Source organism: Amycolatopsis sp. NPDC003865 (assembly GCF_053605345.1).
The window spans coordinates 55,666-100,916 of the sequence record NZ_JBSGJA010000033.1 but is presented as its reverse complement, the minus strand read 5'-3'; the positions used below and the strand labels follow the sequence as shown (position 1 = coordinate 100,916).

At 73.0% G+C, this 45,251-nt stretch carries 47 protein-coding genes and 1 pseudogene (1 of these 48 running past the window's edge); 30 read left to right on the top strand and 18 right to left on the bottom strand.

Annotated elements, in window-relative coordinates:
• A pseudogene (locus ACWEVP_RS46165) lies at nucleotides 1–210 on the bottom strand (cytochrome b); the annotation flags it as partial.
• A 168-nt stretch (nucleotides 211–378) separates the two neighbouring features.
• Between ACWEVP_RS46165 and ACWEVP_RS46160 the strand changes: the two are divergent.
• From ACWEVP_RS46160 to ACWEVP_RS46140, 5 genes are all read left to right on the top strand, one after another.
• The gene (locus tag ACWEVP_RS46160) at nucleotides 379–1,746 is read left to right on the top strand and encodes a TIGR01777 family oxidoreductase (protein WP_452068954.1); all 1,368 of its coding nucleotides are present in this window, start codon (nucleotides 379–381) and stop codon (nucleotides 1,744–1,746) included.
• Entirely contained in the window at nucleotides 1,743–2,216 is a 474-nt protein-coding gene (locus ACWEVP_RS46155) for a TspO/MBR family protein (RefSeq protein WP_452068953.1), read from the top strand. Before ACWEVP_RS46160 ends, ACWEVP_RS46155 begins: the two co-directional genes overlap by 4 nt.
• Complete coding sequence (locus ACWEVP_RS46150; RefSeq protein ID WP_452068952.1) at nucleotides 2,216–3,136, top strand: SDR family NAD(P)-dependent oxidoreductase; 921 nt, start codon at nucleotides 2,216–2,218, stop codon at nucleotides 3,134–3,136. The genes ACWEVP_RS46155 and ACWEVP_RS46150 overlap by 1 nt, the downstream gene beginning before the upstream one ends.
• The gene (locus ACWEVP_RS46145) at nucleotides 3,133–3,639 is read left to right on the top strand and encodes a 2'-5' RNA ligase family protein (RefSeq protein ID WP_452068951.1); all 507 of its coding nucleotides are present in this window, start codon (nucleotides 3,133–3,135) and stop codon (nucleotides 3,637–3,639) included. Before ACWEVP_RS46150 ends, ACWEVP_RS46145 begins: the two co-directional genes overlap by 4 nt.
• A 76-nt stretch (nucleotides 3,640–3,715) precedes the next feature.
• A complete protein-coding gene (locus ACWEVP_RS46140) occupies nucleotides 3,716–4,708 on the top strand; it encodes a zinc-binding alcohol dehydrogenase family protein (protein ID WP_452068955.1) in 993 nt (330 codons plus the stop codon).
• 190 nt (nucleotides 4,709–4,898) lie between these two features.
• Here ACWEVP_RS46140 and ACWEVP_RS46135 read toward each other — a convergent pair whose 3' ends face one another.
• Both ACWEVP_RS46135 and ACWEVP_RS46130 read right to left on the bottom strand, forming a co-directional pair.
• The gene (locus ACWEVP_RS46135) at nucleotides 4,899–5,345 is read right to left on the bottom strand and encodes a nitroreductase family deazaflavin-dependent oxidoreductase (RefSeq protein ID WP_452068950.1); all 447 of its coding nucleotides are present in this window, start codon (nucleotides 5,343–5,345) and stop codon (nucleotides 4,899–4,901) included.
• Nucleotides 5,346–5,423: 78 nt separating this feature from the next.
• Nucleotides 5,424–5,873 carry a M15 family metallopeptidase gene (locus ACWEVP_RS46130; protein ID WP_452068949.1) on the bottom strand — a complete coding sequence of 150 codons (450 nt, stop codon included), beginning with the start codon at nucleotides 5,871–5,873 and terminating at the stop codon, nucleotides 5,424–5,426.
• A gap of 87 nt (nucleotides 5,874–5,960) precedes the next feature.
• Here ACWEVP_RS46130 and ACWEVP_RS46125 point away from each other — a divergent pair, with 87 nt between their 5' ends.
• Together ACWEVP_RS46125 and ACWEVP_RS46120 are read left to right on the top strand one after the other, a co-directional pair.
• The gene (locus tag ACWEVP_RS46125) at nucleotides 5,961–6,638 is read left to right on the top strand and encodes a response regulator transcription factor (protein ID WP_452068948.1); all 678 of its coding nucleotides are present in this window, start codon (nucleotides 5,961–5,963) and stop codon (nucleotides 6,636–6,638) included.
• Nucleotides 6,631–7,725, top strand: a complete 1,095-nt coding sequence (locus tag ACWEVP_RS46120) for a sensor histidine kinase (protein ID WP_452068947.1) — start codon at nucleotides 6,631–6,633, stop codon at nucleotides 7,723–7,725. Before ACWEVP_RS46125 ends, ACWEVP_RS46120 begins: the two co-directional genes overlap by 8 nt.
• Here ACWEVP_RS46120 and ACWEVP_RS46115 read toward each other — a convergent pair.
• The 5 genes from ACWEVP_RS46115 to ACWEVP_RS46095 form a co-directional block, all read right to left on the bottom strand.
• Nucleotides 7,682–8,146, bottom strand: a complete 465-nt coding sequence (locus tag ACWEVP_RS46115) for a GNAT family N-acetyltransferase (protein WP_452068946.1) — start codon at nucleotides 8,144–8,146, stop codon at nucleotides 7,682–7,684. The two genes, ACWEVP_RS46120 and ACWEVP_RS46115, sit on opposite strands and share 44 nt — an antisense overlap.
• Entirely contained in the window at nucleotides 8,143–8,766 is a 624-nt protein-coding gene (vanX, locus tag ACWEVP_RS46110) for a D-Ala-D-Ala dipeptidase VanX (protein ID WP_452068945.1), read from the bottom strand. Before vanX ends, ACWEVP_RS46115 begins: the two co-directional genes overlap by 4 nt.
• Nucleotides 8,763–9,776 (bottom strand): D-alanine--(R)-lactate ligase, encoded by a 1,014-nt coding sequence (gene vanA, locus ACWEVP_RS46105; RefSeq protein WP_452068944.1) that lies wholly within the window; start codon nucleotides 9,774–9,776, stop codon nucleotides 8,763–8,765. The genes vanX and vanA overlap by 4 nt, the downstream gene beginning before the upstream one ends.
• Entirely contained in the window at nucleotides 9,769–10,743 is a 975-nt protein-coding gene (locus ACWEVP_RS46100) for a D-isomer specific 2-hydroxyacid dehydrogenase family protein (protein WP_452068943.1), read from the bottom strand. Before ACWEVP_RS46100 ends, vanA begins: the two co-directional genes overlap by 8 nt.
• Before the next feature lie 99 nt (nucleotides 10,744–10,842).
• A complete protein-coding gene (locus ACWEVP_RS46095; protein ID WP_452068942.1) occupies nucleotides 10,843–12,651 on the bottom strand; it encodes an arabinofuranosidase catalytic domain-containing protein in 1,809 nt (602 codons plus the stop codon).
• Between the two features lie 398 nt (nucleotides 12,652–13,049).
• Between ACWEVP_RS46095 and ACWEVP_RS46090 the strand changes: the two genes are divergently transcribed.
• Nucleotides 13,050–14,780: a hypothetical protein gene (locus ACWEVP_RS46090; RefSeq protein ID WP_452068941.1), complete on the top strand. Its 1,731-nt coding sequence runs from the start codon at nucleotides 13,050–13,052 to the stop codon at nucleotides 14,778–14,780.
• Nucleotides 14,773–15,105 (top strand): hypothetical protein, encoded by a 333-nt coding sequence (locus ACWEVP_RS46085; protein ID WP_452068940.1) that lies wholly within the window; start codon nucleotides 14,773–14,775, stop codon nucleotides 15,103–15,105. Before ACWEVP_RS46090 ends, ACWEVP_RS46085 begins: the two co-directional genes overlap by 8 nt.
• A gap of 1 nt (nucleotide 15,106) precedes the next feature.
• On the opposite strand, the gene ACWEVP_RS46080 is transcribed toward ACWEVP_RS46085, so the two are convergent.
• Entirely contained in the window at nucleotides 15,107–15,649 is a 543-nt protein-coding gene (locus ACWEVP_RS46080; protein ID WP_452068939.1) for a zinc ribbon domain-containing protein, read from the bottom strand.
• A 454-nt stretch (nucleotides 15,650–16,103) separates the two neighbouring features.
• On the opposite strand from ACWEVP_RS46080, the gene ACWEVP_RS46075 reads away from it, so the two are divergent.
• Entirely contained in the window at nucleotides 16,104–16,457 is a 354-nt protein-coding gene (locus ACWEVP_RS46075; RefSeq protein WP_452068938.1) for a hypothetical protein, read from the top strand.
• Between the two features lie 172 nt (nucleotides 16,458–16,629).
• Here ACWEVP_RS46075 and ACWEVP_RS46070 read toward each other — a convergent pair whose 3' ends face one another.
• Nucleotides 16,630–18,048, bottom strand: coding sequence for a PLP-dependent cysteine synthase family protein (locus ACWEVP_RS46070; RefSeq protein WP_452068937.1), 1,419 nt, complete (start codon nucleotides 18,046–18,048; stop codon nucleotides 16,630–16,632).
• A 118-nt stretch (nucleotides 18,049–18,166) separates the two neighbouring features.
• On the opposite strand from ACWEVP_RS46070, the gene ACWEVP_RS46065 reads away from it, so the two are divergent.
• Together ACWEVP_RS46065 and ACWEVP_RS46060 are read left to right on the top strand one after the other, a co-directional pair.
• The gene (locus ACWEVP_RS46065; RefSeq protein ID WP_452068936.1) at nucleotides 18,167–18,889 is read left to right on the top strand and encodes an alpha/beta fold hydrolase; all 723 of its coding nucleotides are present in this window, start codon (nucleotides 18,167–18,169) and stop codon (nucleotides 18,887–18,889) included.
• The gene (locus tag ACWEVP_RS46060) at nucleotides 18,886–19,458 is read left to right on the top strand and encodes a TetR/AcrR family transcriptional regulator (RefSeq protein ID WP_452068935.1); all 573 of its coding nucleotides are present in this window, start codon (nucleotides 18,886–18,888) and stop codon (nucleotides 19,456–19,458) included. The genes ACWEVP_RS46065 and ACWEVP_RS46060 overlap by 4 nt, the downstream gene beginning before the upstream one ends.
• A 23-nt stretch (nucleotides 19,459–19,481) precedes the next feature.
• Here the strand turns inward: ACWEVP_RS46060 and ACWEVP_RS46055 are convergent, their stop codons facing one another.
• Nucleotides 19,482–20,144, bottom strand: a complete 663-nt coding sequence (locus tag ACWEVP_RS46055) for a lytic polysaccharide monooxygenase auxiliary activity family 9 protein (RefSeq protein WP_452068934.1) — start codon at nucleotides 20,142–20,144, stop codon at nucleotides 19,482–19,484.
• Between the two features lie 198 nt (nucleotides 20,145–20,342).
• On the opposite strand from ACWEVP_RS46055, the gene ACWEVP_RS46050 reads away from it, so the two are divergent.
• Together ACWEVP_RS46050 and ACWEVP_RS46045 are read left to right on the top strand one after the other, a co-directional pair.
• A complete protein-coding gene (locus ACWEVP_RS46050) occupies nucleotides 20,343–20,861 on the top strand; it encodes an RNA polymerase sigma factor (protein ID WP_452068933.1) in 519 nt (172 codons plus the stop codon).
• Nucleotides 20,858–21,379, top strand: coding sequence for a hypothetical protein (locus ACWEVP_RS46045; protein ID WP_452068932.1), 522 nt, complete (start codon nucleotides 20,858–20,860; stop codon nucleotides 21,377–21,379). Before ACWEVP_RS46050 ends, ACWEVP_RS46045 begins: the two co-directional genes overlap by 4 nt.
• Nucleotides 21,380–21,781: 402 nt before the next feature.
• Here the strand turns inward: ACWEVP_RS46045 and ACWEVP_RS46040 are convergent, their stop codons facing one another.
• Nucleotides 21,782–22,456: an SGNH/GDSL hydrolase family protein gene (locus ACWEVP_RS46040; RefSeq protein ID WP_452068931.1), complete on the bottom strand. Its 675-nt coding sequence runs from the start codon at nucleotides 22,454–22,456 to the stop codon at nucleotides 21,782–21,784.
• Nucleotides 22,457–22,558: 102 nt separating this feature from the next.
• Between ACWEVP_RS46040 and ACWEVP_RS46035 the strand changes: the two genes are divergently transcribed.
• The 3 genes from ACWEVP_RS46035 to ACWEVP_RS46025 all read left to right on the top strand — a co-directional run bounded on the left by ACWEVP_RS46035 (nucleotide 22,559) and on the right by ACWEVP_RS46025 (nucleotide 24,076).
• Nucleotides 22,559–22,918 carry a hypothetical protein gene (locus tag ACWEVP_RS46035; protein WP_452068930.1) on the top strand — a complete coding sequence of 120 codons (360 nt, stop codon included), beginning with the start codon at nucleotides 22,559–22,561 and terminating at the stop codon, nucleotides 22,916–22,918.
• Between the two features lie 155 nt (nucleotides 22,919–23,073).
• A complete protein-coding gene (locus ACWEVP_RS46030; protein WP_452068929.1) occupies nucleotides 23,074–23,436 on the top strand; it encodes a hypothetical protein in 363 nt (120 codons plus the stop codon).
• On the top strand, nucleotides 23,420–24,076 hold the full coding sequence (locus ACWEVP_RS46025) for a sugar ABC transporter substrate-binding protein (RefSeq protein WP_452068928.1): 657 nt from the start codon (nucleotides 23,420–23,422) through the stop codon (nucleotides 24,074–24,076). The genes ACWEVP_RS46030 and ACWEVP_RS46025 overlap by 17 nt, the downstream gene beginning before the upstream one ends.
• A 1-nt stretch (nucleotide 24,077) precedes the next feature.
• On the opposite strand, the gene ACWEVP_RS46020 is transcribed toward ACWEVP_RS46025, so the two are convergent.
• A complete protein-coding gene (locus tag ACWEVP_RS46020) occupies nucleotides 24,078–25,100 on the bottom strand; it encodes an SDR family oxidoreductase (RefSeq protein ID WP_452068927.1) in 1,023 nt (340 codons plus the stop codon).
• A 116-nt stretch (nucleotides 25,101–25,216) separates the two neighbouring features.
• Here ACWEVP_RS46020 and ACWEVP_RS46015 point away from each other — a divergent pair, with 116 nt between their 5' ends.
• A complete protein-coding gene (locus ACWEVP_RS46015; RefSeq protein WP_452068926.1) occupies nucleotides 25,217–25,756 on the top strand; it encodes a TetR/AcrR family transcriptional regulator in 540 nt (179 codons plus the stop codon).
• Here ACWEVP_RS46015 and ACWEVP_RS46010 read toward each other — a convergent pair.
• Entirely contained in the window at nucleotides 25,722–26,357 is a 636-nt protein-coding gene (locus ACWEVP_RS46010; RefSeq protein WP_452068925.1) for a hypothetical protein, read from the bottom strand. The two genes, ACWEVP_RS46015 and ACWEVP_RS46010, sit on opposite strands and share 35 nt — an antisense overlap.
• Nucleotides 26,358–26,441: 84 nt before the next feature.
• Between ACWEVP_RS46010 and ACWEVP_RS46005 the strand changes: the two genes are divergently transcribed.
• Genes ACWEVP_RS46005 through ACWEVP_RS45985 form a run of 5 tightly spaced genes read left to right on the top strand, consistent with a single transcriptional unit; the run spans nucleotide 26,442 to nucleotide 31,190 of the window.
• Entirely contained in the window at nucleotides 26,442–28,367 is a 1,926-nt protein-coding gene (locus ACWEVP_RS46005) for a thiamine pyrophosphate-binding protein (RefSeq protein WP_452068924.1), read from the top strand.
• Nucleotides 28,368–28,378: 11 nt separating this feature from the next.
• Entirely contained in the window at nucleotides 28,379–29,083 is a 705-nt protein-coding gene (locus ACWEVP_RS46000; RefSeq protein WP_452068923.1) for a flavodoxin family protein, read from the top strand.
• 3 nt (nucleotides 29,084–29,086) lie between these two features.
• On the top strand, nucleotides 29,087–30,277 hold the full coding sequence (locus ACWEVP_RS45995) for a cation:proton antiporter (RefSeq protein ID WP_452068922.1): 1,191 nt from the start codon (nucleotides 29,087–29,089) through the stop codon (nucleotides 30,275–30,277).
• 41 nt (nucleotides 30,278–30,318) lie between these two features.
• The gene (locus ACWEVP_RS45990) at nucleotides 30,319–30,963 is read left to right on the top strand and encodes an RNA polymerase sigma factor (RefSeq protein WP_452068921.1); all 645 of its coding nucleotides are present in this window, start codon (nucleotides 30,319–30,321) and stop codon (nucleotides 30,961–30,963) included.
• On the top strand, nucleotides 30,960–31,190 hold the full coding sequence (locus ACWEVP_RS45985; protein WP_364449927.1) for an anti-sigma factor family protein: 231 nt from the start codon (nucleotides 30,960–30,962) through the stop codon (nucleotides 31,188–31,190). The genes ACWEVP_RS45990 and ACWEVP_RS45985 overlap by 4 nt, the downstream gene beginning before the upstream one ends.
• 751 nt (nucleotides 31,191–31,941) lie before the next feature.
• Here the strand turns inward: ACWEVP_RS45985 and ACWEVP_RS45980 are convergent.
• A complete protein-coding gene (locus ACWEVP_RS45980) occupies nucleotides 31,942–32,901 on the bottom strand; it encodes a LysR family transcriptional regulator (protein ID WP_452068920.1) in 960 nt (319 codons plus the stop codon).
• An 89-nt stretch (nucleotides 32,902–32,990) separates the two neighbouring features.
• On the opposite strand from ACWEVP_RS45980, the gene ACWEVP_RS45975 reads away from it, so the two are divergent.
• A complete protein-coding gene (locus ACWEVP_RS45975) occupies nucleotides 32,991–34,064 on the top strand; it encodes a tartrate dehydrogenase (RefSeq protein WP_452068919.1) in 1,074 nt (357 codons plus the stop codon).
• A 61-nt stretch (nucleotides 34,065–34,125) separates the two neighbouring features.
• Here ACWEVP_RS45975 and ACWEVP_RS45970 read toward each other — a convergent pair whose 3' ends face one another.
• Nucleotides 34,126–34,842 (bottom strand): GntR family transcriptional regulator, encoded by a 717-nt coding sequence (locus ACWEVP_RS45970; protein ID WP_452068918.1) that lies wholly within the window; start codon nucleotides 34,840–34,842, stop codon nucleotides 34,126–34,128.
• A 95-nt stretch (nucleotides 34,843–34,937) separates the two neighbouring features.
• Here ACWEVP_RS45970 and ACWEVP_RS45965 point away from each other — a divergent pair, with 95 nt between their 5' ends.
• Genes ACWEVP_RS45965 through ACWEVP_RS45950 form a run of 4 tightly spaced genes read left to right on the top strand, consistent with a single transcriptional unit; the run spans nucleotide 34,938 to nucleotide 38,812 of the window.
• Nucleotides 34,938–36,206, top strand: a complete 1,269-nt coding sequence (locus ACWEVP_RS45965) for an MFS transporter (RefSeq protein ID WP_452068917.1) — start codon at nucleotides 34,938–34,940, stop codon at nucleotides 36,204–36,206.
• Nucleotides 36,203–37,141, top strand: a complete 939-nt coding sequence (locus tag ACWEVP_RS45960) for a phosphoglycerate dehydrogenase (protein ID WP_452068916.1) — start codon at nucleotides 36,203–36,205, stop codon at nucleotides 37,139–37,141. Before ACWEVP_RS45965 ends, ACWEVP_RS45960 begins: the two co-directional genes overlap by 4 nt.
• 5 nt (nucleotides 37,142–37,146) lie before the next feature.
• On the top strand, nucleotides 37,147–38,505 hold the full coding sequence (locus tag ACWEVP_RS45955; protein ID WP_452068915.1) for an acyclic terpene utilization AtuA family protein: 1,359 nt from the start codon (nucleotides 37,147–37,149) through the stop codon (nucleotides 38,503–38,505).
• Entirely contained in the window at nucleotides 38,498–38,812 is a 315-nt protein-coding gene (locus tag ACWEVP_RS45950; protein ID WP_452068914.1) for a DUF4387 domain-containing protein, read from the top strand. Before ACWEVP_RS45955 ends, ACWEVP_RS45950 begins: the two co-directional genes overlap by 8 nt.
• Nucleotide 38,813: 1 nt before the next feature.
• Here ACWEVP_RS45950 and ACWEVP_RS45945 read toward each other — a convergent pair whose 3' ends face one another.
• Together ACWEVP_RS45945 and ACWEVP_RS45940 are read right to left on the bottom strand one after the other, a co-directional pair.
• Nucleotides 38,814–43,028, bottom strand: coding sequence for a Tc toxin subunit A-related protein (locus ACWEVP_RS45945; RefSeq protein ID WP_452068913.1), 4,215 nt, complete (start codon nucleotides 43,026–43,028; stop codon nucleotides 38,814–38,816).
• 352 nt (nucleotides 43,029–43,380) lie between these two features.
• A complete protein-coding gene (locus tag ACWEVP_RS45940; protein WP_452068912.1) occupies nucleotides 43,381–43,542 on the bottom strand; it encodes a hypothetical protein in 162 nt (53 codons plus the stop codon).
• Nucleotides 43,543–43,855: 313 nt separating this feature from the next.
• Here ACWEVP_RS45940 and ACWEVP_RS45935 point away from each other — a divergent pair, with 313 nt between their 5' ends.
• Nucleotides 43,856–44,683: an endo alpha-1,4 polygalactosaminidase gene (locus ACWEVP_RS45935; RefSeq protein ID WP_452068911.1), complete on the top strand. Its 828-nt coding sequence runs from the start codon at nucleotides 43,856–43,858 to the stop codon at nucleotides 44,681–44,683.
• On the top strand, nucleotides 44,683–45,251 hold the 5' end (the start) of the coding sequence (locus ACWEVP_RS45930; RefSeq protein WP_452068910.1) for an ABC transporter substrate-binding protein. The gene runs 697 nt beyond the window's last position; only the first 569 of its 1,266 coding nucleotides appear in the window; its start codon is at nucleotides 44,683–44,685; its stop codon lies beyond the right edge, outside the window. Before ACWEVP_RS45935 ends, ACWEVP_RS45930 begins: the two co-directional genes overlap by 1 nt.

Here is a 45,251-nt window from a genome sequence, read left to right as displayed (position 1 = left end):
CGTCAGGTAGACACCGGTCAGCAGCAGGATGATGAAGCTGTAGAGCGCGATCTCGCCCAGCAGGAACGACCAGTGGGTCGGGAACACCTTGTTCAGCTGGTGCCGCAGACCCTTGGCCAGGTGATACCGCTGGTCGGCGTTGTTGGCCGCGTCGCCCAGCGCCTTCTCGACCGGGCTCGACCCCTTGGTCGGCGTGGTGAGTGAACTCATCGGGCCCCTCCCGCTCGGTGGGTTACTCCGATCGTCACACCGGTACGCCGCGAATGCACGTCGCTGCATCGAAGGTGAATCGCTCCGAAAGCGGCAAGATCAGCGGAAACCGGGAGGTCGCGCTAGGCTTACAGCAGTTCTGCGTCGAAACTGCATCGGAGGTGCGGGGTGGTCTTCGAGTACTCCAGCGTGGTCGCCGCGCCCGTCGACGAGGTGTTCGCCTGGCACGGCCTGCCCGGCGCGATCACGCGGCTCACCCCGCCGTGGCAGCCGGTGCGGGTCGGCGCGGAGGCGGCGTCCCTGCGTGACGGCACGGCCGAGCTGGTCCTGCCCGGCGGGCCGAAGTGGCTCGCGGCGCACCAGGCCGACGGCTACCGGCCACCGCACCAGTTCACCGACCGGCTGGCCACGCCGGTGGTATCGGCGGTCCTGCCGTGGCGGCACACCCACCGGTTCGAGCCGGACGGCGCCGGCCGCACGGTGGTCACCGACCACGTGGACACGCCGGTGCCGGCGGCGCTGCTGCGGTCGATGTTCGCCTACCGCCACCGGCAGCTGGCCGCGGACCTGGCCGCGCAACGGCGGTACTGGCACGAACCGCTGACCATCGCGGTGACCGGGGCGAGCGGCCTGGTCGGCACGGCGCTGACGGCGCTGCTCACCACCGGCGGCCACCGGGTCGTCCGCCTGGTCCGCCGTCCCGCGAGCGGGCCCGGCGAACGGACCTGGCGGCCCGACGACCCCGCCGCCGGCCTCCTCGCCGGGGTCGACGCGGTGGTGCACCTCGCCGGCGCGCCGGTCGCCGGGCGGTTCGGCGAACGCCACCGGCGGGCCGTGCGGGACAGCCGGATCGGCCCCACCCGCAAGCTCGCCGAGCTGGCCGCCCGCACCCCGGACGGGCCGGGGGTGTTCGTCTCGGCGTCCGCGGTCGGTTTCTACGGACCGCGGCGCGGCGACGAGGACCTCACCGAAGACAGCGCCCGCGGGGAGGGCTTCCTCGCCGACGTCGTCGACGACTGGGAGGCCGCCACCGCGCCCGCGGCCGAGGCCGGTCTCCGGGTGGTCCGGGTGCGCACCGGGCTGGTCCTCAGCCCGCGCGGCGGCGTGCTGCGGCTGCAGCGCCCGCTGTTCGCGGCCGGGCTCGGCGGCCCGCTCGGGACCGGACGGCAGTGGATGCCGTGGATCGGCCTCGACGACCTGACCGACGTCTACCTGCGAGCGGTGACCGACCGCGCCCTCGCCGGCCCGGTCAACGCCGTCGCCCCGGAGCCGGTGCGCAACGCCGAGTACACCCGGGTCCTCGCGCGGGTGCTGCACCGCCCGGCGGTGCTGACCGTGCCGTCGTTCGGCCCCCGCCTGCTGCTCGGCTCCGCCGGCGCCCGCGAACTGGCGCTCGCCGACCAGCGGGTGCGCCCGCGGCGGCTGCTCGGCGCCGGGCACGAATTCCGCCACCCCGAACTCCGGGACGCCCTCGCCCACTCCCTCGGCGCCTTCGCCGGGGTCCCGGCCCGACCGACCGCAGGAGAACCGGTATGACCACCGTGCACCGCCCCGCTCCACCGCTCGCCCTGGCGGGTTTCGTCGCCGCGGTGGCCGTCGTCGCCGCCGTCGGCAGCCTCGCCGCCACGCAGTCGCGCGCTGTCTACTCCGGACTGGCTCAGCCGCCGTGGGCGCCGCCGTCGTGGCTGTTCGGTCCCGTGTGGACGGTGCTGTACCTGCTGATCGCGGTGTCCGGCTGGCTGTTCTGGCGCACTGGGGCGCCTCGCCGGGAATTCACCTGGTACGCGGCAGGCCTGGTGCTCAACGCGGCGTGGACGCCGTTGTTCTTCGCCGCGGGCGCCTACACCCTCGCCCTGGTCGAGATCGTCGTGCTCGACGTCGTGATCGCGGCGACCGCGCTGGTGTTCCGGCGCCGCTCGGCGGCGGCCGCGGCCCTGCAGCTGCCGTACCTGGCGTGGACGCTGTTCGCGACGGCGCTCAACACGGCGATCGTGGTCCTGAACTGATGCTCGACACGCTGCTCGACCGCACGGTGGCCGTCGGCTACTCGCGCCTCGGCTACGCGCTGCGCCGGCGCACGTGGGCGGCCGGCGATCCCGCGCCGGACGCCCTGCGCGGCCGGGTCGCCCTCGTGACCGGCGCGAGCTCCGGCCTGGGAGAAGCCACGGCCACCGGGCTGGCCCGGCTGGGCGCGGAAGTGGTGCTGGTGGTGCGCGACCCCGGCCGCGGCGACCGCGCGCTCGCCCGCGTGCGCGCGGCCGTCCCGGAGGCGAAGGTCCGGACGGCCCGGTGCGACGTGTCCTCTTTCGCTTCGGTGCGCGAGTTCGCGGCCCGGGAGTCCCGGGTGGACGTTCTGGTGCACAACGCCGGGGTGCTGCCGCCGGAACGGACGGAAAGCGTCGACGGGCACGAGATCACGTTCGCCACGCACGTGCTCGGGCCGTTGCTGCTGACCGAACTGCTGCGCCCCGCCCTGCGCGACGCACGGGTGGTCTTCGTGTCCTCCGGCGGGATGTACACCCAGCGGCTCGCCGTCGACGACCCCGAGTTCCGCGAAGGCCGGTACCGCGGCGCGACGGCGTACGCGCGGACGAAGCGGATGCAGGTCGAGCTGACGCCGTTGCTGGCGCAACGCTGGCGGGCGGACGGGATCGCCGTGCACAGCACGCATCCCGGCTGGGCGGACACCCCGGGGCTCGCGGATTCGCTCCCGGTGTTCCGGCGGCTGCTGGCCCCGGCGCTGCGCACGGCGGCCGAGGGCGCGGACACGGCGGTCTGGCTCGCGGCGACCCGGCCCGGGCCGCCGCCGGGCCGGTTCTGGCACGACCGGCGCGCCCGGCCGGCGCACCTGCTGCCCGGAACACGCCCGGCCCCGGGGGAGGCGGAGCGGCTGCTGCGGTACTGCCTGGCGGCCGTGGACTCGTGAACGCTCCGCTGATCGTCACGCTGACGGTGGACGAGGAGACCCAGGCGGCGTGGGATGCCCTGCGCCGGAAGTGGTTTCCGCCGAAACGGCTGGTCGTCGGCGCGCACGTGACGTTGTTCCACGCGTTGCCCGGGACGCACGAGGACGAGGTCGTCGCCTGCTGTGCGGCCGTGGCGGGCTCGACGGGCCCGTTCACGCTGGCGGTGGACGGCGTCCGGTCGCTGGGCCGTGGGGTCGCGCTCGTCGTCCGGGCTCCCGAACTGGCGTCGGTGCACGCCCGGGTGCGCCGCCGGTGGGCCGATCGGCTGACACCGCAGGACGAGCAGCCGCTGAAGCCGCACGTGACGGTGCAGAACAAGGTGAGCCCGGAGACGGCGGCGGCGACGCTCGAGGTGCTGCGCACGGATTTCGGACCCGGCGAGGCCACGGCGACCGGGCTGGCGGTGTGGCGGTACGTCGGCGGCCCGTGGGAGCCGGTCGCGGCGCTGCGTTTCGGCGGGTGACCTTCCGCGGGGGGAACGGCATGCTGGTCGGCGAGCGTCCGGCGACCGAGGAGGAGCGATGACCCTGCCGACCACCATGACCGCCTGGCGCGTCACCCGGCCCGGGCCGATGGCCTCCGGTCCGCTCGAGGCCGCCCGGGTGCCGGTGCCGCGGCCCGCCGCCGGGGAACTGCTCGTGCGGGTCCGGGTCTGCGGTGTCTGCCGGACCGATCTGCACGTCGCGGAGGGCGACCTGCCGGTCCACCGCGCCGGGGTCACACCGGGGCACGAGGTCGTCGGCGAGGTCGCCGGGCTCGGGGCGGACGTCGCCGGGTTCGCCGTCGGCGACCGGGTGGGGATCGCCTGGCTGCGGCACACCTGCGGCACCTGCCGGTACTGCGCGCGCGGCCGGGAGAACCTCTGCCCGGAGTCGCGGTACACCGGCTGGGACGCCGACGGCGGGTACGCCGAGTTCGCAGTCGTCCCGGCCGCATACGCCCTGGCCCTGCCCGCCGGCTACCCCGACGACGAACTCGCGCCGCTCCTGTGCGCCGGCCTCATCGGGTACCACGCGCTCACCCGCGCCGACGTGCCCGCCAACGGCCGCCTCGGTATCTACGGCTTCGGCGGCAGCGCGCACCTCACCGCCCAGGTGGCGATCGCCCGCGGGGTCACCGTCCACGTGGTGACGCGCAGCGCCGAGTCCCGGGAACTCGCCCTCGCGCTGGGCGCGGCCTCGGCAAGCGACGCACCGCCGGAGCCGCTGGACTCGGCGATCCTGTTCGCGCCCGTGGGCACCCTGGTCCCGCCGGCGCTGGAGGCGCTCGACCGCGGGGGCACGCTGGCGATCGCGGGCATCCACCTGTCCGACGTGCCGCCGTTGAACTACCAGCGGCACCTGTTCCAGGAGCGTCAGGTGCGCAGCGTCACGGCGAACACGAGGGCCGGCGCGCGGGAATTCCTGGACTTCGCCGGGACGCACCACCTGAGCGTGAGCGCGGTGCCCTACGCCTTGGCCGACGCCGCCCGCGCGCTGACCGACCTGGCGGCGGACCGGGTGACCGGCGCGGCGGTACTGCGGGCCGGCTGAGCCGGGCGGGCGACGCCGGCGGCCGCCCGGCGATCATGGCGACCGTCGGCCAGGTCCGCGCCCGGAATCCGCGCACCCCGCGGCGCCCGCCCGAGGACCCGCGGCACATCACCCCGCAGCACGTCGGCGACCGGAGCGAACCGGGGCAGCCCGAGCCGAGCCGGCCGATCCGCTGCCCGGCCGCCGACCGTCAGTCCCGCGGCGTGAGCAGGACGACCGGGATCTCGCGCTCGGTCTTGCCGGCGTACTCCTCGTAGAGCGGGAAGATCGCCACCATCCGCGGCCAGAGCGCGGCCCGCTCGGCCGGCGACGCCACGCGGGCGCGGGCGGTGAACCGGCGGGGCCCGACCTGGACGCCGACGCTCGGCTCCGCCCGCAGGTTCTCGAGCCACGCCGGGTTCTCGTCGGCGCCGCCCTTCGAGGCGACGACGACGAACTCGTCCCCCGACGTCCCGTAGATCAGGCAGGTGCGGCGCGGCTCGCCCGTCCGGCGTCCGGTGGTGGCGAGGATCAGCGTGCGCACCCCGTTCGCTTCGTGGCCCACGGTCCCGCCCGAGGCCAGGTACGCGCGGGTCTGCTCGGCGACCCACTCCCAGCTCGAGTCGGTGGCGCGGTCGAGGTCGGCGGCGACGGCCATGGTGTCGGTCCTTCCGGTGCGGTCGATCCTGCTCGATCGTGCCGGGGACGGAGCCGGCCCGGCGTTCTCGACACGCCCTCACGGCCGCATCCGCGGATCGTGCGACGGGTCGGGGTACGGCGGCGGGCACCCCCGGTCGACGGCTTCGGGACGCAGCTCGTAGTGCCACGGCTCGTTCCGGTAGATCTGGCACAGCCCGTACCCGGCACCGTGCTCCGCCAGCCACGCCCGGGCGTCGGCCGGCCCGACGTCGACCGCTTTCCCCGACACGTGCGCCGAGGTGCCGGGCGTGGCCACCCAGCGGGCGGCCTCCTCCGGCGAGCCGTACTTCGCGACCGCCTCCCGGAACAGGTGGTCCTGGTACTCGGGCGAGCGCCACCCGCCGTTGACGAAGAACCCGACCGCGGCGTCGGTGGCGGCCCGGCGCAGGGCGCCGAGCAGGGCCGGGTCGAGGTTGGCCACCGCCGGGGTTTCGTCGTCGAAGACCGGCACCGGTTCGGGGACCGCGCCCTGCGTGCTGAAGTCCATGCTCCCAGTCGAGGCGGCGGGGCGTTGCCGTCCCGTATGCGGTTTTCGATAAGCCGGCGATACGGGCCCGCTCGTAGCATCGGTGGCATGCGTGTGCTGGTCGTCGAGGACGAACCCTTCCTGGCCGAGGCGATCCGCGACGGGCTGCGCCTGGAAGCGATCGCCGCCGACCTCGCCGGGGACGGCGACACCGCGCTGGAGCTGCTGAGCGTCAACGCCTACGAGCTCGCGGTCCTCGACCGCGACATCCCGGGCCCGTCCGGCGACGAGATCGCCGCCCGCATCGTCGCCTCCGGCAGCGGCATCCCGATCCTCATGCTCACCGCCGCCGACCGGCTCGACGACAAGGTCACCGGGTTCGAGCTCGGCGCCGACGACTACCTCACCAAGCCGTTCGAGCTGCGGGAGCTCGTGCTGCGGCTGCGGGCGCTCGACCGCCGGCGCGCCCACAACCGGCCACCGGTGCGGGAGATCGCGGGCCTGCGGCTGGACCCGTTCCGCCGCGAGGTCCACCGCGACGGCCGGTACGTCGGGCTGACCCGCAAGCAGTTCGCCGTGCTGGAGGTCCTCGTGGGCGCCGAAGGCGGGGTCGTCAGCGCCGAAGAGCTCCTCGAACGGGCCTGGGACGAGAACGCCGACCCCTTCACCAACGCCGTCCGCATCACCGTCTCCGCCCTGCGCAAACGGCTCGGCGAACCCTGGCTCATCGCCACCGTGCCCGGCGTCGGCTACCGCATCGAAGCGCCCGGAGGCGAGCGTGGCTAGGAAGCCCGGGCTGAGCGTCCGCCTCAAGCTCACCCTCAGCTACGCCGGCTTCGTCATGGTCGCCGGGGCCCTGCTACTCGCGGCCGTGGGCCTGTTCCTGCTGTACTACCAGCGGCTCGGCCTGGAGACCATGCCGGTGGTGATGTCGCCGCCGGGCCGGGTCCTCATCCGCGGCTTCGCCCCGTCCGCGATCGCGGTGCTCATCTTCCTGCTGGTGTTCGGCCTCGCCGGCGGCTGGGTGCTGGCCGGCCGGATGCTCGCCCCGCTGACCCGCGTCACCGACGCCACCCGCCTCGCCGCCGACGGCTCCCTCTCCCACCGAATCCGGCTGCCCGGCCGCGAGGACGAGTTCCGCGAGCTCGCCGACGCCTTCGACACCATGCTGGAGCAGCTCGAATCCCACGTCACCGCCCAGCAGCGGTTCGCGGCCAACGCGTCCCACGAACTGCGCACCCCGCTGGCCGTGACGCGGACGCTGCTCGAGGTCGCCCGCAAGGACCCCACCCGCGACGCGGGCGAACTCGTCGAGCGCCTGCACGCCGTCAACACCCGGGCGATCGACCTCACCGAAGCGCTGCTCGTGCTCAGCCGCGCCGACCAGCGGTCGTTCGCCCGGGAGCGCGTGGACCTCTCGCTGACGGCGGAAGAAGCCGCCGAAACGCTGCTGCCGCTCGCCGAAGAACGCGGCGTCACCATCGAGACGTCCGGCGAGACGACCCCCACGCTCGGGTCGCCGGCGCTCCTGCAGCAGCTGACGACGAACCTGGTGCACAACGCGATCGTCCACAACCTGCCCGGGGAAGGCACGGTGTGGGCCACGACCGCCGTCCGGCCCGGCAGCGTGGTGCTCACGGTCGAGAACACCGGGGAGCCGCTCCCGTCCCAGCTGGTGTCGACGCTCGTCGAGCCGTTCCGGCGCGGCACCGAACGCATCCGCGCCGGCCACGCCGGAGTCGGGCTCGGCTTGGCGATCGCCCGCAGCATCACCCAGGCCCACGGCGGAACCCTGACCCTGGCCCCGCGCGACGGCGGCGGCCTCCACGTCACGGTCCGGCTGCCCATCTGCGTCGCCCGGCGCCCGCGGTGAGGTCCTTGAAGTAGCTGTGCGAGGTCGACGTGCGCAGGTAGCCGAGACCTTCGTAGAACGGGTGGGATTCGGGGCGCACGACGTTCGACCGGACCACGATCGCCGGCAGGCCGTGCCGGGCTGCCCACTGTTCGGCGGCCCGGACGAGAGTGCGGCCGAGGCCGGCCCGGCGGGCCGCCGCGTCGACGATCAGCCCGGTGATCTCGGCGTGTTCGTCCCGGTGCAGCAGGGCCGGCCGCCGTTCCACGCCGGCGTAGCCGGCCAGCCGGGTGTCGCCGGCCGCGACGAGCACCTGCTGGGTGGCCGAAGCGAGGACGACCGCCAGCCGGCGGGCGACGGTTTCGGGTTCGGCCGGGTACCCGAGCTGGGCCAGCAGCTCGGCCAGCCGCGGGGCGTCGGCGGCCCGCACCGGGCGGATCACCGGTGCCCGCCCGCGGTGATCGGGAAGTCGAAGTAGGTGTCCGGGTAGGGCTCGTCCCGCAACGTGTAGTGCCACCATTCCCGTTCGTACCCCCGGAATCCGCAGGACTCCATGACGGCGCGGAGAGCTTGCCGGTTCCGCGCTTCGGCTTCGGTGATCCCGTTCGCGCCGTGGTGGGAGATCGCGTCCATCAGGTCGTGGCCGCCGCCCATCGGGACGAGTTCCCCGGTGTCGGTGTGGTACAGCGTCAGGTCGACCGTGCTGCCCCGGCTATGGCCCGACTTCGCCGCCACATAGCCCTTTTCGAACATTTCGGCCCGGTCGATCCGCGGGTAGTGGCGTGCTTTCGTCCGGCCGTCCTCCGGCCACCGGGACCAGCGCAGGAAGCAGTCCACCGCGCGCTGCGGGCGGTAGCCGTCCCACAGCAGCAGGCCGAACCCGCGGGACGCCGCCTTCTCCTGCGCGCGCTGCAACGCCGCGCCGAGCGCACGCGTGCCCACGATCCGGTTGGCCAGGTACCCGTCCACCGGTTTGCCGGTGAAGTTGTCCCACGTCGCGTACTTGGCGTCCCAGCGGATGCCGGGGGCGGCCTCGTCCACGAACACGAAGCCGTCGTTCACCGGGCCTCCGTGAGCACCCGGTCGAGCACCTCGCCGAGCGGGATGCCCGCCGCGGCCATCATCCGCGGGTAGCGGCTGTACGACGTCATGCCGGGCAACGTGTTAACCTCGTTGAGGACCACGGTCCCGTCCTCCTTGAGGAACATGTCCACTCGCGACAGTCCGCGGCAACCCAGCGCGCGGTAGACGGCCTTCGCCGTCGCCAAGACGAGCGAGCGCGCCTCGTCCGGGATGTCGGCGGGCACTATGAACGTCGAGTTCTCGGACCCGCTTTCCGGGTTGCTCTCCTGGTGGATCTTGAAGAAGCCGTGGGAGAGCGCGACCCGGTCCAGCTCGCCGGTGACCAGGTCCGGGCCGTCGCCCAGGACGGCGCAGCCGATCTCGCTGCCGTCGACGGCCTCTTCGATCAGCACCTTCGAGTCGTACTGCCGCGCGACCTCGACCGCGCTCGCCAATTCGTCCTCGTGGGTCACCTTGCCGACGCCGAAGGAGGAGCCCGACCGGGCGGGTTTGACGAACACCGGGTAGCCGAGCCCGCCGGGATCGATCTTCTCGTCCGCGGTGACCGTCCGGAACTCCGGCGTCGCGATTCCCGCGCTCCGCACGGCGAGGTACGTCAGCGACTTGTCCATGCACAGCGCGGAACTCTGGATGTCACAGCCGGCGTACGGGACGCCGGCGAGTTCCAACAAACCCTGCACCGCACCGTCCTCGCCGAGCCGGCCGTGCAGGAGCGGCAGCACGACGTCGAGGCGGATCGTCTCGTACTTCCCGTCCTCCAGGACGAGCAGGCCGTGGACATCGCGGTCCGGGGACAGCACCGCCGGACGGCCGTTGCCCCAGTCCGGCCCGTCGCACAGCAGCCAGGTGCCGTCGCGGGTGATCCCGATCCAGAACGGCTCGTACTTGTCCGTGTCGAGGTGCTTCGCGACCTCTTGCGCGGATTTGACGGAAACGGGGTGCTCTTCGGTGGATCCCCCGAAGACGATTCCGACCTTCACCTTATCCATGTCGCAGCTCGCTTTCGAAGGTCAGGCAGTTGATGAGGCTGTTTTCGACGGTGTCGCTCAGCGCGTGGTCGGTGTAGTACGCGGTGTGCGGGCTGATCAGCACGTTCGGCATGCTCTGCAGCCGCACCAGCAGTTCGCTGTCCGGCGATTTGGCCCGGTGGTCGGCGTAGAAGATCCCTTCCTCCCCTTCGAGCACGTCCAGCGCCGCGCCGCCCAGCCGGCCGCTTTCCAGCGCCTCCACCAGGGCCCGGGTGTCCAGGAGCGGACCGCGCCCGGTGTTGACGACGACCGCGCCGCGCTTCAGCCGGGCGATGCGGCGGGAGTCGAGCAGGTGGTGGGTGTCCGCGGTCAGCGGCGTGTGCAGCGTGACGACGTCGCTCAGCTGCAGGAGCTCGTCGAGCGAGGTGTAGTCGGCGGAGTTGCGCGGGCGGATGTCGTAGGCCAGCACGCGGGAGCCGAAGCCGCGCAACCGGTCCATGACCGCCACGCCGATGCGGCCGGTCCCGACGACCCCGACGGTCAGGTCGCGCAGTTCCTTCCCGCGCTCGGCGTTCAGCCGGTAGTCGTACACGTCCGTGCGCCGGAGCAGGGCTTTTACGTCCCGCGCCACCATGAGCATCAGCAGCACGGTGTAGTCGGCCACGCTGTCCGGCGAGTAGGAGACGTTCTCGACGGCTATGCCGATGCTCTTCGCGTACTCCACGTCGAGGTGGTTGTACCCGATGCTCCGCGTGGAGATGTACCGGACGCCCGCCCGGCCGAGCGCGCGCAGCGTCGCGTTCGTGACGGCGGTCTTGTGCGCCACGCTGATGCAGCGGTTCCCGCACGCCAGCTCGACGTTGGCTTCGGAGACCGCGGCTTCCGTGATGGTCGGCACGACGCCGCAGCGAGGCGCCAGCTCACGGAACAACGCGGCTTCGTCCGGCCCGCAGCCGTAGATCGTGATGCCCAGAGCCGTGTCGGTCATGCCCGCCAGTCAAGGGGAGGCGATGTTGCCGGCACGTATGCGTTTTCCGATACGCCGGCGATAAGGCGGGCCGCCGCGGCGGCCCGCCTCGTCGCCGGGTCAGAGCAGGGCGAACCGCTGGGCGGCCGAGCCGTTGCAGTCCCAGATCCGCAGCCGGGTGCCGTTGGCGGTGGCGCCGTCGGGGGAGTCGAGGCAGCGGCCGGACTGCGGGTTGCGCAGCGAGCCGTCGGCCTGCTGCGTCCACACCTGGCCGCCGACACCGTTGCAGTCCCAGAGTTCGACCTGGGTGCCGTTGGCCGTCGCGTTGCCGTTGATGTCGAGGCAGCGGCCCAGGGTGCGCAGCGCGCCGCCGGAGAGGTGGAACCAGTGCTGGTCGACGGCGAAGGACTGGCAGTCCCACAGCTGCACGGCGGTCCCGTTCACGCCGTGGTCGTCGCCGGCCACGTCGACGCACTTGCCGCCGGGACCGGTGACCGGGCCGCCGCCGGTGACGGAGAACTTCTGCGCCGCGGAGCCGGTGCAGTCCCAGATCCGCAGCCGGGTGCCGTTGGCGGTGGCGCCGTCGGGGGAGTCGAGGCAGCGGCCGGACTGCGGGTTGCGCAGCGAGCCGTCGGCCTGCTGCACCCACTTCTGGCCGCCGACGCCGTTGCAGTCCCACAGTTCGACCTGGGTGCCGTTGGCCGTGCCGTTGCCGTTGACGTCGAGGCAACGGCCCACAGTGGACAGTGACGAGTCCGCGTTGTGCGCCCAGTGCTGGTCGGCCGCGTTCGGCTGGCAGTCCCACAGCTGCACGGCGGTGCCGTTGCCGCCGGTGTCGTCGCCGTTGACGTCGAGGCACTTGCCGCCGGGCCCGGAAACTGGTGCGGCGTAGGGTGGGGTGCCGGTGCTGCCCGCGTAGCCGACGGAGACCACATTGGACTGGACGGCGTCGTCCGCGGCGTCGGTCGGGTAGCCCGCGGTCATCACGCCTTCGAAGAACGAGCCGATGGAGGCGTTGCTGTTGTCGCCGCCGGTGCCGAGCACGATCGAGCCCTCCTGGTGCATCGGCGTGTACCCGCCCGAGGGCAGGGCGCCGTTGTACCAAGTGGTGAGGCCGCCGCTCTGGGAGTTGCCGCCCTTGAGCGCGAAGGTGGTCTGGCCGTTGTTCTTCAGCAGCGCGGTGACGAACGGCGTCGCGTTGCCGCGGTTGGCGGTGTTGGAGCGGTTGCCCTGGAACAGGCCGTTCTCGAGGTCGCCCGCGACCCACGGGCCGATGCCCGTGCAGGGCGGGAAGTAGCAGGTCGTGCCGAGGTTGACGGCGTCCATGTGGCCGTTGCCGGTGTCGGCGATCTGGGCCTCGACGTTGCCGTAGTCGAAGCAGCAGCCGCCGTTGACGTGCGTGCCACTGGCGACCATGTACATGCCTTCGGGCCGGCCGTTCTGCGCGACGCCGGCGCCGACGTAGTGCCGGTAGCCGGTGCCGGGGGAGATGTAGACGCCGTAGACCTTGTGGCCACCGGCGGTGACCGGCAGGGCGGAGGCGATGGCGGCGACGTCCTGCCCGCCGGCGGTGCCCGGGCCTTCGACGGTGAGGTCGTTGTGGCGCGGCGACTGGTCGTAGATGACGGTGATGGTGCAGGAAGTCCCGGCGCAGAAGGAGTCCTGCGCGGCGGCGTTGGCGTACCCGCCCACGGCGAGCAACCCGATGTCGGTTTCGGCCCGGTCGGAGGCGCGCTGCACGCGGTAGAGCGCGCCGCCGTAGGCCGCGTAGAGGGCCCGGGTGGTGCTGTGCGCGGCGACGCAGGCGGTGCCGGCGGAACCGTAGATGTCGCACGGCAGCGAGCCGGCGGCCTGCGCGGGGGCGGGCAGGCCGAGCGCGGTGCCGAGGACGAGCAGGAGGGTGACGAGCAGACTTCGACCGGCGGGCACGGGGAACCTCACTCTCGAGCCGCAGGTCGGTGACCCGGGCGGATTTTTACAACGTTGTATTTCCGGGAGAGAAGGGTGACGCGGGGAAGCGGTCGGGATGGGGGAAGGGTAGGGCCGCGTTCTCGGCCGTGTCAACGGTGGTGGACTGGACCACCACCGGACGGCCTAGAGCCGGGACAGCGCCGGGTGCCGCGCGACGACTGCGCACGGGAAGAAGCCGACAGCGGGCCGAGGTGGTCGAAAGCCGACCTCCGATGGCGGTTTCCGGTTTTCGATCTTTTGCGGTGCGAACGGAACAAACAGATTTCGGGAACAGCTCCTCCGGCAGTCCGGAATCTGTAACAAGCCCCCGTGCTCCGAGCGACTCCTGGCCGGAATAGTCGGTCAGGAGGAGCGCCATGGCGGTCGATGTCGGTGCGGGGCGGAACCAGAGCTGCTGGCGGTGCCGCGCTGTCAACCTGCCCGGGGACGGGTTCTGCCAGCAGTGCGGCGCTTCCCTCGTCCGCCGCGACAACACCACGCGCTACCTCTGCGCCGCCGCCCAGCTCAGTGAAGACTACGCCGACGCCGCCATGCGGGAATTCCTCGTCGAGCCGCTGCGCGCCATTCCGCCCACGCCCGGCGTCGACAGCGCGGCCGTGCTGCGGGAAGCCGTTGCCGCGCGGACGCGGCGGCGCATCCGGGACGGCGTGCTTCTCGTTCTCCTCCTGGTTTTCCTGTTCGTCGATCCGGCCGCGCTGACCTTCTGGACCTTCGCCGCCGTCGTGCTGGCGCTCGTTCCGGGCCGGTTGCGGGCGCGCGGGATCGGCGACTTCATCGCGGCGGCCGGCCTCCTGGTCGTCGCCGCGCTCGTCATGGGACTCCAAGCCGTCGGCACCGTCAGCGACGCACTGTCGTCCGGAAGCCTCGAATACTCTTCCGCGGCGAGCGACGCGCTCCGCGTCGTCCTGCTGACGATCCTGCTCGCGCTGCTCATCGCCGGGGTCCTGCTCGCCGACCGGCTGACCGTGCGGTTCCTCGTCCTGCGGCGGTTCCGCCGCGGCACGTTCGTCGCCGACGGGCGCCGCAGCGCCTCGGACTGGGAACGGCGGTTGCGCGGCCTGGGGCTCGACGCCTTCCACCTGCCGCTGCAGCGCGTGGTCGCGGCCGAAGAAGCCGGTCACGAGGACGGTGCCGATGTCGTCGTGCACCGCGGGTTCTCCCCGTTCGTCGGGGCCGGGATCCCGGTGCACCGGCAGGTCATCACCCTGCCGCTCGACTCCTCGGAGGAGGACGACGTCGAGCCGCGGCCCATCAGCGTGACCGAACTGCAGCAGCACGTCGGCGCGGCGATCGAGCTGCTCAAGGAGACCTCGTCGCTCGGACCCGGCCGCCGCCTCGAAAACCTGACCCACCGCGAGCAGGTCCTCGTCCCCGCCGACCGGCTCGTCGTCGACCACCACGCCGTCCCCGAAGTGCTCGGCAGCCTCGAGCGCCCGCCGGCCCGCCGGCTGCCCGTCGAGCGGGCCCGCGCCCTGGCCGACAGCGCGGTGGAGTGGGCGCGCTACTACCGCTGCTACCGCGTCGAATCCTGGGACCGCGACCTCGCGACGTCGTGCTACCTGCACGTCGGAACCGACCAGCGGATGCTGTACCTGGAGTGGCAGTTCCTCGCGCTGCTGCCCATCGCCCCGGAGTTCCGCGCGATCGACCGCCACCACTCGGCGGCCCGCACGCTCGGCCACGCCTTCCTGGACCTGTGGCTCCTGCCGGCGACGGTGTTCCGCCGCGCGACCGCGGTGTTCCGGCCGTTCACGCCGCTGCGCCAGGACGTCGGCGAAGCCGTCCCGGCCAAGTACGGCGCCGACCGCAGCCTGCGCGAGCTGGCCCAGGCCGACCGGGTGCAGAGCTACTTCCAGGACGTCGACGTCGAACGGTACGTGCGGATCCTGGACGCGACCCTGTTCCGCGCGGTCGGGCAGTACCTGCAGGAGCGCGGCTACTCGGTGGTCGACTTCATGAAACTGGCCGACCCGGTCGTCAACAGCTACGACATGCGCGGCAGCACGTTCGTCGACTCGGCCGTCGGCACGAAGAGCAAGGTGACCAACAACAACGGCCCGGCGAAGGGAAAGCAGAGCCATGGGTGACCGGTACGACTTCCGGGACGCGAGCATCTCCCACAGCGCCGTCGGCCAAGGCGCGACGGTCCACAACGACTCCGCGGCGGCCGCGTCGGTACCGGAGCTCGTGGCGGCCCTCGCGCGGTCGCGGGAGGCGATCGCCGCGGCGGCTCCCGAGCCCGACCGGGAAGAGGTGCGCGACGCGCTCGCCAGGATCGAGGCGGAACTGCGCAGCGACGCCCCGCGGGGCGCGGTCGTCAGCTCCCGCTGGAAAACGGTCACCACGCTGATCGGCACGCTCACCGAGCCCGTCGGCAAGATCGCCGAAATGGTGGCGAAACTGTTCGGCTAGGTCACCGCGGCTTGGAATTGCCGGCCGGCCCACCGGTGTGCGTGAGCCGGCTGGCGTGACAGTCTTCGCGGGCGAAGCTCTGCTCGTCGCACCACGTGTTGGCCGCGTCGGCGGTCGGGAAGACCGCCGGTTCCAGGGTGACCCAGAATTCCCGGCGCGAAAAGTTCCGGAAATCGCCGGAATTGACCATGATGGCGTCGGGAAACCGGTCGTGCAGGCGCCGGAAGTCGGCCATGATCGCCGGGTAGTCGTAGGTCACGCCGCCGACCACGAGACCGAGGCTCTTCGACGACAGCTGCGGAACCCACTGCCCGACGATGCTTTCGGCGACCGCGCTGTCGCCGGTGACCTGGCGGCGGAGGTCCGCTTCGGTGACCAGGGGCGCGACCGTGCTCATCGGCACGGTTTCCGGCTGTGTCAGCGGCTGCGCGGTGGTGGTGACGGCCGGCACGACGGTGGCCGCGGCCGTGGCGTCCGGCGGCGCCGGGTCGGGGCCGCGGGTCAGGGCGAAGGTCGTCACCCCGGCGGTCGCCACGACGGCCACCGCGGCCACCACGAGGTTCGTGGTCTGCCGCGACCGTGGCGCGCGCGGCGAAGGGGCGCTCAGCGGTTCGGGCTCCGGGAAAGCTCCGCCGGCGGGCGTGCCGCACGACCCGCAGAACCGGGCCTGCGGGCCGAGTTCGCGTCCGCACGTCGAGCAGGGATTCATGTCACCGAAGTCCGCGCGCGGCGATCCTTTGTTACACCCGGCCGTCGTTTTTCGCCGTCGTTTTCCGGGTGGTTATGTTCTGAACAACTGTGCGAACCGGTTTCCGCGGGAACGCCGCGGAATCAACCCATCGGGGCACCCGGCCCCCGGTCAGCGGCTTCCGGTGCGCACACGATGGTGGCACCGCGCGGAACCGCTCGCCATTCTTCAGTACGTTTCCCTCACCCGGGACGGCAGGCACACCTCGTCGCGGTCCCGGTCGTTTCGCACGTCTACTCGAGGAGATCCCATGCTGAAGAAGCTCGGTGTCGTCGTGGCCGCCACGGCGGCGGGCGCGTTCCTGGCCGGCGGTGTCGCCGCCGCCGGTACGCCCGACCACCACGGCCACCACGGTCACGACCACAGCAGCCAGCTCGGCCTGCTGAACCTGAGCAACACCGACGCGCTGCACAACCTCAACGTGACCCCGGGCGTCTGCGACAACAACATCAACGTCCTGGGCGTCCAGGTCCCGGTCCAGAACTCCCTCAACGGCATCGGCGTGCCGATCCTGTCGCCGGGCGAGAACGAGGCGAGCGGCGAGAACCCGGAGAACTGCGCGTCCGGGGCCATCGCCGACGGTGGCACCAGCCAGGACAACTGAGTCCCCGCGCCGCGGCCGCCCGTTGTGTGTGCGGAAGCCGGCCCTGGCGCGGAATCCGGCGTGGCACCGGCACGTCGTCCTGCGTGCCCGGAACAGGGAGCGAGCCGCACACTCCGGTTCCCCGTCCCGGGCACGCCGCGACGCCGGTGGCCGCCGGCCCGGGTGGGGCCGGTCACGAGCCGGTCCCACCCCCGTCCGGCCGCGGGTCGAGCTGTCCTTTGTGGACGGCTCCGACGACCCGCCCGTCCGACAGCAGCCAAGCGGCTTCCCCCGCGCCGAGGCGATCCGCGGCGGCGGCCCGGGGCTCGCCCAGACCGATGGCGGGCAGCGGCTCGCCGACGTACTCGGTGATCGGGTCGGCGGGCCCGACGACGCCCGCTTCGAGCGCCCGGCGCAGCTCGCCGACGTCGAGCGCCCCCGTCACCTCGGCGACCGACAGCGGTTCGGCGGACGCCCTGAGTCCCACCGGCCGCAGTTCGTGCCCTCCGGCCGAAGCGAGCGCCTCGCCTGCCGTCGCCGTTTCGCGCAGCCCGGGCGCCGGCGCCGGCAGGGGGCCGACGACGTCGGCGACGGTCGTCTCGCCCGCGTGGTCGACCGGAACGCCGAGGCGGTCCAGCCACCCGTCGTCGTAGTACTTCGACAGGTACGACCGGCCGGAGTCCGGGACCACGACCACGACCAGGTCGTCGGGGGACAGCCCGGCGGCGACCCGCAACGCCACGGCCACGGCGGTCCCGGCCGAAGCGCCGAGCAGCAGCCCCTCTTCCCGCGCCAGCCGCCGGGTGACCAGGATCGACTCGCGGTCGCCGACCGGCACGACGTCGTCGACGACGTCGTGCCGGTACGAGCGCGGCCACAGGTCCTCGGCGGTGTCCGGGTGCCGGTAGTGCCCGATGCTCTCGACCAGGTACGGGCTGCCGTCACCGCCGGAGTAGACCGAGTGCTCGGGATCCGCGCCGATCACCCGCACCCGGCCGCCGCTGACCTCCTTCAGGTACGCGCCGGCGCCGCTGATCGTCCCGCCGGTGCCGACCCCGGCGACGAAGTGGGTGAGCCGGCCACCGGTCTGGCGCCAGATCTCGGGCCCGGTCGTCTCGCGGTGGGCGGCCGGATTGGCCGGGTTGTCGTACTGGTCGGCGAGCCACCCACCCCGCTCGGCGGCGATCCGGCGGGCGAGCTGCCGGACGTGCGCCGGGTCCTCGCGCGGCACCGTCCCGGGCGTGGTCACCACCTCGGCGCCGTACGCGCGCAGGATCGCGATCTTCTCCCGGCTGGTCTTGTCGGGCACCACGACGGTCAGCCGGTACCCGAGCTGGGCGGCCACGATCGCCAGCCCGATGCCGGTGTTGCCCGAGGTGCCTTCGACGATGAGGCCGCCGGGGACCAGTGCGCCCGAGCGTTCCGCGTCGAGCACCATCGCCAGCGCGGCCCGGTCCTTGACGCTGCCGCCGGGGTTGAGGAACTCGGCTTTGACGTACACGCGCGGCCCGCCCGGCGGCGCGATCCGGGCGAGCCGGATCAGCGGGGTGCCGCCGATCGCGTCGAGGACGGAGTCGAACGCGTCGACCTCGGCGGGTTCTTCGGCTGCCACGCGCGCTCCCTCGGGTCCGGATACTCCCCGTCAGCGTGCCAGAAACCCGCGTGGTCGAAGTGGGACAATGTCCCGTATCGTAACCGGTACAGTGTCCCACTTCGAGAGGCGAGCTGACATGACGGTGACGTACGTACTGGTCCACGGCGCCTGGCACACCGGGCAGTGCTGGGCGCGGGTGGTGCCGCGGCTGGCGGCGAGCGGACGGCGGGTCTTCACCCCGACGCTGACCGGCTACGGCGAGACCGCGCACCTGCTGAGCCCGGACGTTGGGCTCGGCACGCACACCGCCGACGTCGTGCGGCTGCTGGTCGAGGAGGACCTGCGGGACGTCGTCCTGGTCGGGCACAGCTACGCGGGCCTGGTCATCTCCGCGGTGGCCAACCAGGTGCCCGAGCGCATCGCGCGGCTGGTCTACCTCGACGCGATGGTGCCCACCGACGGGGAGACCGCGCTCGACGTCATGCCCGTCACGCGCGGCATGCTCGGGACGGGCTGGCGGGTGCCGCCCCTGCCCGAGCTGCCCGCGCCGTTCGGGTTGTTCGGCGTCACCGATCCCGGCGACGTCGCGTGGGTGCGCACCATGCTGTCCGACCAGTCGATCCGGTGCCTCGAAGAGCCGGTCGCCATGGACCACCCCGCGCTCGCCGCGATCCCGCGCACGCACATCCACTGCACGGTGAAACCGGCGGGCTTCGACCGCCGCCCGGTGCCCGCGGTGCAGCCGAACGGCGAGCCCGCGGACGTGCGGGAGCTGGCCACCGGGCACGACTGCATGATCACCGCGCCGGGCGAGCTCGCCGGGATGCTGCTCGACGTCCCGGTTAGCATGCCGGTGTGACGGATTCCCGTGCGGCGGCTCCGCGGCGCGCGGACGCGCGGCGCAACGCCTCGAGCGTCCTCGAGGCCGCGGCCGCGGTGTTCGTGACGTCCGGCGTCGAAGCGCCGATCCGGGAGATCGCCGCACGGGCCGGCGTCGGCACGGCGACCATCTACCGCCACTACCCGACGCGGGCGGACCTGATCCTCGCGGTGTACCGGCTGCAGGTGGAGTCCCTGGCCGAAGCCGGCCCGGCGTTGCTGGCGAGCGAACCGGGACCGCACGAGGCACTGACGAAGTGGATCGACCGGTTCGTCGACTTCGTCATCACCAAGCAGGGGCTCGCCTCGGTGCTGCAGTCGGACGAAGCGTGCTACGACCCGCTGCACGCGTACTTCCTGGAGCGTCTCGGCCCGGTGTGCACCGCGTTGCTGGAGGCGGCGGCGGAGGCGGGGGAGATCACCCCGGGCCAGGACGCCTACGAACTGATGCGCGGGGTGGGAAGCCTGTGCGCGGGCAGCGCGAAAGGCTACGACGCGCGCCACCTCGTGCGGCTGCTGGTGAGCGGACTGGCGGTCCGGCGCCCCTAGGCGGAGCGCCGGACCCGGCGTCGTCAGCCGAAGTTCACGTCACTGCACCACATGTAGGTCTGGTCCTGGTGCGAAGCCTGCCAGATCGTGAACACGACGTGGTGGCCGCGGTACGAGCCGGACGTCTGGACAGTGAACGTGATGTCCTTGGCCGGGGCGTACTTGCCGGTCTGGGTGATGAAGTCGAGGTTGCCCCAGCCGAGGCGCTGGGTGGTGGGGTCGAACCCGTTCTTGCTGATGTACACCCGCAGGTAGTCGGCGCCGTGGCTGGCCTGGTCGTACAGGTGCATCGTGAAGCTGCTGCCCAGGCTGGTGGTCCGCCACGGTCCGGGGGTGTTCAGGGAGTTGTTGCGGGCGAGGGCGTTGCTGCAGAGCTGGCCGTCCGGGGTCGCGCCCTGGAAGTTGCCCTTGAGCCCGTCCCGCAGCGCGCTCATCCAGTTCCACATGGTGTCGGCGTTGGCCTGGAAAGCCTGCCAGCACATGGGGTCCTGCTGCTGCATGGCCGGGTTCGTGTGCTGGCTGCCCCAGTCCGACCAGCACTGGTAGGCGCGGGTGGCGGGACCGACGATGGTGCCGTGCGCGGACGCCGCCGGAACCCACACGAGGAGTCCGGCGAGGGTGCCGACGATCAGGGTGAGGACGCTCCGCCGGCGGGTGCCGGACCTGGAGCTGCTGTGCCTACGCATGAATGGGCCTCCATTCTCGGGATGAGCGTGGTGATCCATGGGAGCGCTCCCAGCGTGCTGGGCAGCTTATCGGCCGCCCGGCAAAAGTTCAACCAACAGTAAAGCCGTGCGGTTGGACTGTTGCGCACATCGGGTCGGGCCGTGGCCGCGGTGAACCTTCCGCCCTCCTGCTCCGACTGAACGGGGGAAGGAGGGCAGATGAGCGATGAGCTGCTGATCGTCCGGTGCCGGCTCGGCGAGCGCGACGCGTTCCCCGAGCTGGTGCGCGGCTGGCACGGGGCGGTCGACCGGTACGTCCGGCGGATGCTCGCCGGCCCGGACGACGACGTCGTCCAGGAAGTGTGGCTGGCCGTGTTCCACGGGCTGCCGAAACTGCGCCGGCCCGAGCGGTTCGCGCCGTGGCTGTTCACCATCGCCCGCCGGGCGGTGACGAACCGGCTGCGCGACAGCTACGCCCGGTCCGGCCCCGAGCCCGCCGAGGAGCCGGCCGGCCCGGACGAGAGCGACGCGATCGTCGACCGGGAGGTGCTCGGCGAGGCCCTGGGCGCGCTGCCGGTCCGGGAACGCGAAGTGCTCCTGCTGTTCTACCTCGAAGACCTCTCGCTGGAGGCGTGCGCCCAGATCTGCGACGTGCCGGTCGGCACGGTGAAGTCGCGGCTCAACCGGGCCCGGCGGCTGCTGCGCGAGGAACTGGCCCGGAAGGAGTACGAGGCATGACCCCGGAAGAGCTGATCAAGCGGCTCGAGACGCCGTTGTCGCTGCGGCGGCGGGTGGGCTACGTGACGGTGGCCCTGGCCGGGCTCCTCGGCAGCGGCCTCGCCGGGCTGCTGTGGGCGACCGAGCCGGGCCTGCCGCCGCGGACGAAGATCGCCTTCGCCGTCCTCGTCGCGATCGGGCTGGCCTGGGCGGTGTTCGGCACCTGGGCGGTGACGCGCCGGGCCCCGCTGTTCGCCCGCGACCGGGTCGTCGCCGGCTGGCTCGGGGTGGCGGCGTGGCTGCTGTTCACGGCGGGCGCGGTGGTCATCACGACGCTGCGGCACCGGCTCGATCCCGAGCTGCTGACCGTGGTGCTCGTGCTGGGTGCGGCGGCGGTGCTGCGGCTGCGGGCCGTCCGTCGCGGCCGGGCCGCGCTCCTGCGCCGGAAGGCGCAGCTCACCCGCGGGGCGTGGGCCGATGAGTCAGAATCCCCTCCACGCCGCGGAGGACCGTTTCGCGGACCGGGGCCGGATCGGTGAGGCAGCCCGCAGCCGTGGCGCCGTCGCGCGGCAGGACGAAGTGCCGCGCCGCGGGCCCGGCGGCCGGCTCGCCCGTCCGCTCCCGCAGCTCGGTGCCGACCTCGAGGAACCACTGCCGGTGCACCGGGTGCGCGGGGCCGGGGTACTCCGCCGCGGCCTCCAGGAACGCGCAGCCGCGGAACCCGGCTGCCGTCCGGGATCGGCCGGGCCACCGCCCGGACGGCGCCGGCGGGGGAGTCCGCGCCGGCCCGGGCGTGGCGGCGCTGGGCGGTCGCGGCCGGCCTGGTCCAGCCGGCCGTCGGCGTCGTCCGCCGCGGCCTCGGCGGTCGGTGACCGATGATCCGCAGCGGCGGGATCTCCGTTGCACCGCGGGAAAGCCGGCCGGTCTTCGGCCCGGCGGCGTCAGTCCCGGCAGTCGTGCGGTGCCGCCGCGCGGACCGGTGCCTCGAACAACCCCGCGAGGCGCGCGTAACCGACCTCGTTCGGGTGGAACCAGTCGTCGGCCAGGGTGCCGCGGATCGGGCCCAGTGCCGGGCCGCGCAGGTCCGCCACCCGCACCCGCCCGGCCGCCGCCGCGGCGTCGATCAGGGCGTTGACCTCTCGCGCGGCCGCGTTGCGCCTCGGCAGCGTCGCCACCACCGACCGGCCCGGCGGGAGCCGGTCGAGCAGCCGGGCGAACCGCTCCGCGACGCCGCGGCGGCGAGCGCGGGTCAGCATGTCGTTGGCGCCCACGAGAACCGTCACCAGGGCCGCCCGTGACGGCAGCCGCGGGAGCTGGTCTTCGAGGACGTCCCCGACGCGGGCCCCGGAGGCGGACAGGTTCAGCACCGCGAACGGCGCACCCAGCCGGGCGTTCAGCTGGGGGACCCAGCCGCCCGCGACGGTGCCGGCGCCGATGCCCTGCGTCATCGAGTCGCCGAGCGCCACCCACAAGGGGCGGTCCGAGGCGAGCGCGGCCCGGCCCGCCTCCTCCCAAGCCCGCGCGAACGGCTCCTTCTGCGCCCGGACCCGGCCGATGCCGGGCAGCACCACGGCGGCGGCGTCGAGCACCCGGCTCGTCCACGTCGGCACTCGCACCCCTCCTGCTCCCGTTTCCCCGGCATTCGGAGCCGGACCCGCATCGGTTTGGCAGCGATCCGACCGGGTAAGCGGAGACTTCACGGACCGAAGGAGTGGCCGATGCCCGCGTTGACCCGCGTTCTCGGAGCGGTGACCGCCGCCTACAGCGTCACGATCATCGCCGCACCGCGCGTGCTGGCCAAACCGTGCGGGCTGACGACGCCGGCGGGCGGGGTGACCGCCGCGGTGCGGACCCTGACCGCGGGCATCGGAGCCCGCGACACGGCGATCGGCCTCGCGATGGTGTTCGCCCCGGCCGGCAAACCGTTGCAGGTCGCACTCGCCGCCCGCGTGGCCGCCGACGCCGCCGACGCGGTCGTCTTCGGCACCAGCCTGCCCGACCGGTCCGCCCGCAGGAAGGTCGCCGCGTTCGCCACGACCTGGGCCGCGCTGTGCGCCGCCTCGGCCCTCGTCCCGTGAGCCGGTAGCGGCGCGGCCCGGAGCGGGCGAAGCGGAACACCCGCTCCCGCCGACCTCTTCGACGACGAAGGCCGGGTGCCGTGGCGACCGGATAGCCGCCTTTCCGCCGTATCATCGCCCTCCGGGACAGCGCCGTCGACGGAGGGGGAGCCGACATGGCCCGGCTGGATCGCGACCGCACGCCGGCGTTGTTCGCGGTGACGACGTCCGTGCTGAGCGGTGTCATCCTGGCCGTGCTCACCAAGGCGCTGCAGGCCGGGATCTCCGCCGGTGCCACGGTGCTCTGGTCCGCCGCGGTGTCCGCGGTCGTCGGCGGGACCTTCTGGGTGGTGCTGCGGCGCACCCTCACGCGCTCCGCCGCGGCCTTCCTGGTGACCTCGGCCTTCATCCAAAAGTACTACGTGGCGGACCTCGTCCACAAAGTGCACGCAGGCGCATCAGCTGCGCCGCGTCCTCAGCCGGAAGAACGCCTACGTCGGGGGGATCATCGTCGCCGGCGAAGTGCTCCGCCTCCGTGACGACCTGGCGACCTTCTGCCAGGACGTCCGCCTGCCGGTCGTCTTTTCCGATCTCGAGCCCTTCGCCCGTGAGTCCGACTACCCCGCCAACACCGCATATTTCGGTTATGACAGCGGCGAACTCGGGGAGCTGGCCGGAACCTGGCTCGCCCACCGCCTGCGCGGGAAGAGCCGGCCGCACGTGCTGATCGTCGCCGGCCGGGAGCACGAAGCCCGGCAGCAGCGCTGCGTGAAGGCCCTGCGCGCCGCGCTCCCCGAACTCGACGTCACCGTCGAAGACCGCTGCGACTTCGTGCGTTCGCGCGCCTGCAACGCCGTCCGCGCCCACCTCCGGCAGCTGCCGGAGGGAGCACGGCTCGACGCGATCTTCTGCACCAACGACGAGATGGCGCTGGGCGCGGTCGACGCCCTCCTGGCCGCTCCGTCGGCGGCCACCCGCGAGACGGTCGTGGTCGGCATCGACGGCGTCGTCGAAGCCAGGGCGTTGATCGACAGCGGGAGCAGCCCGCTGCGGGCCACCGTCGTGCAGGACACCCACCGCCTCGCCGTGGGCGCCGTCGACCTGCTGGTCAAGATGCACCGCGGTCACCCGGTGCCCCGGCGGACGATCCTGGACGCCGAGCTGTACGAGGCCGGCTGACTCAGGCGGCCACGTCCCTCAGCGCCAGCAGGCCTTCCGCGGTCTCGACGATCGTGTCGGCGATCGGCCGCGGTGACCAGCCCAGCAGCCGCCGGGCCTTTTCCGCGGTGGCGTCGTAGTTGCGGCCCAGCTGGGGGCCGAGGACGCGCAGCCCGGGGCTGAAGCGCTCGAGGACGCGCGCGGTCCAGACCGGCAGTTCGCGCGTGGGCACCTTCGCCGCGCGGTCGCCGAGCCGGTCGCGCAGGATCGCCGCGATCTCGCGCACCCACAGGCTGTGCCCGGCGATCGCCAGGAACCGCTCGCCCGCCGCGGCCGGGTCGGTCATCGCGCGCACGTGCAGGTCCGCGACGTCGCGCACGTCCACGTATCCCATGCCGAACTTCGGCAGCGCCGGCAGCTGCCCGTCCAGCATCCGCCGCAGGAGTCCCAGCGACGGCGAGTAGTCGGGGCCCAGCACCGGCCCGAGCACGCCCACCGGGTTCACGACGGCGAGCTCGGGGCCGCCGTGCTCGGCGACGAACCGCCACGCCGCTTTTTCGGCCAGGGTCTTGGACTTCTGGTAGGGCGGGACGCCGGCGGCCACGTCGGTCCAGTCGGCTTCGGTGAACACCCGGGACTTCTCCGGGTGCCCCATGCCGATCGCGCCGAAGGCCGAGGTGAGCACGACCCGCTTCACCCCGGCCTCGCGCGCGGCCCGCAGCACGCGCAGGACGCCGTCGCGGGCGGGCACGACCATCTCGTCGTCGTTCGCGGGCACGCTGGTGAGCGTCGGCGAGGCGACGTGCAGCACGTAGTCGCACCCTTCGACGGCCTCGCGCCAGCCGGCGTCCTGCTGCAGATCCGCCTGCAGGACCGTTACTTTCGCGTCCGCGGGCGCTCCGCCGGTGCGCAGCATCGCCCGCAGGGCGGGCTCCTTCGCCAGGTCGCGCACGGTGGTGCGGACCGTGTGCCCGTCGGCCAGCAGCGCGAGCACGCACCAGCTGCCGATGTACCCGGAGCCGCCGGTGACCAGTACTTCAGCCATGGAAAAGCCTCACAGAGTCGGAGTGGGGGTTGGTGTGGCGACCCGTCCTCGCCTATGGTTCCGGAGAGGTCTCCACCTACGGTAGTGGAGACCTCTCCGGATAGCAAGGGAGGCTCATGGTCCGCTCGGACGCCCGGGAAAACCGGGCCCGGATCCTGCAGGTCGCGCGCGAGGCGTTCACCGAAGGGGGTGACGTCTCGATGAACCGGGTCGCGCAGCTCGCCGGCGTCGGGCCCGGCACGCTGTACCGCAACTTCCCGACGCGCGAAGCGCTCGTGCTGGCCATCTACCGGCACGAAGTCGACCGGCTCGTCGACTCGGTCGAGCAGCTGCTCGCGCGGCACCCCCCGCTGGAGGCGCTGCGGCGGTGGACGGTCGACCTGGTGGCCGCGATGCGGCAGAAGCACGGCCTCGGCGACGCGCTCGGCTCCGGCGCGCACCAGGCGATCACCGAGGAGACCTACGGCCCGGTCATCGCCGCCATCACCCGGCTGCTCGAGGCGGGCCAGGCCGACGGCACCATCCGCGCCGACGCCGACCCCCGCGACTTCCTGCAGCTCACGGGTGCGCTCTGGCGGGCGGCGTCGGGGCCGGAGGACCGCTCGGGATCGATGCTCGCGCTCATCCTGGACGGTTTGCGCGCCCCTGCGCGGTGAGGGCGCGGCCCTCGGCGAAGAAGGCCGCGATCGCGGCGGCACCGCCGAGGCCGGCCACCGGGCGCGCCGCGCCGAAGGGGGCGTTCCAGAACTCGCCGTGCCGCGGCGTGAACGGGCCGACGTAGGCGTAGGGCTCGCCGAGGTGGCCGTCGCCGGGGGAGACGCCGTAGTTCACCTCGTCGAGGGCGATCGCGACGTCGAAGTGCTCCGGCCACAGGATCGGCACCGAGCCCGGCGCGAAGTCGCGCAGCGCGCGGTCGCCGTCGGCGAAGGCCTGGAGAAGCGGCTTCAGCGCGTCGGCGGCGAAGACGATCGTTTCGTCCGGCCGGACGCCGGGACCGCCGGAGTAGACGCCCGCGGGTTCGCCCGCCTCGAGCCCCGCCTCCGCCGCCGCTTCGGCGTAGGTGCGCCCGGCCAGCCGGACGCGGGTGGTGCCGGCCACGAGCTCGTCCCCGTCGAGGCGCACCGCCGGTTCGGCGGCCGTCGCGAAACCGCCGTCGGTCACGGCCAGGTCGATGCGCCCGGTCGCGCGGTGCTGCGGGCCCGCGAGCAGCAGTTCGGCCACGCCGTGCAGTGACCGCCTCGTCGGTTCCCAATCCATCCGAACTCCTCGTGTAACGCCCGGGAGGGTTCCGGGCACTGAGCCTGCCGTCACCGCAGTGTCCCGGAACCCTGGAGGCGTTACATGGCGGACTGGCATCGGGTGGACCCCGCCGACGTGCCCGCGGACGGCCGGGTCCGCAGCGTCACCGTGGACGGCCGCAGCGTCGCGTTGTCCCGCTGCGGCGCCCGGCTCGGCGCACTGGAAAACCGCTGCCCGCACCAGGGCGGCCCGCTCGGCGAAGGCTCGATCGAGAAGGGCTGGCTGCGCTGCCCGTGGCACGGCTACGACTACGACCCGGTCACCGGCGAGTCACCCGGTGGGTTCGGCGACGCCGTCGCCACCTACCCGGTCGAGGAGCGCGCCGACGGCGTGTTCGTCAGCCTGCCGGAACCGGCGGCCCCGGCCAGGACCGTCGCCGACGTGCTGGTCGAGACGCTCGTCGCCTGGGGCGTGCGGCACGTGTTCGGCATGGTCGGGCATTCGAACCTCGGGTTCGCCGAGGCCCTGCGCCGCGCCGAGGCCCGTGGCGACCTGACGTACTTCGGGATCCGGCACGAGGGCGCGGCGGCGTTCGCGGCGAGCGCGTACGGCAAGCTCACCGGCCGGCCCGCGGCGTGCTTCGCGATCGCCGGCCCGGGCTCGACGAACCTGCTCACCGGCCTCTACGACGCCAAGCTCGACGGCGCGCCGGTGCTCGCGATCTCCGGGCAGGTGCCCTCGAAGGTGCTCGGCCGCGGCGCGTTCCAGGACGTCGACCTGTCCGCGGTGTTCCGCGACGTCGCCGTGTCCACCACCACCGTCCACAGTGGAAGCGACCACGCCGAGCTCGCGGCGCTCGCGGTCAAGCACGCCGTCGACCGGCGGGGCGTGGCGCACCTGGTGCTGCCCGACGAGGTCCAGGTGCTGCCGAGTGCCGCACCGGCGTCCACACCGGACGGCCGGCGCGCGGGCCGGGCCGGGCGCCCGGACGCCGCCGCCGTGACCGCGGCCGCCGCGCTCGTGCGCGATGCCCGCCGGCCGGTGTTCGTCGTGGGCCACGGCGCCCGCGGCGCCGCGGCCGAGGTCACCGCGCTGGCCGAACGCCTCGGCGCGCCCGTGCTCACCACGTTCAAGGCGAAGGGACTGGTGCCCGACACCCACCCGCTCGGGGCGGGCGTGCTGGGCCGCAGCGGGACGCCGGTGGCCAGCTGGCTGATGAACGAGGCCGACCTGATCGTCGCGGTCGGCGCGTCGTTCAGCAACCACACCGGCATCGCCGCCTACAAGCCGATCCTGCAGGTCGACGACGACCCGGGCGCGATCGGCCGGTTCGACGCGGTCACGGCGTCGCTGCTCGGCGACGCCCGGCTCGCCCTCGCCGCGCTCGTGGCCGAGCTGGGGGAGGCGAAGGCCGAGGACCAGCGCGCCGACGTCGCCGCCCGCTGGGCGATCTGGCGGGCGGAGAAGGCCCGCCGGGTCGCCGACGACCGCGGCCGCGGCGTGTCGGCCGCGGCGGTCTTCGACGCGCTGTCGCGCCACCTGCCCGAAGACGCCGTGGTGACCGTCGACGTCGGCAACCACGCGTACTCGCTGGGCCGCTACCTGGAGTCGAAGGGGCAGCCGGTGCTGATGTCGGGTTACCTCGGCTCGATCGGCTTCGGCTACCCGGCGGCGCTGGGCGCCTGGGCGGCGGCGCCGGACCGGCCGGTCGTGGCCGTCACCGGCGACGGCGGGTTCGGGCAGTACGCGACCGAGCTGACCACGGCGGTCAAGTACGGCATCCCGGTGAAGCACGTGCTGCTGAACAACAACGCGCTCGGCAAGATCAGCAAGGAGCAGCTCGCCGGTGACTACCCGGTGTGGCAGACCTCGCTGGTCAACCCGGACTGGGCCGCGTACGCCGAACTGTGCGGTGCCACGGGCATCCGCGTCACCGCGCGCGAGCGGCTGGACGACGCCATGACCGCGCTCTTCTCCGCCGAAGGACCCACTCTGCTCTGCGTCGAGCAGGACGCCGAACTCCTCTGAAAGGGACGACCATGCCGAACTACGACGACCTTTCCGCCCTGTTCCTCAACGGCACCCTCAAGCGCTCGCCCGAGCCCAGCAACACCGACGGCCTGATCGAGGTCAGCCGCGGGATCATGGAGAAGAACGGCGTCCGGGTCGAGGTGCTGCGGGCGATCGACCACGACATCGCGACCGGCGTCTGGCCCGACATGACCGAGCACGGCTGGGCCGCCGACGCCTGGCCGGCCATCTACGAAAAGGTGATGGCGGCCGACATCCTCGTGCTCGCCGGGCCGATCTGGCTGGGGGACAACAGTTCCGTCACCAAGCAGGTCATCGAGCGGCTCTACGCGTGCTCGCACCTGCTCAACGACGCCGGGCAGTACGCCTACTACGGCCGGGTCGGCGGCTGCCTGATCACCGGCAACGAAGACGGCGTCAAGCACTGCGCCATGAACGTCCTCTACAGCCTGCAGCACCTCGGTTACACCATCCCGCCGCAGGCCGACGCGGGCTGGATCGGCGAGGCGGGCCCCGGACCGTCCTACCTGGACCCCGGCTCCGGCGGCCCGGAGAACGACTTCACCAACCGCAACACCACGTTCATGACGTGGAACCTGCTGCACCTGGCCCGGATGCTGAAGGACGCGGGCGGGATCCCGGCGCACGGCAACCAGCGCAGCGAGTGGGACGCCGGCTGCCGCTTCGACTTCGCCAACCCCGAATACCGCTGAGCCATGCCCGGCGTCGGCTTCGTCAACCTGTTCGCGGTGGCGGCGATCGCGCTCGCCGCGCCGCTGCTGCTCGGCCTCGTGCCGAAGCTGCGCGTGCCGGCCGTGGTACTGGAGATCGTGGCCGGGATCGCGCTGGGGCCGTCCGGCCTCGGCTGGATCGAGCCGGACCTGCCGGTGCAGATCGTCGCCCTGCTCGGGCTCGCCTTCCTGCTTTTCCTGGCCGGGCTGGAGATCGACGTCCACCGGCTGCGCGGGCGGGCCCTGCGGGTGGCGCTACTGGGCTACGCCGTGACGCTGGCCCTCGGGCTCGCGGCCGGTGCGGGCTTCGCCGCCGCCGGGTGGGTGCACAGCCCGCTGCTGGTCGCGGTGGCGTTGTCGGCCACCTCGCTGGGCCTGGTCGTGCCGGTGCTCAAGGACGCCGGGCAGGCCGAGGGCGGCTTGGGACAGGCGGTCATCGCCGCCGCCTCGGTGGCCGACTTCGCCGCCGTTCTCCTGGTCTCGCTGCTGTTCTCGGCCTCCGGCGGCAGCACCGGCGCCCGGCTGGTGCTGCTCGTCGCCTTCGCGGGCCTGGTCGTCGTGACCGCTCTCGTGGTTTCGCGGGCCGGCCGGTCGCGCCGGCTCGGCGCGGCGCTGCTGCGGCTGCAGGACACCACGGCCGAAATCCGGGTTCGCGCGGCCGTGGTGCTGCTGGTCGCGTTCGTCGCGCTGGCCGAAACTTTCGGCCTGGAAAGCATTCTCGGCGCCTTCCTCGCGGGCGCGGTCGTCGGCGTGCTCGACCGCGACCCCGCGTCGCACCCGAGGTTCCGGGTGAAGCTCGACGCCATCGGGTACGGCTTCCTGGTGCCGGTCTTCTTCGTCACCAGCGGCCTGCGGCTCGACCTGGCCGGGCTGCTCGCCGACGCGGCCGCGCTGGCCCGGGTCCCGCTGTTCCTGGCCGCGCTGCTGCTCGCGCGCGGCGTCCCGGCGCTGCTGTTCGCGCGGGAATTCGGGGCCAGGCAGGCGATCGCGGCCGGTCTGCTGCAGGCGACGTCGCTGCCGTTCCTGGTCACCGCCACCCAGATCGGGGTGCTCACCGGGCTGATGAGCCCGGTGACCGCGGCCGCGCTCGTGTGCGCCGGCCTGCTTTCGGTGCTGCTGTTCCCCGCCGGGGCGCTGTCTCTGCTGCGGTCCCGGGAGCGGGCGGCCGTAAGATGACTGTCACCTGTTTCGCCCGTTTTCGCGGCTATATTCGGCTGGTGAGCGCGCTTCCGCCGGACACCGAACTCGTCGCCGCCTTGCGCGGCGGGGACGACGGCACCTTCGCCGCCGTTCTCGACGCGTGGTCGGCGCCGATGCTGCGCCTGGCCCGCTCGTTCGTCTCCACCCACGCCTCCGCCGAGGAAGTCGTCCAGGACACGTGGCTGGCCGTGGTCAAGAGCCTCGACGCGTTCGAGGGCCGGGCGGCGTTCAAGACGTGGGTGTACCGGATCCTGGTCAACACGGCCAAGAAACGCGGCGCCGCCGAACACCGCAGCATCCCCTGGGCGAGCCTCGCGCCCGACGGCGACGACCGTGGCCCCACCGTCGACCCGGCCCGGTTCCGCGGTCCCGGCGAGGACTACCCCGGTGGCTGGCGCCAGTTCCCCGCGAGGTGGCCGTCGCCGGAAAGTACCGCCCTGGCCCTGGAAATCCGGCAGGTGATCGCCGGCGCGCTCGACGAGCTGCCCGCCCGCCAGCGCGCCGTCATCAGCCTCCGCGACGTCGCCGACCACAGCGCCGACGAGGTCTGCGCGCTGCTCGAGATCACCGCGGCCAACCAGCGGGTGCTCCTGCACCGGGCGCGCGCCGCGGTCCGCGAGCGGCTCGCGGACTACCTGGGTGCCGAGGGGAAACCGGCATGACGTGCGAAGAGTTCGTCGAACTCGTCACCGCCTTCCTCGACGGAGCACTGGATCCGGGCACCGAAGCCCGGTTCGTCGAGCACCTGGCGCTGTGCGAAGGGTGCGAAACCTACCTCGACCAGTTCCGCACCACGATCGCGGAGCTCGGTTCGCTCCCGGCCGAGACCCTTTCGGCCGATGTCCGCGACAGCGTCCTCGACGCGTTCCGCGATTGGCACGCCCGATGACCACGCCACGACAGTCCTCCGTGGACGCCTCCGCCGATCGGGTGCTGCCCGCCACCCGGGTGCTCGCCCTGGTGATCGTGCCGTTCCTGATCGCGGCCTTCGTGATCTGCTACCTGGTGCCGGCCCGGACGCTCGAACTGTTCGCCTGGGGCATCAAGCCACCGCTCACGGCGATGCTGCTCGCCGCGGTCTACCTGGGCGGCGCGTTCTTCTTCGTCCGCGTGGCGACGGCGAAGCGCTGGTCGGAGGTCGCGCTCGGGTTCCCGCCGGTGGCCCTGTTCGCGTCCCTGCTCGGCGTCACGACGGTGCTGCACTGGGACCGCTTCACCCACGGCCACGTCTCGTTCGCCGCGTGGGCCGCGCTGTACTTCGCCGCGCCCGGCTTCGTCGTGGCGATCGCGGCCGCGAACGCCCGGGCGGCCCGCGGCGCGGTCGTCGTGCCGGATCCCCGGCTGCCCGCGCTCGTGCGGTTCGTGCTCGGCCTGACCGGAGTGGCCGAGCTGGTGGTGGCGGCCGGCCTGTTCGTCCTGCCGGGCGAGGTGGGCGCGGTGTGGCCGTGGGCGGTCACCCCGCTGACCGCGCGGACCTTGGCCGCGGTGTACGCCCTCGGCCTGGCCAACGTGCTCGTCGCGGCGGACGGCCGGGCGTCGCGGGTGCGCCTGCAGCTCGAGGTGCAGACGGTCATGCTCACCCTCATCGCGCTCGCGCTCGTCCTGCGCCGCGGGGACTTCGCCGCCGGCCCGGGTGCCGCCTACGGTTTCGCGGCCGTCGTGGCCGCCGAACTGGCGGTGGTCGTCGCCGGCCTGGCCGGGATCTCCCGGAGCCGCTCCGGCAGGCGCGCGGCCAGGTGGTCGACCAGCCCGGCGACCCGGCGGGGCACGTGGACGTCTTCGGAGAGAAGCGCGTAGATGTCCGCGGGCGGGGTCGGCACCCCGGGCAGCACCCGCACCAGCTCGCCACTGTCCACATAGGAGCGAATCTGCCACTCCGAGCGCATCGCGATGCCGTGCCCCGCCAGCGCCCACCCGGTCACGACGTCGCCGTCGTCGCCCGCCAGGCGGCCGCGCACGCGCACCTGGCGCGGGTGGGCCGCGGAGCCGAACCGCCACACGGCGAAGTCGCCTTCGTTCTCCCGCAGCACGATGCAGTCGTGGCCGGCCAGGTCCTCGAGCCGCTCCGGCGTGCCGCGGCGCTCCAGGTAGGACGGTGCCGCGCACGGCACCCGGCGGTTGCGCGCCAGCCGCCGCATCCGCAACGCCGAGTCCGGCGGCACGCCGACGTGCACGGCCAGGTCGAACTCGCGCCGGTGCGGCCGCAGCGGCAGCGCCGACGTGTGGAGCCGGACGCGCACCCGAGGGTGCCGCGCGGCGAACTCGCCGACGAGCGGCGCCACGTGCGCGCGGCCGAACCCGGGGGTCGTCCGCACGACGACCGAGCCGCGCAGGTCGCCGGCGCGGTGGCTGACGAGGTCGTCCAGTGCGCGGACCTGGTCGAGGATTTCCGCGACGCGCGCGGCGTACAGCTCGCCCTCGGACGTCAGCGCGAGCCGGCGTGTGCCGCGATTGACCAGGCGCACGTCGAGCCGGCGTTCCAGGGCCTTGAGCCGCTTGCTCACCACGGGCAGGGACACGTCCAGCTCGCGGGCGGCCGCGGTGAGCGTCTCGCTGACCGCCACCACGTGGAAGAAGGCGAGGTCGTCCAGTCTTTCCATGAGGGAAAGGATAGGTTGCCGCCGCCGGTCTTGCCCGGCCCGCGGACCACCGGCCACAGTGGAGGTTCCCCACTGGCGAGGAGCTTGCCTTGACCCACCGTTACCGCATCGCGGTCATCCCCGGCGACGGCATCGGCCGCGAGGTCGTCCCGGAAGGCCTGCGTTGCCTGCGGGCCGCCGCCGACCGCCACGGCTTCGCCCTCGACACCACCGAGTTCGGGTTCGCCTCCGCGGACTACTGGCTGGCGCACGGCGGAATGCTGCCGCCGGACTGGCGTGCGCGGCTCGCCGGGTTCGACGCGATCTTCTTCGGCGCGGTGGGGTGGCCGGCGGTGGTGCCCGACCACGTTTCGCTGTGGGGCAGCCTGCTCGAGATCCGCCGCGGCTTCGACCAGTACGTCAACCTCCGGCCGGTCCGGCTGCTGCGCGGCGTGCGTGCACCGCTGCGCGGTCACGAGCCGGGCGACATCGACTTCCTGGTCGTCCGGGAGAACACCGAGGGCGAGTACTCGAGCGTGGGCGGCCGCGTTTTCGAAGGCACCGAACGGGAAACGGTGCTGCAGGAGACGGTGATGACCCGCGTCGGCGTCGACCGCGTGCTGCGGTACGCCTTCGAGCTGGCCCGCACCCGCCGCCGGCGCCTGACGTGGGCGACCAAGAGCAACGGGATCTCGATCTCGATGCCGTACTGGGACGAGCGCGCGGTCGCGATGGCGGCGGACTACCCCGACGTGACCGCGGACAAGGACCACATCGACATCCTGGCCGCGAAGTTCGTGCTCGGCCCCGAAAAGTACGACGTCGTCGTGGCGAGCAACCTCTTCGGCGACATCCTGTCCGACCTCGGCCCGGCCTGCACCGGCACGATCGGCATCGCCCCGAGCGCGAACATCAACCCGGACCGCGCGTGGCCGAGCCTGTTCGAGCCGGTCCACGGCTCGGCGCCCGACATCGCGGGGCGCGGCGTCGCGAACCCGATCGGCCAGATCTGGAGCGGCGCGCTGATGCTCGAGCACCTGGGCGAGCCGGCCGCGGCGGCGGACGTGGTGGCGGCGATCGAGGACGTGGTGGCCGGGCGGTCGGAGGTGCGGACCCCGGACCTGGGTGGGCCGGGGACGACCGAGGGGCTGGGCCGGGCCATCGCCGCGCGGATCGCCGCCTGAGCAGCGAGGCGCGGCCCCGGGTACCGGGCGGATCGCCGCCTGACCGGAGAACCGCCCTCGCCTAGCCGGCCGCCGGTGCCGGGGCGGCCAGCAGGTCGCCGAGGCCGCCCCGCGCGTCCTCCAGCACCAGGGCCTCGGCCGCCGCCGAGTCGCCCGCCCGCAGCGCGTGGACCAGGCGGCGGTGGGTCGTGTAGCGGTCCAAGCCGAACTTCTCGTCCACGCCGACCCGCTCCAGTACCCGCGAGCGCCGCTCCGGGGAGGAGAACACGCGCGTCTGGTCGAGCAGCCGCACCAGCACCGGGTTGCCCGCGCACGACTCGACGACCCCGTTGAACCGCTGCATCGCGTCGAAGAGCCGGCCGGCGTGCTTGGTCACCTCCTGCCCGGACTCGTGCCGCTGCTTGATGAGGATCAGCAGGTCGTCGGCCTCGTCGAGGATCGCGTCGAGCTGGTCCAGCTGCTCGGGCGTCGCGTGCCGCGCGGCGAAGCGGGCCACCATCCCGCGCAGGCCGACCTCGACCTCCGCCAGGTCCTGGACGGCGACGCCGCCGAACATCGCGACCTTCACCGTCCGCGGCCCGGCGCGCTCGAGGAGGCCGTCCTGCTCCAGGCGCCGGATGGCTTCGCGCACCGGTGTCGGGCTGACCGACAGCCGCTCGGCGAACCCGCGCTCGGTGACCTTCTGGCCCGGGCGCAGCTCCCCCGTGGTGATCGCGTCGCGGAGGGCGCGGTACACGCGATCGGCCAGCGTGTCGGTCTGCAGTGCTTCGCCCATCATGCCGGACAGCCTACTGCAAAACTCATATGCAACTATTGACCATCTTGCTATAGCAAAAGTACGGTGGCCGCCACGACCAACGGAAGGGGCCGACGATGACGTTGACCACCCCGCGCGTCCGGACCGGGCGCATCACGTTCTTCGTGGCCCTGGCGGTCTTCGCCCAGGAGTCGACGTGGAACCTGTACGACTCTCAGGTGCCGCCGCTGCTGCGCGAGCACCTCGGCAGCGCCGCGCTCATCGGCGCGCTGATGGGGATGGACAACCTGCTCGGCATCTTCGTCCAGCCGTGGATGGGCAACCGCTCGGACGGCACCCGGACGGCGTGGGGCCGGCGTATCCCGTACCTCGTCGTCGGCATGCCGATCGCGGCGCTGCTGTTCGTGCTCATCCCGCACGCCGCGGCGTCGCTGCCGCTGCTGATCCTGACCATGTTCGGCTACGCGCTGGTCGCGAACTCGTTCAAGCCGATCGCCGAGTCGCTGCTGCCGGACTTCATCGCCCCCGAACGGCGCAGCCGGGCCAACGCGGCGGTCAAGATCGCCTCCAGCATCACGGTGATCGTCGCCGCGCTGATCAGCCTCTTCCTCGTCGACGACTTCCCGAAGCTGTCCTTCGCCATCCCCGCCGTGCTGATGGTGGGGTCGGTGGCCGTGCTCGCCTGGAAGGTGCGGGACAGCCGGTCGCCGGCCTACCAGGCCGCGCTCGAGGAGGACCGGGCCGAAGCCGGCGAGGGTTCGCCGCGGGTGCGGATGCGCGACGTCCTGCTCGACATCGTGCGCGACGCCGACCGCAGCCGGCTGCTGGTCATCGCCGCCGTCTTCGCCTTCGGCGGCGCGTGGTTCGCCTCGCGGTCGCTGATCACCAACTACGGCATGGAAACCCTGGGGATGTCCCGCGGTGACGCGGGCGGGCTGACGCTGCCCAGCGGGCTGGCCTTCCTCGTGGCCGCCTACCCGGTCGCCCTGCTCGCCGAGCGCTTCGGGCGGCTGCGGGTGATCCTCGCCGGGATGGCGGTGTTCGCCGCCGCGATGGTGCTGGGCACCGCGGTCTCCACGCCCACCGGCGTCGTCGTGGCGATGTGCGTGGCCGCCGCCGGCGCGGCGGCGTTCATGGTCAACACCGCGGTCGTGCTGTGGAACCTCGCCCCGTCGGCGCGGGTGCTCGGCACCTACTCCGGTCTCTACACCGTCGGCTGGTCGGCCGGCGGGTTCGCCGGGCCGGCGCTGGTCGGCGGCATGGTCGACGTGACCGGGTGGCGGTTCATGCTGCTCGACGTCGGCGTCGTCACCGCGGTCGCGGTGCTGCTCGTCGCCCGCGTCGCCGTGCTGCGGCGCCGCCGCGCCGACGGGCGTGCCCGGTGACCCGCGTCCTGATCACCACCGACTACCTGCGTCCCGGCGACGAGGTCGACGAGTACCTGCGTTCCGCCGGCCTGGAGACCGTGTACTCGCCGAAGACCGGCCGGCGCGACGCGGACGACCTGGTCGCGGCGCTGGCCGGGATCGACGCCGCCCTGGTGGCCAACGAGCCGTTCACGGCCGGCGTGCTGGCCCGCGCGCCCAGGCTGCGCGTCCTCGTCCGGACCGGGGTCGGCTACGACTCCATCGACGTCGAAGCCGCGGCCCGGCACGGCATCAGCGTGAGCAATTTGCCCGGCGTCAACGCGAACGCCGTGGCCGAGTACACGATGGGCCTGCTGCTCGCGGGCGCCCGGCGGCTCGTGCAGTCCGCCGCCGGGGTGGCGGCCGGTGGCTGGCCGCGCGCGGAGGGACGTGAGCTGCGCGGATCGACCCTCGGGCTCATCGGTTACGGCGCTTCGGCACGGGCTGTCGTCCCGCTGGCGCGGGCGTTCGGGATGACCGTCGTCTGCACTTCCCGCCTGCGCGGCCCGGACGTCCGGTTCGTCGAGCTGCCCGAACTGCTGTCCACTTCGGACCACGTGTCCGTCCACACGGCACTGACCGGGCGGACCCGGGGCCTGCTGGACGCGGTGGCGTTCAAGCAGATGAAGCCGACGGCGCTGCTGGTCAACACCGCTCGCGGCGCGATCGTCGACGAGGACGCGCTCGTCGCGGCCGTCCGGACCGGGGAGATCGCCGGGGCGGCCCTCGACGTCGTCGGCGAAGAACCGCTGCCCGCCGACAGCCCGCTGCGGCAGGTGGCCGGGATCGTCGTGTACTCGCACCTGGCCGGGCAGACCGCCGAAGCACGCCGGGCCGCCGGTCTGCGCGGCGCCGAAGAACTGGTCGCGGCCCTCGACGGCCGGGCCCGGCACATCGTGAACCGAGAGGAATGAGGACCATGGACAGAGTGCGGGTGCTGGCGCCGAGCGGCATGCTCGGCGCCGGCTGGGACCACGCGACGGTCGAGCGCGGCATCGCCCTCGGCGCCGACGTCATCAGCATCGACGGCGGCTCCACCGACTCCGGCCCCTACTACCTCGGCGCCGCGACGGCGAAGACGACCGCCAAAGCCGTGGCTCGCGACCTGCGCAGCCTGTTCACGGCCGCGGCGGGCGCCGGGATCCCGGTCATCGTGGGCTCGTGCGGGACGAGCGGCACCGACACCGGAGTCGACTGGGTCGCCGGGATCGCCGCCGAAGTGCTCGCGGAGGAGGGCCTGGACCTGGAGGTCGCGCGGATCTACAGCGAGCAGGACGCCACCGGCCTGAAGGAGTACCTGGACCGCATCCACCCGTTGCCGCCCTTGGGAGAACTCGACGCCGGGACCCTCGAAAGCTGCACCCACATCGTCGGCGCCATGGGGCACGAGCCGATCGTCGAGGCGCTGCGCGCGGGCGCCCAGGTCGTGCTCGCCGGCCGCGCGACCGACACGGCGGTCGCGGCGGCCTACCCGCTCATGATGGGCATGCCCGCCGGCCCGACGTGGCACGCCGCCAAGATCATCGAATGCGGCGGCCAGTGCACCAGCAACCCACGCGCCGGCGGGGTCCTGGCCACCATCGACGCCGACGGCTTCACGATCGAGCCGCTCGACCCCACCGCGGCGTGCACCCCGATCTCGGTGGCCGCGCACATGCTCTACGAGACCGCGGACCCGTTCGAAATGCGCGAACCCGACGGAACCCTCGACGTCCGCGAAGCGGAGTACACCGCCGTGGACGACCGGATCGTGCGGGTGACGGGGTCGAAGTTCCACGTCGCCGCCCAGCACACGATCAAGCTGGAAGGCGCGCGGATCACCGGGTACGAGACGATGTCGTTCTCGGCGATCCGCGACCCCCTGGTGCTGGCCGACATCGACGAATGGGCGTCGCTGATGCGCACGGTGATCACCCAGCGCGTGCACCAGACTCTGGGCCTGGCAGCCGACGAGTACGCCTTCGACCTGCGGCTGTACGGCCACAACGCGGTGCTGGGCGAGCTGGAACCCGAGACCGGCCCGCCGCGCGAGGTGGGCGTGATGCTGCTGGTCAACGGGCCGGACCAGGCGACCGCGACGGCGGTGGCGAAGGTGGCCAACCCGCTGATGCTGCACCTGCCGACACCGTCGATGGACTACCTGCCGAGCTTCGCGTTCCCGTCGTCACCCGCGGAGGTCGAGCGCGGCGCGGCCTACGAGTTCGTGCTCAACCACGTCGTCGACTGCGCGCCGCTGGAGCTGTTCCGCATCGAGACCGGGGGGAAGACCCGTGCCTGAAACGACGTTGGCGGACCTGGCCCACGAGGTCCGGTCGAAGAACGCGGGCCCGTTCTGGGTCACGATGGAGCTGTTCATGCGCGACGCGGACGGCTACCGCGTCGCGGCCGACGAGGAGTTCCTGAACGAGCGGGTGGTCGCCGCGCTGTACCGGGTCGAGGAGAGCACGATCCGGATCTTCCGGATCCCGTCGCTCAACGTCGTGAAGATCTCCTTCCCCCGCCCGGTCGGCCAGGGCTCGCTGCGGGACCGCGACATGCACGCGGGCCAGCACCACGTTCCCCTCGCGCGGCTGGTGGTGCCGTGAGCTACTCGGGGTCGGCGGTGTACTCGACCCCGACGACGAGGTCCCGCAGGTTCGCCAGATCGGCGCCCGGGTCCGGGGTGAGGGTGAACCGCCACGGCTGTTCGACCGGCTCCCCGAGGACGGCGTTGAGGGGCTGGTCCGGCGTCGGGCTGCCGGGCAGGCGGAGGGGCTCGCCGTTGGAGAGCGCGGTGCCGGCGTCGAAGGTGAACGCCGCGGTCGCGCCGGCGAGGTCCAGCGTGCCGGCGACCGTCGGGCCGGTGCCGCCCGGCAGCGCGAGCAGGACGTTGGCGATCCGGCGGTTCGCTTCCCCGGCGGGGTAGGGGACCTTGGCGAGGTCGATTTCGAGCTGCCCGCCGCCGCCGGCCTTGACGGCGGCCAGCGCGTCCGGGGCGAACCGGGCCGCGGAGATCAGCAGGAGCCGGCGCGGCGCGGGAGCCGCCGGGTTGAGGCGGAGAGCGTCGGAGAAGCGGGCGAGCCCGTCGATCCGGAGGACGACGTCGGTGATCGTGTCCCACGCGGTCGCGCCGGCGGCGCGGTCGAGGTGCAGCGTCCAGCCGGTGTCGAGGCCGATGCCTTCGAACGGGCCGAGGACGTCGTGGCCCTCGGGGGCCGGCGTGCCGCTTTCGGAGACGGCGATCGCGTCGGGGAACCGCAGCAGCGGGCGCGTGGCGAGGGTTTCGTCCGTGCTGACCTGGGAAACGCCGTGGTTGACCAGGGTGCCGCGGACGCGACGGCCGGCGGTGAGCATCCGGACCTCGACGGCGACGCTTCGCACGCGGTGCCCGAAGGTGCCGGGGAAGAACGCGCGGGCCGAAGCTTCCGTGGTGGCGAAGGAACATTGCCCGTGCGCCTTCAGCGCGCCGAAGGCGAGCGGGAACTCTTCGGCCAGCGACACCGCGCAGCGGTAGGGGACCAGCGCGCGTTCCCCCGCGACGCGGGTGGCCTCGAGCTCGGCGAGGTCGCCTTGGAGCTGGTCGGCGCCGGTGACGCCGGCGAGGTCGCGGGCCAGGTAGTCCATCCGGATCACGCGCAGCCGCCGGTCCTGCTCGAACGCGAGCGCGCGTTCGGCGAGCCAGCCCGCCCAGGCGCCGAGGTCGAGGTAACGGCGCAGGACCCGGCGCAGCACCTGCGTGACGGCGGTCCAGAACTCGGCGTTGAGCAGGCGCAGGGTGCCGAAGGCGAGGAGGTCGCCGGCCAGCCGGATGTCGGCGTCGGCGACGGTGGCCTGCAGCCGGGCGATGGTCACCTCGCGCTGCTTGGCGTCGACGTTGCCCCGCGCCAGGGGCAATGCGACGTCCTGGAGGCGTTTCAGCTCACCGGCGCGCCCGGCGTAGGCGGCCGCCATGCCGGACATGCTGGTGTAGCCGGCGTAGTAGAACGCGCCGAAGCCGGCCAGCACCGACGCGCCCGCGCCGAGCCCGAGCAGGCCGGACGCGGACGAATCCCCGAGCCCGGCTTCGGCGGCGAAGCCTTCGCCGATGCCCTTCGTCGCGAAGCCAGGCAGCCCGGTGAACGTCTTGACCAGACCCGAACCGAAGTCGGACAGCTGGCCGAAGAAGCTGTCGTGATCGGCGATCTCGGCCTTCTTCGCCGCGATCTGCGCTTCGACGTCGGCGACCTGCTGCTGGGCGACCTGCACCTGGTAGGCCGCGATCTGCGCCTGCTCCCCGGCGATCGCCTTCTGCGCGGTGGCCTTGGCGAGCAGGTTCGAGGTGCGCAGCCGTTCGACCGCCAGGTCTTCGAGGTGCGCGGTGGCGGCGAGGAAGTCGCGCTCGGCGGCCTTGGCCAGCGCGGCGAACCGGTCCGCGGCGTCCTTGAGGGTGCGGTAGCGCTGCACCGGGACGGTGTCCTCGGTGGCGCCGAAGTAGTTCAGCCCGGCCTCGATCCGGGTGAAGCCGAGCCGGGCCCGCCCGGCCTGCGCGACGACGGCCGGGTTCGCCGACGTGCTGGTGTAGCCGCCCAGCAGCACGAGGACGTCGGCCTGCCAGGCGGGGCTGACGCGCGGATCGTCGCCGTGCAGCCACAGCACGGCCTTGTAGAGCTCACGCGCCCGCGCCGTGCTCGCCGGGTCGTCGGCGCGGAACAGCGCGTCGGCCCATTCGAGCAGCACGCTTCCCAGGCGCAGCAGCACGAACCGGCGGTCGACGCGGTGCAGCAGCCCGGCGATCTTCGGCGGGCGCAGCCGGCTGTAGTCGTCGTAGAGGCTGCCGTACGGGACGGCGTCGGGTGAGCCGATGTCGGGCTGCACGATCTGCGGTGAGTCCGAGCGGTCGAGGGTGAACGGCAGCGGCCCGTCGGTGTACAGCGAGGGCACCCCGGCGTTCTGCAGGGCTTGGTACCCGGCGGGGTCGTCCTGGCCGGCCGCGCCGACGGCGACGCCGCTCAGGCCTTCGAGGCACTTCGCGGCCTCGGTGAAGCGGCCGACGGCGAGCAGGGCGTCCGATCGCCACACCCACGCGAAGTACATCGCGTGGAGCACCAGGGCGGCGGTCATCCGCTTGACCGTCCAGTCGCCCGGGAACGGGAAGTCGTACGGTGTCTCGCTCACGTACGACGACCCGGAGCCGAGGTAGCGTTCGAAGGCCGCCAGCTGTGGCTTCGTGGTGACGGGCAGGCGTTTGCGGGCCTGCAGCGGCGGATCCACCGGGTAGCCGGCTTTCTGCTGCTCGTTCACCAGCTCGAGAGCGCGCTTGGTCGTCGTGTCGAGCAGGTTCAGCGCTTGCGGGTATTCGCTCTGCAGCAGCAGCTTCTCGATCTTCGCGATGTCGGCGAACACCGCGATCGCCTTGACCTGCCAGGCTTTCGCGGGCCCTTCGGCGGGCGTGGTCGAGGCCAGGTCGCCGGCCCGCAGGCAGCGGCCCATCGAGAAGACGTTCTCGGGGTGGAAGGGCGCGGTCGCGGCCAGCCACTCCTCGTACTCCAGGAAGAACGGCGCCCGGCCGCGCTGGACGTCCGGGATGATGGTGCGGTTGCGCACGTCCGGCGGGGTGTGGAAGGGATCCGGCTGCGACTGGAAGCTGTCCCGGAAGAACCCCAGCAGCGTGGCGACGTTCTCGGCGACCGGGCTGCTTGTCACCTGGTCGGCGCGGGCGAGGTCGAGCCGGAAGCGCAGGCCCAGTTCTCTCGCGGTGACACCGGAAAGCCCGACGAGCTTGTCCAGGTAGGACCGTGCGTCGAGGTCGCCGCGGTCGGGCAGCGACCCGGCGGGCAGGCCGTAGCCGGTCGGCGCGGGCTCGGTGAGGATGCGCGTCACGACGCCGATCACGAGCTCGTTGGCCGGGCGCGCTGTCGTGTCGCGGGTGGTGAAGTCCTGGTGGAAGCGGGCGGTCAGCTGAGCGCGGGCCTGCGCGGCGGTCAACGGCTTCTCACCGCCTTGCTGGAGCCAGTAGTCGTCGTAGGCGCACAGCTTCGTCCACACCGTGAGGAGGTAGTCGCGGTAGCCGACGAGCGGGAGCAGCGCGCCGGTCCGCGGGCCGTCGAGGAGGTGGCCGGTGGTGAAGCGGTCGGCGTACCGGTTGAGGACGTCGGCCAGCCCGGTCTGGCCCAGCGCGCCGAAGTCGATCGGCCAGTCCACTTGGGACAGATCGGCGAAGCTGTCGAGCCGGGTGCGCAGTTCGCGCAGCGCCTGCCGGACCGGTTCGGCGTCCGCGCGGTCGCCCAAGCCGGCTTCGTAGGCGGCGAAGTCGTGAGCGAGCGTGTGCCACGGCGGAAGCGGCCCGAACTGGCTCAGTGTGCCGGACGGGTCGAGGAAGGCGGCCTCGAGTTCGGTGACGGCGCGGACGCGGACGGCCTGGTCGGGTACCACCGCGGGATCGCGGACGAGGGCGAGCAGTTCGTCGACGCGGCCTTCGCCGTCGCGGGCCAGCGCGGCCCAGTCGACGTCGGCGGCGGGGACGTCGATGGTGAGAGCCAGGAATTCACCCAGGCGGGTGGTGCCCAGATCCTGGGGTTCTCGGTCGCCGAGCGCACCGAGGACGGTCACCGGCTCGCCTTCGCCGCAGGTGACAACCCGCACGACCCAGTCGGCGACCTCTTCGGCCGGGAGGAGGGAGAACCGCCCGCCGGCATCGCTCAGTCCGGCCGCGACGTCGTGTGTGCAGGAGTTCTCCAGTCGCAGCTGGACGGTGAGCCGAACCCCGGCGACGGGCTCACCCCGCCCCCGGTCGACGACGACGCCGGTGGCCAGGCTGGGTCGGGACTCGGTCTGCTCGGGCATGGCGTCCTCCTGGGTGTCCGGCGTTTCGCCAGCACTCAAGAGCGGGCCGTCCGCCGCCAGATACCTCCCGCCGGCGGGCGCGCGGCCCGGGGCGATCGGGGGAGTGCCGCTTGCCGGAGCGGGCGGGCTTTCCGGGCCGATCTGGGTGAGAGCGATCGCCGGTGCCCGGTCTCCGGGCGGTGGTCATCTTGCGGGTTCGGGCGGAGCGGGGCACTTCGGGGGCGTCGGCGCGCGGTGGTCATGCGCGGCTTTCCGGTCCGCGGGCGGCGGTCAGCCTTGCGGGCCGGAGCCTGGCGGGCCCCGGAGCGATCGGCCCGCGGGCGACCGCCGCCTCCCGGTCTCCGGACCGCCGTCAGCCTTGCGGGCCGGGTTCGGGCGGAGCAGGCCGGTCCCGGTTGAGGTGCTCGTCGATGGCGCGCTGGTGGGCGAGGATGCGGTTGTGCAGGTCGCGGAGCGCGAGTTCGTCCGCGGCCGGGCGGACCTGTGGGGCGGGGTCCTCCCTGTCGTCCGCCACCGGTGCCTCCCGCGAGCTCGGCCGTCGTCCGCGGCCCAAGACTTGCGGTGCACAATACTTGTAGGGGCGAACCGTCGCGCCGGGAGGCGTCCGGGCGCGCGATTGTGTCCATTAAGGGCAGGAATCAAGCACTATCGAGCACTTGACATGCCCGGTCCTGCTCGCTTTACTGCTGGACACGTCGGAACGGACGCCCGACGCCAGAGGTACGCCCAGCCGGTATGTCGGCCGCCGCCGCGAGCCCGGACTGAGTCGCCAGGACCTGCTCGTGGTCCGAGGCGGGGTCGTGCCCACCACCATCCGGAGTTCGAGGATGCCCCTTCCCCGCGTTCAGTTCGTCACCGGAGCCGCCCTCGCCGCCGTGGTCCTGGCCGGCACCGCCTGCGCCGCCGACGCGACCCCGTCGACCCCGGCGGCCGCGCCGGAGACGACGGCCGCCGTCACCCCACCGCCGGTCAAAGCCGGCTTCGACTACCAGATCGGCGGGGCCTACACCCCGGCGAGCGACGTCAAGGTCGTCAGCCGCGACCACACCGCCCAGCCCGCCAAGGGCCTCTACAACATCTGCTACGTCAACGCTTTCCAGGCGCAGCCCGGCGCCGAGAGCGAGTGGGGCGACCTCCTGCTCCGCGACGGCAACGGCAACGTCGTCATCGACGAGGACTGGGACGAAGCCCTCCTGGACCTGCGCACCGCCGACAAGCGCACCCGCGTGGCGGCCAAGGTCGACGCCTGGGTCGACGACTGCGCGGCCAAGGGCTACCAGGCGATCGAGCCCGACAACTACGACAGCTTCACGCGCTCGCGGGGTCTCCTCTCCGACAGCGACGCCCAGGCCTACATCCGCCTGCTGTCCGCCCACGCCCACCAGAAGGGCCTGGCGATCGCGCAGAAGAACACCTCCGAACTGGCCGGGAACCGCCAGGCGAACGGGCTCGACTTCGCCATCGCCGAAGAGTGCGGCCAGCAGAAGAACTGCGGGGAGTTCACGCCCGCGTTCGGCGACCACGTGATCGTCATCGAGTACACCGACAGCGGGCTCAAGACCGCCTGCAGCCGGTGGAGCTCCCTGAGCATCGTGCGCCGCGACCTCGACGTCGTCCCGAAGGGCGAAGCCGGCTACGTCCGCAAGACCTGCTGATGGACCGGCGGGGATTCCTCCGCGGCGCCGCCGGGCTGACGCTCGGCGCCGCCGTGGCGGGCTGCGGACCGGCCCGGAGCACCGGCGGCCCGGTCACCGTCGAGGTCTGGCACGGCCAGACCGACACCGGCAAGAAGGTCCTCGACGCGCTCGTCGCGGACTTCCACCGGACCCACCCCGGGATCCGGATCGACCTCGGCGGCGGGGTCCTCGCCGACGCGATGCTGCAGAAGGTCACCGCGGCGCTCGCGTCGGGCTCCTACCCGGACATCGCCTACGTCTTCGGTTCCGACCTCGCGAGCGTGGCGCGCAGCCCGCAGGTCGTCGACGTCACCGATCTCGTCGACGCCGGTCCCGGCTTCTGGGCCCCGGCCCGGGAGGCGGTCACCGTCAACGGCCGCGTGCGCGCGGTCCCGGCGCTGCTCGACTCCCTGGCCGTGGTGTGCAACAAGGCGCTGTTCGACAAGGCCGGGATCCCGCTGCCCGCGGCCGGGTGGACGTGGGCGGATTTCGTGGCCACGGCGAAGGAACTCACCGACCCGGCCGACGGCACGTTCGGCACCGCGTG

Excerpts from the sequence above, each read along its gene's own strand:
- ACWEVP_RS46155 (WP_452068953.1), top strand. The coding sequence starts at position 1,743 with ATGACCACCGTGCACCGCCCCGCTCCACCGCTCGCCCTGGCGGGTTTC.
- ACWEVP_RS46150 (WP_452068952.1), top strand. The coding sequence starts at position 2,216 with ATGCTCGACACGCTGCTCGACCGCACGGTGGCCGTCGGCTACTCGCGC.
- ACWEVP_RS46140 (WP_452068955.1), top strand. The coding sequence starts at position 3,716 with ATGACCGCCTGGCGCGTCACCCGGCCCGGGCCGATGGCCTCCGGTCCG.
- ACWEVP_RS46135 (WP_452068950.1), bottom strand. The coding sequence starts at position 5,345 with ATGGCCGTCGCCGCCGACCTCGACCGCGCCACCGACTCGAGCTGGGAG.
- ACWEVP_RS46130 (WP_452068949.1), bottom strand. The coding sequence starts at position 5,873 with ATGGACTTCAGCACGCAGGGCGCGGTCCCCGAACCGGTGCCGGTCTTC.
- ACWEVP_RS46125 (WP_452068948.1), top strand. The coding sequence starts at position 5,961 with ATGCGTGTGCTGGTCGTCGAGGACGAACCCTTCCTGGCCGAGGCGATC.
- vanA (WP_452068944.1), bottom strand. The coding sequence starts at position 9,776 with ATGGATAAGGTGAAGGTCGGAATCGTCTTCGGGGGATCCACCGAAGAG.
- ACWEVP_RS46100 (WP_452068943.1), bottom strand. The coding sequence starts at position 10,743 with ATGACCGACACGGCTCTGGGCATCACGATCTACGGCTGCGGGCCGGAC.
- ACWEVP_RS46090 (WP_452068941.1), top strand. The coding sequence starts at position 13,050 with ATGGCGGTCGATGTCGGTGCGGGGCGGAACCAGAGCTGCTGGCGGTGC.
- ACWEVP_RS46085 (WP_452068940.1), top strand. The coding sequence starts at position 14,773 with ATGGGTGACCGGTACGACTTCCGGGACGCGAGCATCTCCCACAGCGCC.
- ACWEVP_RS46075 (WP_452068938.1), top strand. The coding sequence starts at position 16,104 with ATGCTGAAGAAGCTCGGTGTCGTCGTGGCCGCCACGGCGGCGGGCGCG.
- ACWEVP_RS46065 (WP_452068936.1), top strand. The coding sequence starts at position 18,167 with ATGACGGTGACGTACGTACTGGTCCACGGCGCCTGGCACACCGGGCAG.
- ACWEVP_RS46055 (WP_452068934.1), bottom strand. The coding sequence starts at position 20,144 with ATGCGTAGGCACAGCAGCTCCAGGTCCGGCACCCGCCGGCGGAGCGTC.
- ACWEVP_RS46050 (WP_452068933.1), top strand. The coding sequence starts at position 20,343 with ATGAGCGATGAGCTGCTGATCGTCCGGTGCCGGCTCGGCGAGCGCGAC.
- ACWEVP_RS46045 (WP_452068932.1), top strand. The coding sequence starts at position 20,858 with ATGACCCCGGAAGAGCTGATCAAGCGGCTCGAGACGCCGTTGTCGCTG.
- ACWEVP_RS46035 (WP_452068930.1), top strand. The coding sequence starts at position 22,559 with ATGCCCGCGTTGACCCGCGTTCTCGGAGCGGTGACCGCCGCCTACAGC.
- ACWEVP_RS46030 (WP_452068929.1), top strand. The coding sequence starts at position 23,074 with ATGGCCCGGCTGGATCGCGACCGCACGCCGGCGTTGTTCGCGGTGACG.
- ACWEVP_RS46020 (WP_452068927.1), bottom strand. The coding sequence starts at position 25,100 with ATGGCTGAAGTACTGGTCACCGGCGGCTCCGGGTACATCGGCAGCTGG.
- ACWEVP_RS46015 (WP_452068926.1), top strand. The coding sequence starts at position 25,217 with ATGGTCCGCTCGGACGCCCGGGAAAACCGGGCCCGGATCCTGCAGGTC.
- ACWEVP_RS46010 (WP_452068925.1), bottom strand. The coding sequence starts at position 26,357 with ATGGATTGGGAACCGACGAGGCGGTCACTGCACGGCGTGGCCGAACTG.
- ACWEVP_RS46005 (WP_452068924.1), top strand. The coding sequence starts at position 26,442 with ATGGCGGACTGGCATCGGGTGGACCCCGCCGACGTGCCCGCGGACGGC.
- ACWEVP_RS46000 (WP_452068923.1), top strand. The coding sequence starts at position 28,379 with ATGCCGAACTACGACGACCTTTCCGCCCTGTTCCTCAACGGCACCCTC.
- ACWEVP_RS45995 (WP_452068922.1), top strand. The coding sequence starts at position 29,087 with ATGCCCGGCGTCGGCTTCGTCAACCTGTTCGCGGTGGCGGCGATCGCG.
- ACWEVP_RS45985 (WP_364449927.1), top strand. The coding sequence starts at position 30,960 with ATGACGTGCGAAGAGTTCGTCGAACTCGTCACCGCCTTCCTCGACGGA.
- ACWEVP_RS45980 (WP_452068920.1), bottom strand. The coding sequence starts at position 32,901 with ATGGAAAGACTGGACGACCTCGCCTTCTTCCACGTGGTGGCGGTCAGC.
- ACWEVP_RS45970 (WP_452068918.1), bottom strand. The coding sequence starts at position 34,842 with ATGATGGGCGAAGCACTGCAGACCGACACGCTGGCCGATCGCGTGTAC.
- ACWEVP_RS45965 (WP_452068917.1), top strand. The coding sequence starts at position 34,938 with ATGACGTTGACCACCCCGCGCGTCCGGACCGGGCGCATCACGTTCTTC.
- ACWEVP_RS45955 (WP_452068915.1), top strand. The coding sequence starts at position 37,147 with ATGGACAGAGTGCGGGTGCTGGCGCCGAGCGGCATGCTCGGCGCCGGC.
- ACWEVP_RS45945 (WP_452068913.1), bottom strand. The coding sequence starts at position 43,028 with ATGCCCGAGCAGACCGAGTCCCGACCCAGCCTGGCCACCGGCGTCGTC.
- ACWEVP_RS45935 (WP_452068911.1), top strand. The coding sequence starts at position 43,856 with ATGCCCCTTCCCCGCGTTCAGTTCGTCACCGGAGCCGCCCTCGCCGCC.